The 57,047-nt window shown below is 61.5% G+C and carries 54 protein-coding genes and 1 pseudogene (1 of these 55 running past the window's edge); 23 read left to right on the forward strand and 32 right to left on the reverse strand.

Annotation, left to right across the window (positions count from 1 at the left end):
• Positions 1-73: 73 nt before the first annotated feature.
• Together ACF8EA_RS20865 and ACF8EA_RS20870 are read right to left on the reverse strand one after the other, a co-directional pair.
• The gene (locus ACF8EA_RS20865; protein WP_084850650.1) at positions 74-946 is read right to left on the reverse strand and encodes a carbon-nitrogen hydrolase family protein; all 873 of its coding nucleotides are present in this window, start codon (positions 944-946) and stop codon (positions 74-76) included.
• Positions 943-1,533 (reverse strand): GNAT family N-acetyltransferase, encoded by a 591-nt coding sequence (locus ACF8EA_RS20870; RefSeq protein ID WP_003255235.1) that lies wholly within the window; start codon positions 1,531-1,533, stop codon positions 943-945. The genes ACF8EA_RS20865 and ACF8EA_RS20870 overlap by 4 nt, the downstream gene beginning before the upstream one ends.
• A gap of 115 nt (positions 1,534-1,648) precedes the next feature.
• Between ACF8EA_RS20870 and ACF8EA_RS20875 the strand changes: the two genes are divergently transcribed.
• Positions 1,649-2,047, forward strand: a complete 399-nt coding sequence (locus ACF8EA_RS20875; protein WP_021781812.1) for a nuclear transport factor 2 family protein — start codon at positions 1,649-1,651, stop codon at positions 2,045-2,047.
• Positions 2,048-2,077: 30 nt separating this feature from the next.
• Here the strand turns inward: ACF8EA_RS20875 and ACF8EA_RS20880 are convergent, their stop codons facing one another.
• The 7 genes from ACF8EA_RS20880 to ACF8EA_RS20910 form a co-directional block, all read right to left on the reverse strand.
• On the reverse strand, positions 2,078-2,656 hold the full coding sequence (locus ACF8EA_RS20880) for a DJ-1/PfpI family protein (protein ID WP_252460157.1): 579 nt from the start codon (positions 2,654-2,656) through the stop codon (positions 2,078-2,080).
• Positions 2,657-2,707: 51 nt separating this feature from the next.
• Complete coding sequence (locus tag ACF8EA_RS20885) at positions 2,708-3,865, reverse strand: phosphatidylserine/phosphatidylglycerophosphate/cardiolipin synthase family protein (RefSeq protein ID WP_021781810.1); 1,158 nt, start codon at positions 3,863-3,865, stop codon at positions 2,708-2,710.
• Between the two features lies 1 nt (position 3,866).
• Positions 3,867-4,448, reverse strand: coding sequence for a YceI family protein (locus tag ACF8EA_RS20890; RefSeq protein WP_392523119.1), 582 nt, complete (start codon positions 4,446-4,448; stop codon positions 3,867-3,869).
• A gap of 44 nt (positions 4,449-4,492) precedes the next feature.
• Entirely contained in the window at positions 4,493-4,789 is a 297-nt protein-coding gene (locus tag ACF8EA_RS20895; protein ID WP_021781808.1) for a hypothetical protein, read from the reverse strand.
• Complete coding sequence (locus tag ACF8EA_RS20900) at positions 4,786-5,865, reverse strand: serine hydrolase (protein ID WP_021781807.1); 1,080 nt, start codon at positions 5,863-5,865, stop codon at positions 4,786-4,788. The genes ACF8EA_RS20895 and ACF8EA_RS20900 overlap by 4 nt, the downstream gene beginning before the upstream one ends.
• Positions 5,866-5,973: 108 nt before the next feature.
• Positions 5,974-6,534, reverse strand: a complete 561-nt coding sequence (locus ACF8EA_RS20905) for a response regulator transcription factor (RefSeq protein ID WP_003255244.1) — start codon at positions 6,532-6,534, stop codon at positions 5,974-5,976.
• Positions 6,534-7,790: an ATP-binding protein gene (locus ACF8EA_RS20910; protein WP_021781806.1), complete on the reverse strand. Its 1,257-nt coding sequence runs from the start codon at positions 7,788-7,790 to the stop codon at positions 6,534-6,536. Before ACF8EA_RS20910 ends, ACF8EA_RS20905 begins: the two co-directional genes overlap by 1 nt.
• A gap of 202 nt (positions 7,791-7,992) precedes the next feature.
• On the opposite strand from ACF8EA_RS20910, the gene ACF8EA_RS20915 reads away from it, so the two are divergent.
• The 15 genes and pseudogenes from ACF8EA_RS20915 to ACF8EA_RS20985 all read left to right on the forward strand — a co-directional run bounded on the left by ACF8EA_RS20915 (position 7,993) and on the right by ACF8EA_RS20985 (position 25,218).
• Positions 7,993-8,709 (forward strand): SIMPL domain-containing protein, encoded by a 717-nt coding sequence (locus tag ACF8EA_RS20915; protein ID WP_021781805.1) that lies wholly within the window; start codon positions 7,993-7,995, stop codon positions 8,707-8,709.
• Between the two features lie 388 nt (positions 8,710-9,097).
• Entirely contained in the window at positions 9,098-10,723 is a 1,626-nt protein-coding gene (locus ACF8EA_RS20920; RefSeq protein ID WP_275966927.1) for an ABC transporter substrate-binding protein, read from the forward strand.
• Positions 10,724-10,867: 144 nt separating this feature from the next.
• Positions 10,868-12,460 (forward strand): ABC transporter substrate-binding protein, encoded by a 1,593-nt coding sequence (locus ACF8EA_RS20925; RefSeq protein ID WP_279934870.1) that lies wholly within the window; start codon positions 10,868-10,870, stop codon positions 12,458-12,460.
• Between the two features lie 228 nt (positions 12,461-12,688).
• Positions 12,689-14,068, forward strand: a complete 1,380-nt coding sequence (locus ACF8EA_RS20930) for an OprD family porin (protein ID WP_021781802.1) — start codon at positions 12,689-12,691, stop codon at positions 14,066-14,068.
• Positions 14,069-14,146: 78 nt separating this feature from the next.
• The gene (locus tag ACF8EA_RS20935; RefSeq protein ID WP_392523121.1) at positions 14,147-15,757 is read left to right on the forward strand and encodes an ABC transporter substrate-binding protein; all 1,611 of its coding nucleotides are present in this window, start codon (positions 14,147-14,149) and stop codon (positions 15,755-15,757) included.
• A gap of 91 nt (positions 15,758-15,848) precedes the next feature.
• Positions 15,849-16,859 carry an ABC transporter permease subunit gene (locus tag ACF8EA_RS20940; protein ID WP_021781800.1) on the forward strand — a complete coding sequence of 337 codons (1,011 nt, stop codon included), beginning with the start codon at positions 15,849-15,851 and terminating at the stop codon, positions 16,857-16,859.
• Positions 16,860-16,869: 10 nt separating this feature from the next.
• Positions 16,870-17,796 (forward strand): ABC transporter permease subunit, encoded by a 927-nt coding sequence (locus ACF8EA_RS20945; RefSeq protein WP_009685150.1) that lies wholly within the window; start codon positions 16,870-16,872, stop codon positions 17,794-17,796.
• Positions 17,797-17,806: 10 nt separating this feature from the next.
• Positions 17,807-18,775 (forward strand): ABC transporter ATP-binding protein, encoded by a 969-nt coding sequence (locus ACF8EA_RS20950; protein WP_010952089.1) that lies wholly within the window; start codon positions 17,807-17,809, stop codon positions 18,773-18,775.
• Positions 18,775-19,743: a peptide ABC transporter ATP-binding protein gene (locus ACF8EA_RS20955; RefSeq protein WP_275966925.1), complete on the forward strand. Its 969-nt coding sequence runs from the start codon at positions 18,775-18,777 to the stop codon at positions 19,741-19,743. Before ACF8EA_RS20950 ends, ACF8EA_RS20955 begins: the two co-directional genes overlap by 1 nt.
• Positions 19,744-20,295: 552 nt before the next feature.
• On the forward strand, positions 20,296-20,721 hold the full coding sequence (locus ACF8EA_RS20960; RefSeq protein WP_392523122.1) for an Imm26 family immunity protein: 426 nt from the start codon (positions 20,296-20,298) through the stop codon (positions 20,719-20,721).
• A 71-nt stretch (positions 20,722-20,792) separates the two neighbouring features.
• Positions 20,793-21,002: pseudogene (locus tag ACF8EA_RS20965) on the forward strand (hypothetical protein); the annotation flags it as partial.
• 413 nt (positions 21,003-21,415) lie between these two features.
• A complete protein-coding gene (locus ACF8EA_RS20970) occupies positions 21,416-22,240 on the forward strand; it encodes a nuclear transport factor 2 family protein (RefSeq protein WP_330508952.1) in 825 nt (274 codons plus the stop codon).
• Between the two features lie 64 nt (positions 22,241-22,304).
• Entirely contained in the window at positions 22,305-23,711 is a 1,407-nt protein-coding gene (locus ACF8EA_RS20975; protein WP_103463229.1) for an FAD-binding oxidoreductase, read from the forward strand.
• A 33-nt stretch (positions 23,712-23,744) separates the two neighbouring features.
• Positions 23,745-24,086, forward strand: coding sequence for a cupin domain-containing protein (locus ACF8EA_RS20980; RefSeq protein ID WP_014589771.1), 342 nt, complete (start codon positions 23,745-23,747; stop codon positions 24,084-24,086).
• Between the two features lie 52 nt (positions 24,087-24,138).
• Entirely contained in the window at positions 24,139-25,218 is a 1,080-nt protein-coding gene (locus ACF8EA_RS20985; RefSeq protein WP_103463230.1) for a polyamine ABC transporter substrate-binding protein, read from the forward strand.
• A gap of 117 nt (positions 25,219-25,335) precedes the next feature.
• Here the strand turns inward: ACF8EA_RS20985 and ACF8EA_RS20990 are convergent, their stop codons facing one another.
• Positions 25,336-26,919, reverse strand: a complete 1,584-nt coding sequence (locus ACF8EA_RS20990) for a peptide chain release factor 3 (RefSeq protein ID WP_021781794.1) — start codon at positions 26,917-26,919, stop codon at positions 25,336-25,338.
• A gap of 557 nt (positions 26,920-27,476) precedes the next feature.
• On the opposite strand from ACF8EA_RS20990, the gene ACF8EA_RS20995 reads away from it, so the two are divergent.
• The 5 genes from ACF8EA_RS20995 (at position 27,477) to ACF8EA_RS21015 (ending at position 32,570) form a co-directional block, all read left to right on the forward strand.
• Positions 27,477-28,190 carry an ABC transporter permease gene (locus ACF8EA_RS20995; RefSeq protein ID WP_021781793.1) on the forward strand — a complete coding sequence of 238 codons (714 nt, stop codon included), beginning with the start codon at positions 27,477-27,479 and terminating at the stop codon, positions 28,188-28,190.
• 13 nt (positions 28,191-28,203) lie between these two features.
• Complete coding sequence (locus ACF8EA_RS21000) at positions 28,204-29,118, forward strand: glycine betaine ABC transporter substrate-binding protein (protein ID WP_274148687.1); 915 nt, start codon at positions 28,204-28,206, stop codon at positions 29,116-29,118.
• Positions 29,115-29,768, forward strand: coding sequence for an ABC transporter permease (locus tag ACF8EA_RS21005; protein ID WP_028697400.1), 654 nt, complete (start codon positions 29,115-29,117; stop codon positions 29,766-29,768). The genes ACF8EA_RS21000 and ACF8EA_RS21005 overlap by 4 nt, the downstream gene beginning before the upstream one ends.
• On the forward strand, positions 29,765-30,922 hold the full coding sequence (locus ACF8EA_RS21010) for a betaine/proline/choline family ABC transporter ATP-binding protein (RefSeq protein ID WP_392523123.1): 1,158 nt from the start codon (positions 29,765-29,767) through the stop codon (positions 30,920-30,922). The genes ACF8EA_RS21005 and ACF8EA_RS21010 overlap by 4 nt, the downstream gene beginning before the upstream one ends.
• 484 nt (positions 30,923-31,406) lie before the next feature.
• Positions 31,407-32,570 (forward strand): type III PLP-dependent enzyme, encoded by a 1,164-nt coding sequence (locus ACF8EA_RS21015; protein ID WP_021781787.1) that lies wholly within the window; start codon positions 31,407-31,409, stop codon positions 32,568-32,570.
• A 28-nt stretch (positions 32,571-32,598) separates the two neighbouring features.
• On the opposite strand, the gene ACF8EA_RS21020 is transcribed toward ACF8EA_RS21015, so the two are convergent.
• Both ACF8EA_RS21020 and ACF8EA_RS21025 read right to left on the reverse strand, forming a co-directional pair.
• On the reverse strand, positions 32,599-33,369 hold the full coding sequence (locus ACF8EA_RS21020) for a tetratricopeptide repeat protein (RefSeq protein WP_103443525.1): 771 nt from the start codon (positions 33,367-33,369) through the stop codon (positions 32,599-32,601).
• 3 nt (positions 33,370-33,372) lie between these two features.
• On the reverse strand, positions 33,373-34,053 hold the full coding sequence (locus tag ACF8EA_RS21025; protein ID WP_021781785.1) for a Fe2+-dependent dioxygenase: 681 nt from the start codon (positions 34,051-34,053) through the stop codon (positions 33,373-33,375).
• Between the two features lie 221 nt (positions 34,054-34,274).
• On the opposite strand from ACF8EA_RS21025, the gene ACF8EA_RS21030 reads away from it, so the two are divergent.
• Positions 34,275-36,518 (forward strand): TonB-dependent siderophore receptor, encoded by a 2,244-nt coding sequence (locus tag ACF8EA_RS21030; RefSeq protein WP_103443524.1) that lies wholly within the window; start codon positions 34,275-34,277, stop codon positions 36,516-36,518.
• 102 nt (positions 36,519-36,620) lie between these two features.
• Positions 36,621-39,176 (forward strand): PepSY domain-containing protein, encoded by a 2,556-nt coding sequence (locus ACF8EA_RS21035; protein WP_392523125.1) that lies wholly within the window; start codon positions 36,621-36,623, stop codon positions 39,174-39,176.
• 209 nt (positions 39,177-39,385) lie between these two features.
• On the opposite strand, the gene ACF8EA_RS21040 is transcribed toward ACF8EA_RS21035, so the two are convergent.
• The 20 genes from ACF8EA_RS21040 to cysE all read right to left on the reverse strand — a co-directional run.
• Entirely contained in the window at positions 39,386-40,177 is a 792-nt protein-coding gene (locus ACF8EA_RS21040; RefSeq protein WP_021781782.1) for an amidohydrolase, read from the reverse strand.
• Positions 40,165-41,313: a pyridoxal phosphate-dependent aminotransferase gene (locus tag ACF8EA_RS21045; protein ID WP_084850646.1), complete on the reverse strand. Its 1,149-nt coding sequence runs from the start codon at positions 41,311-41,313 to the stop codon at positions 40,165-40,167. Before ACF8EA_RS21045 ends, ACF8EA_RS21040 begins: the two co-directional genes overlap by 13 nt.
• 151 nt (positions 41,314-41,464) lie before the next feature.
• Positions 41,465-42,928 (reverse strand): ribosome biogenesis GTPase Der, encoded by a 1,464-nt coding sequence (der, locus tag ACF8EA_RS21050; RefSeq protein WP_392523127.1) that lies wholly within the window; start codon positions 42,926-42,928, stop codon positions 41,465-41,467.
• A 116-nt stretch (positions 42,929-43,044) separates the two neighbouring features.
• Entirely contained in the window at positions 43,045-44,187 is a 1,143-nt protein-coding gene (bamB, locus tag ACF8EA_RS21055) for an outer membrane protein assembly factor BamB (protein WP_392523129.1), read from the reverse strand.
• Positions 44,188-44,829, reverse strand: coding sequence for a tetratricopeptide repeat protein (locus tag ACF8EA_RS21060; protein ID WP_021781778.1), 642 nt, complete (start codon positions 44,827-44,829; stop codon positions 44,188-44,190).
• 39 nt (positions 44,830-44,868) lie between these two features.
• Complete coding sequence (hisS, locus tag ACF8EA_RS21065; protein WP_021781777.1) at positions 44,869-46,158, reverse strand: histidine--tRNA ligase; 1,290 nt, start codon at positions 46,156-46,158, stop codon at positions 44,869-44,871.
• Between the two features lie 25 nt (positions 46,159-46,183).
• Positions 46,184-47,293, reverse strand: coding sequence for a flavodoxin-dependent (E)-4-hydroxy-3-methylbut-2-enyl-diphosphate synthase (gene ispG, locus ACF8EA_RS21070; RefSeq protein WP_021781776.1), 1,110 nt, complete (start codon positions 47,291-47,293; stop codon positions 46,184-46,186).
• A gap of 3 nt (positions 47,294-47,296) precedes the next feature.
• Positions 47,297-48,319 carry a RodZ domain-containing protein gene (locus ACF8EA_RS21075; protein ID WP_392523131.1) on the reverse strand — a complete coding sequence of 341 codons (1,023 nt, stop codon included), beginning with the start codon at positions 48,317-48,319 and terminating at the stop codon, positions 47,297-47,299.
• Complete coding sequence (gene pilW, locus ACF8EA_RS21080; protein ID WP_103443521.1) at positions 48,316-49,074, reverse strand: type IV pilus biogenesis/stability protein PilW; 759 nt, start codon at positions 49,072-49,074, stop codon at positions 48,316-48,318. The genes ACF8EA_RS21075 and pilW overlap by 4 nt, the downstream gene beginning before the upstream one ends.
• 14 nt (positions 49,075-49,088) lie before the next feature.
• Positions 49,089-50,234, reverse strand: a complete 1,146-nt coding sequence (rlmN, locus tag ACF8EA_RS21085; RefSeq protein ID WP_021781773.1) for a 23S rRNA (adenine(2503)-C(2))-methyltransferase RlmN — start codon at positions 50,232-50,234, stop codon at positions 49,089-49,091.
• Between the two features lie 28 nt (positions 50,235-50,262).
• The gene (ndk, locus tag ACF8EA_RS21090) at positions 50,263-50,688 is read right to left on the reverse strand and encodes a nucleoside-diphosphate kinase (RefSeq protein WP_003248526.1); all 426 of its coding nucleotides are present in this window, start codon (positions 50,686-50,688) and stop codon (positions 50,263-50,265) included.
• An 88-nt stretch (positions 50,689-50,776) separates the two neighbouring features.
• Entirely contained in the window at positions 50,777-50,977 is a 201-nt protein-coding gene (gene iscX, locus ACF8EA_RS21095) for a Fe-S cluster assembly protein IscX (RefSeq protein ID WP_003248529.1), read from the reverse strand.
• Between the two features lie 10 nt (positions 50,978-50,987).
• The gene (gene fdx / locus ACF8EA_RS21100; protein ID WP_275967166.1) at positions 50,988-51,329 is read right to left on the reverse strand and encodes an ISC system 2Fe-2S type ferredoxin; all 342 of its coding nucleotides are present in this window, start codon (positions 51,327-51,329) and stop codon (positions 50,988-50,990) included.
• A 3-nt stretch (positions 51,330-51,332) separates the two neighbouring features.
• Entirely contained in the window at positions 51,333-53,195 is a 1,863-nt protein-coding gene (gene hscA, locus ACF8EA_RS21105; RefSeq protein ID WP_021781771.1) for a Fe-S protein assembly chaperone HscA, read from the reverse strand.
• A gap of 43 nt (positions 53,196-53,238) precedes the next feature.
• Complete coding sequence (hscB, locus tag ACF8EA_RS21110) at positions 53,239-53,760, reverse strand: co-chaperone HscB (RefSeq protein WP_209967925.1); 522 nt, start codon at positions 53,758-53,760, stop codon at positions 53,239-53,241.
• Between the two features lie 8 nt (positions 53,761-53,768).
• A complete protein-coding gene (gene iscA / locus ACF8EA_RS21115; protein ID WP_003248536.1) occupies positions 53,769-54,092 on the reverse strand; it encodes an iron-sulfur cluster assembly protein IscA in 324 nt (107 codons plus the stop codon).
• Positions 54,093-54,120: 28 nt separating this feature from the next.
• A complete protein-coding gene (gene iscU / locus ACF8EA_RS21120) occupies positions 54,121-54,507 on the reverse strand; it encodes a Fe-S cluster assembly scaffold IscU (protein WP_003248539.1) in 387 nt (128 codons plus the stop codon).
• Positions 54,508-54,553: 46 nt separating this feature from the next.
• Positions 54,554-55,768, reverse strand: a complete 1,215-nt coding sequence (locus tag ACF8EA_RS21125) for an IscS subfamily cysteine desulfurase (protein WP_021781769.1) — start codon at positions 55,766-55,768, stop codon at positions 54,554-54,556.
• 45 nt (positions 55,769-55,813) lie between these two features.
• Positions 55,814-56,305, reverse strand: a complete 492-nt coding sequence (gene iscR, locus ACF8EA_RS21130; RefSeq protein WP_003248542.1) for a Fe-S cluster assembly transcriptional regulator IscR — start codon at positions 56,303-56,305, stop codon at positions 55,814-55,816.
• 179 nt (positions 56,306-56,484) lie between these two features.
• Positions 56,485-57,047, reverse strand: partial view of a serine O-acetyltransferase gene (cysE, locus tag ACF8EA_RS21135; RefSeq protein WP_016501401.1) — the 3' portion only. 223 nt of this gene lie beyond the right edge of the window; the window shows 563 of its 786 coding nt (coding positions 224-786); the start codon falls outside the window, past its right edge; its stop codon occupies positions 56,485-56,487.

Below are 57,047 nucleotides of genomic sequence, written 5' to 3' on the forward strand. Positions count from 1 at the left end.
GTTCAGCGCAAGCCAGAAGGCTACGCGTTTGACTGTGGGAGCGGGCTTGCCCGCGAAGAGACCGCCACAGTCATCACAGGACTCTCTCGAACTGCTCCGGCCAGTCCCGCCAGGTAAACACCTGCCCTTCCTGCCTCACCCGCCGTACTTCCTCCAAATCCACTTCACACACCAGCCACTGGCTGCAGTCCGGGTTCAACTGCTCACTCAACGCCACCACCCCATCCCCTGGCATCCCGTGATCCGGCGGCACGAACAGGCCTGCCCGGCCGATATTCTCGTCCAATGCCGGTGACCACGGCGCCACCCCCACCGTAGGGCTCTGCAACACGGCAATCTGGTTCTCCAGAGCGCGCGCCTGGGCGCCAATACGCACCCGGTGGTAACCGGCCTCGGTATCGGTACAACTCGGCGCCAGAATCAGGTCGGCACCGCACTCGGCCAGGCGGCGGGCCAGCATCGGGAACTCGTTGTCGTAGCAGATCAGGATGCCAAGCCGCCCCAGTTCGGTTTCGAATACCTGCAACCCCTGGCCTGCAGCAATATCCCACTGCTCGCGCTCGAAGCGGGTCATCATCAGTTTGTCCTGATAACCCAGCACACCTTGGGGGCCGAACAGCCAGGCACGGTTGCGGTAGCGGCCATCGTTGTCCAGCACCGGCACACTGCCCGGTTGCAGGTAGATCCCCCAGCGCCGGGCAAGGCTCTCGCACAACGCTTTCCAGGGTTCGATCAGCGGCTGGATGCCGGCAATCGAAGCCTTCAGGTCTTCCCGCTGCCCGGCATTCAGCTGGCCGCTCAGCACCAGCCCGGCGTACTCCGGCAACAGCAGCAAGCGTGCCCCTGCCTCCACCGCTTCGGCGCACAGGCCTTGCAGGTGGTCGGCGTAGGCGTCCCACGTCTCATGCAGCTCGATGGCGTACTGGCAGGCCGCCAGGCGGATCATATCGGCAGTGCCTTGAGCCAGAATGACATCAGCTTGTCAGAGCTTTCCTGCTCGTCCAGGTCGCGCCAGGCGTAGGTGGTGCGCAGCGACGGGTCGTGCAGGAAGCCGCGGTTGCGCCAGAAGCCGTGCAGGGGTTTGTACTCTGCTGGTCGTCGCGGGTGTGCACCAGGCCGTTCGACCGCGCAGAACGCGCAATAATCGAACTCGGCCAGTTTGTGTGCGTAGGACTCGCGCTCGATGAAGAAGCGAACCCCCAGGCCCTGACCGCGGTATGCCGGCAACACCAGCGACTCACCGAAGTAGTACACACTGGCCGGGTCGCGCCCCTGGGCCAGGAATGGCTGCTGGAATTCGGGCGCGACGTCCACCAGCGGCAGGCCGGTAGAAGCGCCGACCACTTTGCCGTCGTCCAGCGCCAGCACAACCAGGCTGCGCCCGGAGCGGGCATAGTTGGCCAGGTAGTCGGCCTCGTACTCCGGGGTGCCGTCGTAAAGGTAGGGGAACTCGCGGAACACAGTAAGGCGCAGGCGAGCGAGGTCATCGATGTAAGGCGCGATAGCGGCACCGTGCAACAGGCGTATTTCCATGTTTGGCGGTCGTTTTGTCGATGTGGATGACGCGCTCGGCTAAGCCGGGCTTGAGGGGAAACCCTATCATCCGAGTTAGCGACCCGCCTTTTCCCTACACGACAGGAATTGTTCCATGACCGCAACCGAACTGGTAAATGCTTACTACGCCGCCTTCAACGCGGGTGACATGCCAGGCTTTCTGGCGCTGCTCAGCGAAGACGTGATCCACGACATCAACCAGGGCGAGCGTCAGATGGGCAAGGCCAGGTTCGCCGCGTTCATGGAAAAGATGAACCGCTGCTACCGCGAGCGCCTGGCCGACATCGTGGTGATGCAGAACGCCGATGGCAGCCGCGCGGCGGCGGAGTTCACCGTACATGGCGAATACCTGGTCGATGACGAAGGGTTGCCGGCGGCAAACGGGCAGACCTATGTGCTGCCGGCGGGGGCGTTCTTCTATATTCACTGTGGCAAGATTGCCCGGGTGACCAACTACTACAACCTCAATGACTGGGTTGAGCAGGTTGCCTGAAGCAACCCGCTCTGAACTCAACCAAGCCTGTCAGACAATACGCGTGCCCAGTACTTGAAGGAACGCCGCCAGCCAAGCCGGGTGCGCTGGCCATGCCGGTGCGGTCACCAGGTTGCCATCCACATGCGCCTGGTCCACCGCGATGTCGATGAACGTGCCACCCGCCAGGCGCACTTCTGGCGCACATGCCGGGTACGCGCTGCATTCACGCCCATCCAGCACCCCAGCCGCCGCCAGCAACTGGGCACCATGGCATACCGCTGCAATCGGCTTGCCGGCCTGGTCGAACGCACGCACCAGTTCCAGCACCTTTTCATTCAGGCGCAGGTACTCTGGTGCACGGCCACCTGGAATCAGCAGCGCGTCATAACTCTCGGGCCGCACCCGCACGAAGTCATAATTCAGGGCAAAATTGTGCCCGGGCTTTTCGCTGTAGGTCTGCTCACCCTCGAAGTCATGAATCGCGGTACGCACGGTCTGCCCCGCCAGCTTCTCCGGGCACACCGCATGCACCGTGTGGCCTACCATGCTCAGGGCCTGGAACGGCACCATCGCTTCGTAATCTTCGACGTAGTCGCCCACCAGCATGAGAATTTTCTTCGCCGTCATCTCGCCCACTCCTTCGGTTAACCGTAAATAGTCACTGCACGATAGCCGTTGTCAGTCACGGCGGTCGAGGAAGTTGACCACCAACCGATCGAGCCAGCCCCAGATCCGTTGCTTGACCCTGCGCCACAAAGGCCGTGCATGCCAGTGAGCGAGATCGACTTCTTCGCTCAGGGCGAAGTCGCGCTCGAAGCTGGCCACCACCGCCGCTGTCAACGGCGGGTCCAGCGCCTCGATGTTGGCTTCAAGGTTGAAGCGCAAGTTCCAGTGGTCGAAGTTGCACGAACCGACGCTGACCCAGTCGTCCACCACAGCCATCTTCAGGTGCAGGAAGCACGGCTGGTACTCGAAAATCCGTACGCCCGCGCGTAACAGCCGCGGGTAGTAACGATGCCCGGCGTAGCGTACCGAGGGGTGATCGGTGCGCGGACCGGTCAACAACAGCCGCACGTCCAGGCCCTTGCTGGCAGCCCGACGCAACGAGCGGCGCACGCTCCAGGTCGGCAAGAAGTACGGCGTGGCCAGCCATACCCGTTTCTTGCCGCTGTTCAGTGCCCGTACCAGCGCGTGCAGGATGTCCTGGTGCTGGCGGGCGTCGGCATAAGCGACCCGGCCCATGCCCTGCCCCTGCGCAGGCACCTTGGGCAGACGCGGCAGGCCAAAGCCTTCAGCAGGGCGCCAGGCGGTGCGGCGAGTGTTGGCGTGCCACTGACGGTCGAACAGCAACTGCCAGTCGCTCACCACCGGCCCCTGCATCTGCACCATCACTTCGTGCCATTCGCTGGTCGCCTCACCCGGCTTCCAGAACTCGTCGGTAACGCCCGTCCCCCCCACCACGGCCCAACGTTCGTCCACCAGTAGCAATTTGCGATGATCACGGTACAGGTTACGCAGGCCACGCTTCCAGCGCAGGCGGTTATACCAGCGCAAGTACACGCCAGCGTCCAGCAGGCGCTGACGCAACGCACTGTTGAAGGCCAATGCACCGTAGTCATCAAACAGGCAGCGCACCCGTACGCCACGTCGGGCAGCCTGCTCCAGCGCGTCCACCACCGCCTCGGCACAGGCGCCGGCCTCGACCAGGTACAGTTCCAGGTCAACCTGGAACTCGGCCCGCATGATCGCCAGGAGCATGCGCGGAAAGAACGCGGGGCCATCGATAAGCAGTTCGAACTGGTTGCCATCCCGCCAGGGGAAGACCGGCCCCGCCATGTCAGCGCGCAGTGAAGATCAGCACCGCGCTAACCGGCACCGACGGGTTGATGGACTTCAACCTGGCAAACTTGCGCAGGCTTTCCAGGCCCGGCATCAAGCCGAAATCTTCGGCGCGCAGCACCAGGGGCTCAAGGGTCACCACCTGGAAACGCCGCGCATCCAGGCGGGTGGCCAGCAACAAAACATTGTAGCGGTGCGACTGGCCATGCAGGGTGACCGTCAGCGGCAGACGCAACTCGATCTGTGCACCATCGGCCAGGTCATTGATCGGCTGCAGGTCGATCTGCGTCTTCACTGTGGCCTCGGCGAAGCGCTCGACCTCGAACAGGTTGTCGCGCATTTGCTCGTCACGCAGCGGGATACCGCTGCTTACCGAGTCCATCTCGATCCTCAACCCGGCCACACCCTTGCGGTCGACCGTGCCGTGCAGCACCAGAAAACGATGCACTTCGGCGGTATTGCCATTCTTGCCGGTAATAAACGACAGCCGTGAAGATTCGCCATCCAGGTGCCAATTGGCATGAGCGGGCAGGCACAAAGGCAGCAACAAGGCAGGCAGCAGGCGGGGCAGCTTGAACATGACAGATCTCGTGAAACCAGGCCGCCAACCTTACCCGCCTGCATTCATGGCAGCAAGCGGCAGCCCTCACGCGCGCCTTGCCAGGCCGCCTGGCTGCGCCGCCCCAGGCCTTCAGCGGTGACTTGCCGCTGCTGGCTGTTTTCCTCCAGCAGGCTCAATGGCAGCCACTGCTTCACATACCCTCGGCAGTACGCCTCGTCAAAGCCCATGACAAAGCGGCAGGAACAGTATTCCTTGGCCGAGTAGGCCGGCAGTATGCCGGGGAAGTCCGCCAGCGCCTGGCGTTCTTGCCAGGCCCAATACAGGAGCCCTGCCAGGACCAGCAGCAATAGCCGCTTCATGCCCCCTCCCCGGCCAGTGCCGCCAGCACCCGCTTGAGCAGTTCGTCGTGTCGGTAGCTGCTGTCGCGGTCATCGGCGTAGCGCACGATCACCAGCTTTTGTTCAGGCAGCACATATAACGCCTGCCCCCAGTGGCCAAGGGCGGCGAAGGTGTCTGCGGGTGCGCTGGGCCAAGGCCGTTCGGCGCCAGCCAGCGGCTGGTTGAGCCACCAGTGGCCACCGGGGGTGGCCTCGCCAGGCAGCGCTTGGGCCTGGGCAAACGGGGTACGGTTGAAGGCTACCCAGGCTTTGGGCAGCAATTGTCGGCCCTGCCAGCGCCCGTCGCGTTGCATCAACAGGCCGATACGGGCCAAATCGCGGGCACTTAGGTACAGATAAGAAGAGCCTACGTAGGTGCCTGCCCGGTCACGCTCCCATACCGCACTGCCGATACCCAACGGGGTGAACAGTGCGTCCCAGGGATAGTCGGGGTACTGCCCGGCATCGAGCATGCCGCGCAGCGCTGCGGCCAGCAGGTTGCTGTCGCCACTGGAGTAGAGGAATCGCTGACCGGGGCTGGCAGCGGCACCCCGCGCTGCCGTATAGGCAGCCATGTCTGCGCGGCCACGGGTATACAGCATGGCCACCACCGAGGATTTCAGCGGTGCATATTCATAGTCTTCCTGCCAGTCGAGGCCACTGGCCCAGTGCAGCAGGTCGGCCATACGCACACCGGGGTGGGCGCGCATGGGTGGATAGAAGCGGCTGACCGGGTCTTGCATCTGGAAGCGGCCTTCGCCCTGGGCCACGCCCATTATCGTGGCCAGTACACTCTTGCTTACCGACCAGGTCAGGTGCGCGGTGTCGGCACGGGTGGGCGCTGTGTAGCGCTCGTGGAGGATACGACCGTCGCGGATGATCAGCAGAGCGTCGGTGCGGATGCCGTTGCGCTCCGAGGGAGAGCGTGCGGGAAAGGCATAAGCGTCGACGGCCTGCCAGTCGAGGGCGGCAGGGTCGCTCTGCCACTGTGGGTCAGGCCAGTCCTCAGCCTTGACGCTACCTGCAACCATCGCAAGGATGACCAACAGTACCTTCATCGTGCTCGCCCTGATTGGGGCTGCCTTGCAGCCCTTCGCGGGCAAGCCCGCTCTCACAGTTGCAGGAGTGGATTTACCCGCGAACAGGCCAACATCATCAATGGAGAATCAGCGCCGAACCGGCCGTTTCTGCAGCTTGCGCTGCAACGTCCGCCGGTGCATGCCCAGCGCCCGCGCAGTGGCCGAGATATTGCCTTCATGCTCGTTCAGCACGCGCTGGATGTGTTCCCACTGCAGGCGATCGACCGACATCGGGTTTTCCGGCACCAGGGTATCCAGGTCGGTGTGCTCCGACAGCAGTGCTGCCAACACGTCATCGGCGTCAGCCGGCTTGCACAGGTAGTTGCAGGCACCGCGCTTGACCGCCTCCACTGCGGTGGCAATGCTCGAGTAACCGGTCAGGATCACCACGCGCATTTCCGGGTCCAGCTCCAGCAGCTTGGGCAGCAGCACCAGGCCGGAGTCGCCATCCATTTTCAGGTCCAGCGTGGCGTAGTCCGGCAGGTCCTGCTGGGCCAGAATCAAGCCCTCTTCGGCAGAGCTGGCAGTGCTCACACGGAAACCGCGACGGCTCATGGCCCTGGCCATGACCCGGGTGAAGGTGGCATCGTCATCCACCAGCAGCAGGTGCGGCAGCTCTTCGCTTTCGACCTGGTTTTCTTCGCTCATCATTCATCTCCTCGCTTGCCATAGGGCAGGCGCAGTTCGGTCAGGGTGCCACCCTGTTCATGACTATAGAGTTTCACCGAGCCGCCCGCACGGGTCACGCTGGCCTTGCTCAAGAACAGGCCAAGGCCAAAGCCTTTGCCCTTGGTGGTAATAAAAGGTTTGCCAATGGCTTCGGCAATGGCCGGCGGTACGCCAGGGCCGTGGTCGTGGATACTGATGACGATGTCCTGGGCGTCCCAGTCCAGGCGAACCTCCAGATCATCAGGGCAGGCATCGGCGGCATTGTTCAACAGGTTCAGTAGCGCCTGGGTCAGGTCTGGCGGCGGAGACAGGCGCGGCACTTTGCCGTCGCGCAGGCGCTGGAAGCGGTAGCTGGCTTCCGGGCGCATCAGGTGCCAGCGGTTGAGCGCCTCGTCCAGCCAGGCAGTCACATCCTGCTCCACGATGGCCAGGCGTCGGTTGGCTTCGGCTGCGCGCACCAACTGTTGCAAGGTCTCTTTGCACAGCTTTACCTGGTCCTGGAGGATCTGCAGGTCCTCCTGCAACAGCGGGTCGGTGTGGTCCTGGCGCATTTCGTTGATCAGCACGCTCATGGTCGCCAGCGGCGTACCCAGCTCATGGGCGGCGCCGGCGGCCTGGGTCGCCACTGCCAGCAGTTGCTCGTCGCGCAGGCTCTCTTCACGCCGCTCTGAACGCAGCTGTTCCTGGCGGCGCAGCTCTTCGGCCATGCGCGCGGCAAAGAAGGTGATCACTGCGGCAGCCAAGGCAATGCTCAGCCACATGCCGTAGACCTGCATCTTGTCCCGCGCCATTGGCAGCCCTTCGAGCGGGTAGAACTGCACCAGCAGCAAACTGTAGGCCGTCAGCGCAATACCCGACAGGATCAGCGAATACAGCCACGGCAAGGTCACCGCAGCGATCGCCAGCGGCACCAGGTAATACGACACGAACGGGTTGGTCGAGCCGCCGGAGTAATACAGCAAGGCGCTATGGATCAGCAGGTCACAGGCCAGCTGCAGGGCGTATTCCATTTCGGTGACGGGCAGCGACAGGCGCAGGCGCAGGGCCGTGAAGGCACACAGCAGCGAAGAAAGGGCCAAGGTGCCGGCCAGCGACAGCCAGGGCAACGGCAGCAGTTCGGTCCAGTAGGCAACGCCCACCGAGCCGGCCTGGGCAGCCAGGACCAGGACCCGAATAAGGGTGAGGCGCCAGAGGTTCTGGCGGGTAGCGGACAACGGTTGTACGGCGGCGAGCATGAGCTCTCCTGATGAGTGCTCCAGAAAAATCGGCTGGAGTATACCGAAGCCGGGCGCCTCGCTGCAGCGATGCGGCAAAGCGCCACACTTTGTCACAGGTTCATGATGGCACTTTTGAACCCACTACACTGTTGCCGGTCCGATGGGCCATGCGTGGAATGGAAGTCCAGCCCCCACGCCTTTCAATGCCAAGGAGTATCACATGCAAATCCCACGTCGCGGCGCCGCCCTGATCATGTCTTGTGGCCTGCTCGCCAGCCTGCCGGCACTGGCCGCCGATGAACCGCGTTTCAACCAGGTATCGCTGCGGGCCGAAGTCAGCAAGGAAGTGGCGCGCGACCTGATGGTCGTGACCCTGTACAGCGAAGCGCAGAACAGCGACCCGGGCAAGCTCGCCAAGCAGATCACCGAAACCATGAACAAGGCCGTGCAGCAGTCGCGCCAGGTCAAGGACGTGAAGATCAGCCAGGGCAGCCGCAACAGCTACCCGGTATACGACAGCAAGGGCCAGAAGATCACCGGCTGGCGCGAACGCGCCGAGCTGCGCCTGGAAAGCGCCAACTTCCCGGCCTTGTCCCAGCTTACCGCCGATCTGTTGCAAGAGCTGAAAATGGGCGGCATGGACTTCTCCATCGCACCCGCCACGCGCAAGGCCAGCGAGGATGCACTGCTCAAGGATGCGGTCGATGCCTTCAAGGCTCGCGCGCAACTGGCGACTGAAGCGCTGGGTGGCAAAGGCTACAAAGTGGTCAGCCTGAACCTCAACAGCAGCGGTTACCCGCGCCCGTACTTGCGTAGCGCGCCGATGGCGATGAAGGCCATGGGGGCTGATGAAGCAGCACCCGCGCCGGATATCGAGGCGGGCACCAGTGAAGTGAGCATGAACGCCGATGGCCTGATCGAAGTGCAGATGCCATAAGGCGCCCACGCATCATCTGTGGGAGCGGGTGGGCTCGCGAACTAGACACTGCGGTGGATGGCACGGGCTTCGCCCGTGTCCGCGGGTAAACCCGCTCCTACAGGTGACCGCATCAATTTCACGATTTTCGGAAGTTTCCTACGCACCACATAGGTGCCTTCCTACATTCTTGCCCATCCGAAATATCGCGCAAAACGCCATCATCGCGCCTACGCAAACGTTTAACTTCGCCAAAAGTTATATCGATGCGACATCCATGTACGGACGTTCCACTTTTCTGGCGCCAACTATCCTCCTACCTGTTGCATTGAGAACAGCCCCTGCATAAGTATCCGCAGGTCGGCTCACGAGGCCACCTCATCCAAAAAATGACAACAATGAGGCCACCATGCTCAAACACGCAGTCATTCCGTTCCTGCTGGGTGCAGGCTTGCTCAGCGGCGCACCGTCGGCCGTTGCCGCATCCAACCTGGTGTTCTGCTCCGAAGGCAGCCCGGCCGGCTTCGATCCGGGGCAGTACACCACCGGGACCGACTTCGACGCCTCGGCAGAGACCGTGTTCAACCGCCTGACCCAGTTCGAGCGCGGCGGCACTGCGGTCATCCCGGGCCTGGCAACCAAATGGGAGGTGTCCGACGACGGCAAGACCTATACCTTCCACCTGCGCGAAGGGGTGAAGTTCCACACCACCGACTACTTCAAGCCCAGCCGCCCGTTCAACGCCGACGACGTGCTGTTCACCTTCAACCGTATGCTCGACAAGGACAACCCGTTCCGCAAGGCGTACCCCACCGAGTTTCCATACTTCACCGACATGGGCATGGACAAGAACATTGCCAAGGTGGAGAAACTTGACGAGCACACGGTGAGGTTCACCCTCAACGAGGTTGACGCCGCGTTCATCCAGAACCTGGCCATGAGCTTTGCCTCGATCCAGTCCGCCGAATACGCTGACCAGCTGCTCAAGAACGGCAAGGCCGCCGACATCAACCAGAAGCCGATCGGCACCGGCCCGTTCGTGTTCAGCAAGTACCAGAAGGACGCGCAGATCCGCTTCAAGGGCAACAAGGACTACTGGAAGCCCGAGGACGTGAAGATCGACAACCTGATCTTTGCCATCACCACCGACGCCTCGGTGCGCATGCAGAAGCTTAAAAAGAACGAGTGCCAGGTCACCCTGTTCCCACGCCCGGCGGACATCGAGCCGCTAAAAGCCGACAAGAACCTGCAAATGCCGCAGCAGGCCGGTTTCAACCTCGGCTACATCGCCTACAACGTGATGGACAAGATCAAGGGCAGCAACGAGGCCAACCCCATGGCCCAGCTGAAAGTCCGACAGGCGCTGGACATGGCCGTGGACAAGAAAAAGATCATCGAGTCGGTGTACCAAGGCGCCGGCCAGTTGGCGGTCAACGCCATGCCGCCCACGCAGTGGTCCTATGACGACAGCATCAAGGACGCCGCCTTCGACCCCGAGAAAGCCAAGCAACTGCTCAAGGAAGCCGGCATCAAGGAAGGCACCGAAATCACCCTGTGGGCCATGCCCGTGCAACGCCCGTACAACCCCAATGCCAAACTGATGGCCGAAATGCTCCAGGCCGACTGGGCCAAGATCGGTATCAAGGCGAAGATCGTCAGTTATGAATGGGGCGAATACATCAAGCGCTCCAAAGGCGGCGAGCAGGGTGCGATGCTGATTGGCTGGAGCGGTGACAATGGTGACCCGGACAACTGGCTGGGTACCCTCTACGGTTGCGATGCCGTCGATGGCAACAACTTCTCCAAGTGGTGCTACAAGCCCTACGACGACCTGATCAAACAGGCCAAGGCCACGTCCGACCAGGCCAAGCGCACCGAGCTGTACCAAAAGGCGCAGCACATCCTCAAGGAGCAGGTACCGATCACCCCGATCGCCCACTCCACTGTCTACCAACCCATGAGCGCCAAGGTGAAGGACTTCAAGATCAGCCCGTTTGCGCTGAATTCCTTCTACGGCGTAAGCGTGGACAAATAGGCTGACCGTGGCACCCGCTGAGCGGCGGGTGCCCCCTCCTTGCCACCCTTTCATGTCGTCCTGCAGCTATCCGCTGCGGGGTCGGCTAACTGTTGCCGCCATTCGCACCCCAAGGCGGCGCAAACAGATGAAAAAGGAACTGCCATGTGCTTCGCCAAACGCCTTTCGACCCTGCTGGCCCTGGGCCTGATCAGCCAATCCCCGGCCGTTTTGGCTAACAATCTGGTGTTCTGCTCCGAGGGCAGCCCAGCTGGCTTCGACACCGCTCAGTACACCAGCGCCACCGACAACGACGCCGCCGAACCCATCTACAACCGCCTGGTCGAGTTTGAACGTGGCGGTACCGCCGTGCACCCGGCCCTGGCGACCCGCTGGGAGGTGTCCGACGACGGCCTGCGCTACACCTTCCACCTGCGTGAAGGGGTCAAGTTCCACAGCAACAAGGCCTTCAGCCCGAGTCGCGCGTTCAACGCCGACGATGTGCTGTTCACCTTCAACCGCATGCTCGACAAGGGTCATCGGTTCCGTCAGGCCTACCCTACCGAATTCCCCTATTTCATCGGCATGGGCCTGGACAAGAACATCGCCCGCGTCGAGAAGATCGACCCGATGACCGTGGTGTTCACCCTGAACACGGTCGATGCCGCGTTCATCCAGAACCTGGCCATGAGCTTCGCCTCCATCCTCTCCGCTGAATACGCCGAGCAGTTACTGGCCAGTGGACGCCCCAGCGACATCAATCAGCAGCCTATCGGTACCGGGCCGTTCGTGTTCCAGCGCTACCAGAAGGATTCGCAGATTCGCTACAAGGGCAACAAGGACTATTGGGCAGCGAACGAAGTGAAGATCGACAACCTGGTGTTTTCGATCAATACCGACCCCTCGGTGCGCATCCAGAAGCTGCGCCGCAACGAATGCCAGGTCACCCTGCACCCGCGCCCGGCCGACCTGCCGGCGCTCAAGGCCGACAGCACGCTGCAGGTGCTTCAGCAACCAGGCTTCAACCTCGGCTACATCGCCTACAACACCCAGCACCCGCCGTTCGACCGCCTGGAAGTGCGCCAGGCAATGGACATGGCGGTTAACAAGAAAGCCATCATCCAGGCGGTGTATCAGGACGCCGGCCAACTGGCGGTCAATGCCATGCCACCGACCCAGTGGTCCTATGACGACAGCATCAAGGACGCCCCGTACGCGCCGGAAAAGGCCAGACAGCTACTCCAGCAGGCGGGTGTCGAACCTGGCACCGAGATCACCCTGTGGGCCATGCCGGTGCAGCGCCCGTACAACCCCAATGCCAAGCTGATGGCCGAAATGCTCCAGGCCGACTGGAGCAAACTCGGGTTCAAGGTGCGCATCGTCAGCTACGAATGGGGCGAATACCTCAAACGCATGAAAAACGGTGAGCACGACGTCGCCCTGATCGGCTGGACCGGAGACAACGGCGACCCGGACAACTGGCTGGGCACCCTATACAGCTGCGATGCCATCGGCAGCAACAACTACTCGCAGTGGTGCGACCCGCAGTACGACAGCCTGGTCAAGCAGGCCAAGCAGGTGACCGACCGTACCCAGCGCACCGCCCTCTACCAGCAGGCCCAGCAGCGGCTCAAGCAGCAGGTACCGATTACCCCGGTGGCGCATTCCACAGTGAACCAGCCGCTTAGCGTCAAGGTTTCCCAGTTCAAGGTCAGCCCGTTTGGGCGCAATGATTTTTCCGGTGTGAGTGTTGATTAAGCGTTAGCCAGTTCCGGCCTCTTCGCGGGCAAGCCCGCTCCCACAGGATCTCGACAGGTTCGGACACTGCGCCCTGCCTGTGGGAGCGGGCTTGCCCGCGAAGAGGCCAGTACGGCCAACACAACACCCCGATTCTGCCCGGTGATCCCGCGGCAACCCTGGCAACACAGCAGCAATCACCCGGCCCACAAGGCCGGCCATAACTAGAAAAGAAAGGGAGCTTTAACCTTGAAAGTATTCACCTTGACCGCACTGGCGTTATCCATCAGTGCCTTTTCCACTGTGGCCCAGGCAGATCCGCAGAGCCAGGACTACCTCCCGCTCACCCTCAAAAGCACCAGCGAGCAAGCGCAAGCCAGCGGCTTCATCGACGGCCAAAGCCTGTCCGGCAGCACCCGCAACTGGTATGCCCGCGAACGCGCCGCACGCGCGCCGCTGTGGAAGTACTACAAGAACGACGGCACCCGCCACGACACCCACAGCCGTGAAAACTGGGTACAGGGCACCATCCTCAACTACAGCTCCGGCTTCACCCAGGGCACCGTGGGCTTCGCCGTCGAGGCCGCCGGCTACAACGCCATCGCCCTGCAGCAGAGCCGCGAAGCCATTGCCGGCCCCAACAACCGCACCCTCACCCACAGCGATGGCGACCCCATCGGCCAGTGGAGCAAACTGGGCCTGGGCAATATCAAGGCGCGTGTGTCCAACACCACCCTTACCCTCGGCCGCCAGTCGGTGGACACGCCGATGATCGCCTACATCGGCAACCGCGCCCTGCCCTCGAGCTTCCAGGGCGCATTCCTGCACAGCGCCGAATTCGACAACCTCAGCATCGACCTGGGTACTTTCGACCGCGTCTCGCCACGTACCGAACAGAGCCTCAGCAAGTTCCGCAGCGAGTACAGTGCCACCGGCGTGGAAACCGACCGTGCCAGCACCGCCGGCATCAACTACCAGCCGTTCAAGAGCCTGAGTACCAGCCTGTACGCCACCAAGGTCGACGACTTCTGGAACCAGTACTACTTCGGCGCCAACCATGTGCTCGGCGACAGCGCAGTGCTCAGCCTGAGCACCGGCCTGAACTACTACAAGACCGTCGACGCCGGCAGCCAGAAAATGGGCAAGATCGACAACGACACCTACAGCCTGTCACTGGGCCTGACCCATCAGGCCCACACCCTCAGCGCCTCCTGGCAGCAGGTCAACGGCAACGAGTACTTTGACTACCTGCACGAAACCAACGGCATCTTCCTGGCCAACTCGCTGCTGTCGGACTTCAACGGCCCCAACGAGAAATCGCTGCAGATTTCCTACGTGCTGAACATGGCGCCCTACGGCGTGCCTGGCCTGAAGTTCAACCTTTACAACGCCCGCGGCTGGGGTATCGACGGCACCCACTACCGTGGCACTGCCTACGACGTGAATGGCCTGGATGGCGAAACCCACTACGAGTGGGGTATCGGCACCAGCTACGCGCTGCAGAGCGGGCCGCTGAAAGACACCAGCATCCGCGCCACCTACACCACCCATCGCGCCAGCAAGGCACAGGGCGATGGCAGCCTGGATGAGTTCCGCGTGGTCACCACCATTCCGTTCAACATTCTCTGACCGTCGGCGCCCTGGCCCGTTTCGCTGCGGGCCGGGGCGGCTACGCTGGAACCAATGCAAGCAGGGAGTTTTCAACACATGCACAGTGCTTTCATGAAATCGCGGCCGTTGCGCCTAGCCCTGGTCGCGCTGCTTCTGGGCGGCGCCACGCAACTGGCGGCCAAACCGCTGGTGGTGTGTACAGAAGCCAGCCCGGAAGGGTTCGACGTTGTTCAGTACACCACTGGGGTCACCTTCGATGCCTCGTCCGAAACCCTGTTCAACCGCCTGGTCGACTTCAAGCCCGGCACCACCGATATCCAGCCGGCCCTGGCCGAGCGCTGGGACATTTCAGCCGACGGCCTGACCTACACGTTTCACCTGCGCCACGGGGTGAAGTTCCACAGCACCGAGTACTTCACCCCTACCCGTGAATTCAACGCCGACGATGTGCTGTGGAGCCTGCGCCGCCAGTTCGACCCCGCCCACCCATGGCACGACAAGACCAGCGTCGGCTACCCGTACTTCGAAAGCATGGCCTTCAGGCAGCTGCTCAAGGCGGTGGACAAAACCGACGACCACACGGTGGTGATCACCCTCACCCGCCCGGAAGCGCCGTTCCTGCGGGACATGGCGATGGGGTTCACCTCGATCTACTCCGCCGAATACGGCGACCAGTTGCTCAAGGCCGGCAAGACCGCAGAGCTGAACAGCAAGCCGATCGGCACCGGCCCGTTCATCTTCCAGCGCTACAACAAGGATGCGCAGGTCCGCTTCAAACCTAACCCGGATTACTTTCGCGGCAAGCCGCCAGCCGACGCCCTGATATTCGCCATCGCTACCGATAGCAACGTGCGCCTGCAGAAACTGCGCGCCAACGAGTGCCAGGTGGCGTTGTACCCCAAACCGGAGGACGTGCCTTCGATAAAAGCCGACGCCAACCTCAAGGTCGCAGAGACCGAAGCGTTGGTCACCGGCTATATCGCCATGAATACCCAGCACAAATACCTCAACGACGTGCGCGTACGTAAAGCCATCAACATGGCCTTCGACCGCCAGACCCATGTTGACCAACTGTTTGGCAAAGGCAACGCGCTGGTGGGGGTAAACCCCTACCCACCCACCATGATCGGCTACAACACCCACAACCAGAACCCATCGCGCGACCTCGACAAAGCCCGCGCCCTGCTCAGGCAGGCCGGTGTACCCGAGGGTACGGTAATCACCCTGTTCACCCGCAACGGCGGCGGCATGACCAACCCCAACCCGCGCCTGTCGGCCGAAATGCTGCAAGCCGACCTCAAGCAGATCGGCCTGAAGCTGGATATCCGCGTAATGGAATGGGCCGAGATGCTACGCCGCGCCAAGCAGGGCGAAGCCGACCTGGTGTCAACCGGCTGGGCAGGCGACAACGGCGACCCGGACAATTTCCTTGGCCCGCTGCTCAGTTGCGAGGCGGCCAAGAACGGTGAGAACTACGCGCGCTGGTGCAACTCGAAATTCCAGGAGCTGATCACCCGTGCCCGCGAGGTGATCGACAACGACGAGCGTGCAAGGCTCTATAACGAGGCATTGAAAGTGTACGATGACGACCAACCCTGGATCAGCATGGCTCATCCAAAGATGTTCACCGCCATGCGTGACAACGTGGAGGGCTACGTGATCAGCCCTCTGACCAACAATAACTTCGCCACGACCAAGGTGAAGTAGAACAACAACGACCGCCGGCACCCCACAGGGGGACCGGCGGCACTGCCGTAGCGGGCTGATCGCCCCACGGCCTGATGAGGTAACCCCGACAATGTTGAGTTTTATTGCCCGGCGCCTTGGCCTGCTGATACCGACCTTTTTCGGCATCACCTTGCTGACCTTCGCGCTCATACGCCTGATCCCCGGCGACCCGGTGGAAGTGATGATGGGCGAGCGCAGGGTCGACCCCGAAATGCATGCCCAGGCCATGGAACGCCTGGGCCTGAACAAGCCACTGCCGGTCCAGTACCTGGACTACGTCGGCAAACTTGCCCAGGGTGACCTTGGCGAATCGCTGCGCACCCGCGAAAGCGTGTGGCGCGAGTTCCTCACCCTGTTCCCGGCCACCCTTGAACTGGCCTTCGCCGCCCTGCTGTTCGCCGGCATCGTCGGCCTGCTGGCCGGGGTAATCGCCGCACTCAAGCGCGGTTCATTGTTCGACCACGGTGTCATGGGCATATCACTGGCCGGCTACTCGATGCCGATTTTCTGGTGGGGCCTGATCCTGATCATGTTCTTCTCGGTAAGCCTGGGCTGGACCCCGGTATCCGGGCGCATCAACCTGCTCTACGACATCGAGCCGAAAACCGGCTTCATGCTCATCGATACCCTGCTCAGCGATGAAGAGGGCGCGTTCAAGGACGCAGTGATGCACCTGATCCTGCCGGCCATCGTGCTCGGTACCATCCCGCTGGCAGTGATCGCCCGCATGACCCGCTCGTCGATGCTCGAAGTGCTGCGTGAGGACTACATCCGCACCGCCCGCGCCAAAGGCCTGTCGCCGGCCCGCGTGGTGTTCGTGCACGGCCTGCGCAATGCGCTGATCCCGGTGCTGACCGTGTTCGGCCTGCAGGTCGGCACGCTGCTGGCCGGTGCAGTGCTGACCGAAACCATCTTTTCCTGGCCGGGCATCGGCAAATGGCTGATCGAAGCCATCGGTGCCCGTGACTACCCCGTGGTCCAGAACGGCATCCTGTTGATCGCCTGCCTGGTGATTCTGGTCAACTTCGTCGTGGACATCCTCTACGGCCTGGCCAACCCACGCATCCGTCATCAGCGCTGAGGCCTTTGCCATGACTAGCCCAATTCCAAAATCCGTGTCGCCGGCCAGCCCGGTGGACCAGAGCCTGCTTTACCCCTCCCCGTACAAAGAATTCTGGCAAGCCTTCGCGCGCAACAAGGGCGCGGTAATGGGCCTGGCCTTCATGTGCCTGGTTGTGTTCTGCGCGCTGTTCGCGCCTTGGGTCGCCCCGCATGACCCGAGCGAGCAGTACCGCGACTTCCTGCTGACCCCGCCGGTGTGGCTGGAAGGCGGCACCTGGCAGTTCATCCTGGGCACCGACGAACTGGGCCGTGATCTGCTTTCGCGGCTGATTCAGGGCGCACGGCTGTCGCTGCTGATCGGCCTGTCCTCAGTCGTGATGTCACTGATTCCGGGCATTCTCCTTGGGCTGCTGGCCGGCTTTTTCCCGCAGTTGCTCGGCCCGTCGATCATGCGCCTGATGGACGTGATGCTGGCCTTGCCGTCGCTGTTGCTGGCCGTGGCCATCGTCGCCATCCTCGGCCCTGGCCTGATCAACACCGTGATCGCCATCGCCATCGTCTCGCTGCCCTCTTATGTGCGCCTGACCCGCGCCGCGGTGATGGGTGAACTCAACCGCGACTACGTCACCGCCGCACGCCTGGCCGGTGCCGGCCTGCCACGGCTGATGTTCGTCACCGTGCTGCCCAACTGCATGGCCCCGCTGATCGTGCAGGCCACCCTCAGCTTCTCCTCAGCCATCCTCGACGCCGCCGCACTGGGTTTCCTTGGTCTCGGCGTACAGCCGCCAACCCCCGAGTGGGGCACTATGCTGGCTTCGGCCCGAGACTACATCGAGCGCGCCTGGTGGGTAGTGAGCCTGCCTGGCCTGACCATTCTGCTCAGTGTGCTGGCAATCAACCTGATGGGCGACGGCCTGCGCGACGCGCTGGACCCGAAACTCAAGAACGCCGCCTGAGGAGAACGCCATGTCACTGTTGCAGATCAACAACCTGAACGTGCGCTTCGGCGACGCCAATGCAGTACCGGTGGTGGACGGCCTGGACCTGAAAGTCGACGCTGGCGAGATCCTGGCCATCGTCGGCGAGTCCGGCTCGGGCAAGTCGGTCACCATGATGGCCCTGATGGGCCTGATCGACGCTCCCGGGCGCATCACCGCCGACTCACTGACCTTCGACGGCACCGATATGCTCAAGCTCAGCGGCCGTCAGCGGCGCAAGGTGGTGGGCAAGGACATCGCCATGGTCTTCCAGGACCCGATGACCGCGCTCAACCCCAGCTACACCGTGGGCTTCCAGATCGAGGAAGTGCTGCGCCAGCACTTGGGCCTAAAGGGCAAGGCTGCCCGCCAGCGTGCTCTGGAGCTCTTGAAGAAGGTCGAGATTCCGGCCGCCGAAAGCCGCCTGGACGCTTACCCGCACCAGCTGTCAGGCGGCATGAGCCAACGTGTGGCGATTGCCATGGCCATTGCCGGCGAGCCCAAGCTGCTGATCGCCGACGAACCGACCACGGCCCTCGACGTGACCATCCAGGCTCAGATCATGGAACTGCTGGTCAACCTGCAGAAGGAGCGCAACATGGCGCTCATCCTGATCACGCACGACCTCGCCGTGGTCGCCGAAACCGCCAGGCGGGTGTGCGTGATGTACGCCGGCCAAGCCGTGGAAGTCGGCCAGGTGCCAGAACTGTTCGATGTGCCCGCCCACCCTTACAGCGAAGCCCTGCTCGCCGCGATCCCCGAGCACAGCATTGGCGCCGAACGCCTGGCCACACTGCCTGGCATCGTCCCCGGCCGCTACGACCGCCCGGTCGGCTGCCTGCTGTCACCACGCTGCCCCTATGTACAGGACAATTGCCGGCGCCAGCGCCCGCCCCTCGACCCACAGGCCCACAGCCTGGTGCGTTGCTTCTACCCGCTGAATCAGGAGGTGGCGTGATGGCCGTCGTACTTACCGCACGGGAGCTGACCCGGCATTACGAAGTGTCCCGCGGGCTGTTCAAGGGCCACGCGCTGGTACGCGCGCTCAATGGCGTGTCGTTCGAACTGGAGGCCGGCAAGACCCTGGCCGTGGTCGGCGAGTCCGGCTGTGGCAAGTCGACCCTGGCCCGCGCCCTGACCCTGATCGAAGAGCCTTCGTCCGGCTCGCTGCAAATTGCCGGCACCGAGGTGAAGGGCGCCAGCAAGGCAGAGCGCAAACAACTGCGCCGCGATGTGCAGATGGTGTTCCAGAGCCCCTACGCCTCGCTCAACCCACGGCAGAAGATCGGCGACCAACTGGCCGAACCGCTGTTGATCAACACTTCTCTGAGCAAGGCCGAGCGCCGCGACAAGGTGCAGAAGATGATGGAGCAGGTCGGCCTGCGCCCCGAGCACTATCAGCGCTACCCGCACATGTTTTCAGGCGGCCAGCGCCAGCGCATTGCCCTGGCACGGGCGATGATGCTGCAACCCAAGGTGCTGGTGGCGGACGAGCCAACCTCGGCGCTGGACGTGTCGATTCAGGCGCAGGTGCTGAACCTGTTCATGGATCTGCAGAAGGAGTTCAACACCGCCTACGTGTTCATCTCGCACAACCTGGCGGTGGTACGGCATGTGGCGGATCAGGTACTGGTGATGTACCTGGGGCGGCCGGCGGAGATGGGGCCGAAGGAGGACATCTACGCGAAGCCGCTGCACCCGTATACCCAGGCGTTGCTGTCGGCGACACCGGCGATTCATCCAGACCCGTTGAAGCCGAAGATTCGCATCGCCGGGGAGCTGCCCAACCCGCTGAGCCCGCCGGATGGGTGCGCGTTTCACAAACGCTGCCCGTATGCGACCGAGCGGTGTGCCAAGGAGGTGCCGGCGCTGAGGCAGGTGAGTACGCGGCAGGTGGCTTGTCACTATGCCGAGCAGTTTCTCTAATCTTGTGAGGTGATTCGCGAAGGGGACGAGAAAGCCGATGAGGCTGCCGGGGTAGTGTGAACTGCTCCAGGCTTCGGTCCCCTTCATCGAAACGTAGATAAGGAATGATGCGTTACTTAGCTGAGTGCAATGAGTCCAACAACTACGACTTTTCTGACAGGCGCCTCTGAAACTCAAAAAATACAGACTTCGTGCGCAAAGCCCCTCCCCTCCCTGCAACCCAGAACACTCCTGGGACAGGATGCCACGGCCCGCTTAGGTGTGTATGCTGCGACTCCAGGGAAGTCTAACTTGCAGCAGCACGTGATTTTTGACAACAATCTGACCAAAGCTGAGGCCGAATTCTTAGAGCAAAAAATCATGTATCTTAATGGAGGTGCGCTGTCGACCAATGAGGTTACAAATTTATTGAATAGCATCAGGTCGTATAGCTCCTCCAATCCTAATGCTTCAATTTATGACGTGGCCGGACATAACCCTAGTTGGGGACGTTGTACTATCTGACGCTTTGACCAAGATGAAGGCGCTAGGCTTATGACAAGAGTAAAACGTATGCAAGCGGGTGACTATTTTTCTATTCCGATGGAAGACGGTAGATTTGCAATCAGCCAAATAATTTGGCTTGGCGCAGAAAGCAAGGAACAAAAATTTAAGAAGGTATTTGCTTTCGCTGTGGTGTCTATCAGCAGTAGCGAGGAGGTGCCTGAGGATGCTAGATATTTAGTATTCAAAGATCACAGAGGAAGCTTTACGGTAATGTTTACGGCTGTAGATAAACTGAAGGCGGGTGAGTGGCCTATTTTACAGCACAGTGTGGTTTCTGATTCCGCGTTGAAAGATTTTGAATTTAATATGGCGGGCACTCTTTATCGGCGCGGAAGCCCAGTTAGGAATCTAGCAATTGAAGAGTACCAAAATCATATATTGATGAGTGTTTCTGGTTTTGCTTTGGTCGAAAAATTTTTGCAGCAGCACTGAGCAATTACGCAGCTTGCCAATTACTTTTGTTTTTAATAAAACATTATAAAAATAGCGAGCTTTTCACGTACACCGAGGGCGGCCACTACATCCTGCAGACCCTCGACAATCTGTTGTTCTACTTCGGCGAAGTGCCAGACACCAACACCGAAGTGCCGCTGCAACGCATCGAGAACGTCCTCGGCCACTTCCTTCACTTCACTCGCCCCCCCAACGGCACACTGACCGACATCAAGCGGGTGGTGAACAACAAAGTGGTGGAAACCCTCACCCAGTACCAGTTGCTGGCCAGATAACTGAGGGCTTTGCTCAGGGCATTCCGCGACGTTACCTGCGGGTGCGGTTTTCTCCAAGCCTACAAAATATGGGGATTCGACTATGTTCGCGCTTGCCTGCCTTGAACATGCCTTTTGTAGCGAAGAGTTGTAGCAAAAGGGCCGCAAAGCGCGGCCCCCAAAATCTCAATGCATAAAGAACCAGATCAGAATGATCACCGGAATCGGCACCCCAATCATCCAAAGCAGTATCGAGCGCATGGCCTTTCTCCTTGTTCGATGGTGACAAGAAAGGTGCAGCCGCCATGCCACTTGTATCAAAAAACTACATTCATAAAAATCAAAGGCTTACCCTTCACGCCGCCTGAGCAAACCGTGCAATATGCAGGATCCACGCCCTTGCACCTGGGTGTTCTGCAATGCACTATCCAACCATGATCGCCACCACCCTCCCCGACGGCCCCGAGCAAACGCCGCTTACCGCCGAAATCGTGCTGCGCTACCACCTCTGCTGGAAGCACCGCGACCTCGACGGTGTCATGGCGCTCTACCACCCCGATATCCAGTACCACGACTTCTTTCAGAACCGCGTGCTCGGCCACCAGGAACTGCGCGACTACGTACGCGCCTGCCTGCCCCATGAAGCCGGCGAGGACATCGTCCACAGCGACCGCATCCGCGTCGATGGCTGCACCGCATTCATCCAGTATCAGGTCACGGTCCAGGGCGGTGACGGCCTGGTTGCGTTCCAGTCCAGCGAGGCGATCACCGTCAGGGACGGGCTGATCTGGCGGGTCAACGAATACGCCACGCTGGTCCGCCAGAACGGCACAGGCCACGCCAACAGCGGCCCGCGCCCCGCCACCAGCCGCCTGGGCCTGTCGCCCCGGCAGTTGTCGACCATGGCCCAGGACCTGGAGCACTACTTCCAGCGTCAACGCCCCTACCTCGACCCGGAGCTCGACCTGCAACAGGTCGCCGACGCCAGCGGCTACAGCCGCAACCAGATTTCCTACCTGCTCAACCAGGTGCTGGGGCAAAGCTTCTACCGCTACGTCAACCAGGCACGCCTGCAGCACCTGATGGCCAGCCTCGGCGATGATAGCGTCGAGGCGACGATCGACGAGCTGGCCTTCAGTGCCGGCTTCAACTCGCTGTCGGCGTTCTACAAGTGCTTCCGTGAGCACACCGGGCTCACGCCCAAGGCCTACCTGAAGCAAATTTCCCTGCGTGCACGCACGTAAGACAGCTGCCCGCTGACACCACTACGATCGCCCACAGACCTTGACGGATGTGGAGCCGAACCCGATGCAACCCCTGCGCACGCTCAGCCTGTGGATGGACCAGCTCGACGAGCCGCTGTGCGCGCGCCCGGCACTGCGCAATGACCTCGACGTTGACGTGTGCATCATCGGTGCCGGCTATACCGGCCTTTGGACCGCGTACTACCTCAAGCGCCAGGCACCCCAGCTGAACATTGCGGTGATCGAAGCCCAAATCGCCGGCTTCGGCGCCTCCGGCCGAAATGGGGGCTGGCTGATGGGCAACCTGCTAGGCGAAGACCGCCTGCTCGGCACCCTCTCGCCGCAACAGCGCCGCGCCAGCATCGACCTGCTGCACGGCATCCCTGATGAAGTGCATCGCGTGTTGCAAAGCGAAGGCATCGACTGTGACTACCGCAAAGGCGGCGTGCTGTATTGCGCGGCGCGCTACCCGGAGCAGGAACGCAGCCTGCGCGCCTACCTCGACGACTTGTATCGCCAAGGCATGACCGAGGACGACTACCGCTGGCTGAGCCCCGAGCAGTTGGGGAGCCAACTGCGGGTCAGCAATGCGTTTGGAGCCATTTACAGCCCGCACACGGCGACCATCCAGCCAGCCAAGCTGGTGCGCGGCCTTGCCCGGGCAGTGGAGGCGCTGGGCGTACCGATCTACGAAAACACCCCGGCCATCGACTGGCAGCCGAGCGAGGTGCGTACCCCGCTGGCACAGATTCGCTGCCAGTGGATGGTGCCTGCCGTGGAGGGTTACGCCGCCAGCCTGCCGCCACTGGGCAAACACCAATTGCCGGTACAGAGCCTGCTGGTGGCCACCGAGCCGCTGCCGGAGGCTACCTGGGAGCAGATTGGCCTGAGCCAGGGCCAAGCCTTCAGTGAAAGCAGCCGCCAGGTCACCTATGGCCAGCGTACCGCCGACAATCGCCTGGTCTTCGGTGCCCGCGGTGGCTACCGCTTCGGTGGGCGCCTGCGCGAAAACTTCAACCTCGACGAACATGAAATCGAACTGCGCCGCTACCTGTTCAGCGAACTGTTCCCGCAGCTCAAACAGGTACGCATCACTCATACTTGGGGCGGCAACCTGGGCATGGCGCGACGCTTCCGCCCACACATGCTCTGCGACCGCCAGCGCGGCATCGCCCTTGCCGGCGGCTACGGCGGCGAAGGCGTGGGGGCTACCAACCTGGGTGGGCGCACCCTGGCGGCGCTGATCCTCAACCAGCACAACGAACTGACAGCACAACCCTGGGTGCTCGACAACCGCCCGCTATCGAGCCTGGCCAGCTGGCCCCCCGAGCCCTGCCGCTGGCTGGGCTACAACGCGATCATCCAGAGCTTCGTCCACGAGGACCGGACCCTCGCCAACCCCGCCAGCGCGCCGTGGAGGCGGCGCCTGGCCATATCGCTTGCGGACTTCATGGAAGGCTTCATGCACTGACTTCCCTTATCACTCGTACAGGATCCACCGGTCATGAGCATCACCCAGTTCAAGAACACCGAATTTGCCGTGCTCGACAGCTCCAACCCGGTCGCGGTACCGCTCGGCGAACCCGTGGCAGTCACGTCAGTCACCTGCGTGGAGCGCAGCGATGGCGTCGAAACCGGCATCTGGGAATGCACCCCAGGGCGCTGGCGGCGGCAGATCGTGCAACAGGAGTTCTGCCATTTCATCAAGGGCCGCTGCACGTTCACCCCCGACGGTGGCGAGCCCCTGGTCATAGAAGCCGGAGACGCATTGATGCTACCGGCCAACAGCACCGGCACCTGGGACATCCAGGAGACCGTGCGCAAGACCTACGTGCTTGTTTTCTGATCCGCTGATCGCCTGCCTTCGATAACAACAGACAAAGCAAGGTAAACCCGACATGCGCACCTTCCTCCTCGCCCCTCTGATGCTGGCCGCCAGCGTGGCCAGCGCCGCTGAAACGGTGAAGATCTACAACTGGTCCAGCTACGTGGCCCCCGATACGTTGAAGAACTTCCAGCAAGCCAGCGGCATCGTGCCCACCTACGACGTGTACGACAGCAATGAAACCCTCGATGGCAAGCTGATGACCGGCAATTCCGGCTACGACGTGGTGTTTCCCTCCAACCATTTCATGGCCCGGCAGATTCAAGGCAAGGCCTTGAAGCGCCTGGACAAGTCGCAGCTGCCTAACTGGCACAACCTCAACCCGGTGCTGCTAAAGGCGCTGGAGGTGAACGACCCGGGCAACCAGTACGGTTTCCCGTACCTGTGGGGCAGTACCGGCATTGGCTACAACATCGACAAGGTCAAGGCAGTGCTCGGCGGCAACGCGCCCGTGGATTCCTGGGACCTGATCTTCAAGCCCGAGTACATGAGCAAGCTGAAAAGCTGTGGGGTCGCGGTGCTGGACAATGGCCCCGAACTGCTGCCGATCGCCCTGCACTACCTGGGCTTGCCCCATCACAGCCAAGACCCCAAGGACTACGAGAAGGCCAAGGACCTGCTGATGAAGGTGCGGCCGTACATCAGCTATTTCCACTCGTCCAAGTACACGGGCGACCTGGCCAACGGCGATATCTGCGTAGTGGTGGGGTTCTCAGGGGATGTGCTGCAGGCGAAGAACCGCGCCGACGAGGCGAACAATGGCGTGAAGGTGGGCTATTCGATACCCAAGGAGGGCGCGCCGATGTGGTTCGACATGGTCGCCATGCCCGTCGATGCGCCGGATGAAAAGGCCGGATATGCCTACATGAACTACCTGCTGCAGCCGGAAGTGATGGCCAACATCAGCAACCATGTGCAATACGCAAACGGCAACCTCAAGGCAGACGGGCTGGTGGACCCGGCGATGAAGGGTAATACGATGATTTACCCGAGCGACGAGGTGATGGGCAAGCTGTATGCGCTGGAGGCGATGCCGGCGAAGATCGACCGTATTCGTACGCGAATCTGGACCAGTATCAAAGCAGGGAACTGATTTCAGTCGTTACGACGTCCTTGTGGGAGCGGGTTTACCCGCGAATGCGGTGTTGACTCTACCGACGCATTCGCGGGTAAACCCGCTCCCACAGGGGTCAAGAGCAAGCTCTCGCGATCAGTGGTGCTCGCGGGTAGCGCGGAACTTGATGTCCGGCCAGCGCTCTTCCATCAGCGCCAGGTTGACCCGGGTCGGCGCCAGGTAGGTCAGGTGACCGCCGCCGTCGATGGCCAGGTTTTCCATGGCCTTGGTCTGGAATTCCTCGAGCTTCTTCTTGTCATCGCAGCTGATCCAGCGCGCGGACCAGACGGTGATAGGCTCGTAGGCGCACTCGACCTTGTACTCTTCCTTCAGGCGGCTGGCGACCACGTCGAACTGCAGCACGCCGACCGCACCCAGGATGATGTCGTTGCTGCGCTCAGGGAAGAACACCTGAGTAGCACCTTCTTCGGCCAGCTGCTGCAGGCCTTGACGCAGTTGCTTGGATTTCAGCGGGTCTTTCAGGCGTACGCGGCGGAACAGCTCCGGCGCGAAGTGCGGAATACCGGTGAAGCCCAGCGCCTCGCCTTCGGTGAAGGTGTCGCCGATCTGGATGGTGCCGTGGTTGTGCAGGCCGATGATGTCACCGGCAAAGGCTTCTTCCAGCTGCTCACGCTCGGAGGAGAAGAACGTCAGCGCATCGCCGATACGCAGGTCTTTGTTAAGGCGCACGTGGCGCATTTTCATGCCCTTCTCGTACTTGCCCGAGCAGATGCGCATGAAGGCGATACGGTCGCGGTGTTTCGGGTCCATGTTCGCCTGGATCTTGAACACGAAACCGGTGAACTTCTCTTCCACAGGCTCCACGGTACGCTCGTTGGCCACCCGACCAAGCGGACGCGGCGCCCAGTCGACCACGGCGTCGAGCACATGGTCGACACCGAAGTTGCCCAGCGCAGTACCGAAGAACACCGGGGTCAACTGACCATTGATGAACTCTTCCTGGTTGAACTCGTGGCAGGCGCCCTGCACCAGTTCCAGTTGCTCGACGAACGCGTCGTACTGGTCGCCCAGGTGTGCGCGGGCTTCGTCCGAGTCCAGTTTCTGGATGATCTTGGCTTCGGTGCGCTCGTGGCCGTGGCCCGGGGTGTAGACGATGATGTAGTCGCCAGTGAGGTGGTACACACCCTTGAAGTCACGGTAGCAACCGATTGGCCAGGTGATTGGCGCGGCCTTGATCTTCAGAACGGCTTCGATCTCGTCGAGCAGTTCGATCGGGTCGCGGATGTCACGGTCGAGTTTGTTGATGAAGCTGACGATTGGCGTGTCGCGCAGCCGGCACACGTCCATCAGGGCGATGGTACGCGGCTCTACACCTTTACCGCCATCGAGCACCATCAGCGCCGAGTCCACCGCGGTCAGGGTGCGGTAGGTGTCTTCGGAGAAGTCTTCGTGGCCGGGGGTGTCGAGCAGGTTGATCATGTGCTCGCGATACGGGAACTGCATCACCGAGGTGGTGATGGAGATGCCGCGCTGCTTCTCCATTTCCATCCAGTCGGAGGTGGCGTGGCGGTCGGACTTGCGCGACTTCACGGTACCGGCGACGGCAATGGCCTTGCCCATCAGCAGCAGCTTCTCGGTGATGGTGGTCTTACCGGCGTCGGGGTGGGAAATGATTGCGAAAGTGCGGCGCTTCGCGACTTCGGCGGCCTGGTTGGTCATGGGAAATCGCCTGACTGGGGGATTTGAAAGGGGCAGTATCATACCTGAAGTTGGGCCTGGACCAAAATCTGCCGAATGAATGGCGCCCGTGCCGGCCTCTTCGCGGGTAAACCCGCTCCCACAGGTACGACACAGGATTCGAATGCGGTGCAGTCTGTGTAGGAGCGGGTTTACCCGCGAAGAGGCCGGCATAGACAAAAGAAATCCAACAGGCAATCGCTTTATCACGACAAATGACCAAAGCGCAGTTATTTCAACGCCTGCAGCACATTAAGTCGCTGTTTTTTCTCGCCAAAAATCCTGCCACCCAGTGATTAACGCTGGCCAAATGCTGCCTCAGATGGGAACCTTGACACCCATGGAGACGTCCACTCCCCTGCAAACCGCTTCGGTTGGGGACTGGTTTCATCAGCATTTTCGGGCCCGACGGGGTTCGGCTCATGGCCTGATCGCAGCCCTCGGCTTGCCTCACGCTGCTACTCGCGAACACACCACCCGCCGCCAGGACTGGCCGGCAACCAAGAAGTGTGCTCGCCGACTACACAAGGAGTCCACCTGTGGCAAAACGCTACGGTTCGGGGCTGTTGGGATGGGCCGCCGTGCTCGTCATCCTGGCCCTGCTGGTCCACTGGATCGGCATCGACACGATCGCGCGTTATCGCGACGATCTTGGGTTCTACCTGCAAGCGCACCTGGTATTGGTGCTGGCTTCGATGGCGGCGGCGCTGGCCGTGGGCATCCCCGCCGGCATTGCGTTAAGTCGACCGCACCGGGTCGACAAAGCCGAGCGCTTCATGCAGTTCTTCAACGTTGGCAACACCATTCCCCCCCTGGCCGTTCTGGCCATCGCCCTGAGTATCCTGGGCATCGGAGCCGGGCCTGCGATCTTCGCGCTATTCCTCGCCTCCCTCCTGCCCATTGTGCGCAACACCTACGAAGGCCTGAAAAACGTCCCTGCCTCGCTCAAGGAAGCCGCCACCGGCATTGGCATGACCCCGCGCCAGCAACTCTGGCAGGTGGAACTGCCCAACGCCGTGCCGATCATCGTCGGCGGCGTACGCGTGGCCCTGGCACTGAATGTGGGTACCGCACCGCTGGCGTTCCTGATCGGCGCCAACAGCCTGGGCAGCCTGATCTTCCCCGGCATCGCCCTGAACAACCAGCCACAACTGCTGCTGGGTGCCGCCTGCACCGCACTGCTGGCACTGGTGCTGGATGCGGCGGTGAGTTTCTCCAGCAAGCGCTGGCTGGAACGCGGCCTGGTCGAATAAGGATAGGAAACGTATGAAGAAGAGAATCGCCTTGCTACTGGGCGCGGCCTTGCTGTACGCAGGATTTGCCCAGGCAGCGGAAAAACCGCTGATCCGCATCGGCGCGCGGGTGTTCACCGAACAGACCGTGCTCGCCGAAATCACCGCGCAATACCTGCGCGCCAACGGCTTCGATGTGCGTGTCATCGGCGGGCTTGGCAGCAGCCTCGCACGCCAGGCTCAGGAAACCGGCCAGCTCGACCTGATGTGGGAATACACCGGTGTGTCGCTGGTGTCGTACAACCACATCGAAGAGCGCATGCCCAGCGCCGAGGCCACCTACGCCAAGGTCAAGGAGCTGGATGCCAAAAAAGACCTGACCTGGCTGACCCCGTCGAAATTCAGCAACACTTATGCCCTCGGCTTGCCGAAGCAGGTCGCCGAGGCCTACCCGCAGATCAACTCGATCAGCGACCTCAACCAGGTGCTGCGCGACGAGAGCAAGCGTAATCACCTGGTGGCCCTGGACACCGAATTCGCCAACCGCCCCGACGGCCTGGTAGGCCTGCGCGAAATGTATGACCTGCCGCTGGGCCGGCGCAACATCCGCCAGATGGACGCCGGGCTGGTGTACACCGCCATGCGCAACAATCAGGTGTTCGCCGGCCTGGTGTATACCACCGACGGCCGCCTGGACGCTTTCGACCTCAAGCTGCTGGAAGACGACAAACACTACTTCCCCGACTACACCGCCGCGCCGGTGGTGCGCAAAGCCACGCTCGACGCCAACCCGCAGCTGGCTGGCCTGCTCAAGCCGCTGGCCGAGCAACTGGATGACCAAACCATGCGCCAGCTCAACGCCAAGGTCGATGTCGAGCACCAGAACCCCACTGCCGTGGCCGCAGACTTCCTGCGCAAGCACCCACTGAACAGCGAGGGCCAGCCATGAACCTGATCGATACCTTCAGCCACCTGGACTGGGCCCAGGTGCTGCACCTGACCTGGCAGCACATCATGCTGGTAGGCGTTGCCGTGGGCCTGGCGATTCTGGTCGGGGTGCCGCTGGGCATCCTGATGACTCGTTTTCCGGCCCTCGCAGGCCCGCTGCAGGCCAGCGCCACAGTGCTGCTGACCATCCCCTCGATTGCCCTGTTCGGCCTGCTGTTGCCGTTCTACTCCAAGTTCGGCCAGGGCCTGGGGCCGTTGCCAGCGATCACTGCGGTGTTCCTGTACTCGCTGCTGCCGATCCTGCGCAACACCTACCTGGCCCTGACCAATGTCGAGCCCGGCATCCGTGAAGCCGCACGCGGAATAGGCATGACCTTCGGTCAGCGCCTGCGCATGGTCGAACTGCCCATCGCCGTACCGGTCATCCTCGCCGGTGTACGCACCGCCGTGGTCATGAACATCGGTGTCATGACCATTGCTGCCACCATCGGCGCCGGCGGCCTGGGTGTGCTCATCCTCACCTCCATCAGCCGCAGCGACATGTCGATGCTGCTGATCGGCGCCTTGCTGGTGAGCCTGTTGGCAATCATCGCCGACCTGCTGCTGCAAACCCTGCAACGTGCCCTGACTCCAGAAGGACTGCGCTCATGATCGAACTGAAGAACCTCAGCAAAACCTTCAACGTCAACGGCAAGGACGTCAAAGCCGTCGACTCGGTAAGCCTCACCGTCAACGAAGGGGAAATCTGCGTGTTCCTCGGCCCCTCGGGCTGTGGCAAGAGCACCACGCTGAAAATGATCAACCGCCTGATCACGCCCACCTCGGGCCAGGTGTTCATCAATGGCGAAGACACCACCGGGTTGGACGAAGTCACCCTGCGCCGGCACATCGGCTATGTGATCCAGCAAATCGGTTTGTTCCCCAACATGACCATCGAGGAGAACATTACCGTGGTCCCGCGCCTGCTCGGCTGGGACAAGCAGAAATGCCACGAACGCGCCCGCGAGCTGATGCACATGATCAAGCTCGAACCCAAGCAGTACCTGCAACGCTACCCGCGCGAGCTGTCCGGCGGCCAGCAACAACGTATCGGCGTGATTCGTGCCCTGGCAGCAGATGCACCCGTGCTGTTGATGGACGAACCGTTCGGCGCGGTCGACCCGATCAACCGCGAGATGATCCAGAACGAGTTCTTCGAAATGCAGCGGGCGCTGAACAAGACGGTGATCATGGTCAGCCACGACATCGACGAAGCGATCAAACTGGGCGACAAGATTGCCATCTTCCGTGCCGGCAAGCTGTTGCAACTGGACCATCCGGACACCTTGCTGGCCCACCCGGCGGATGATTTCGTCAGCAACTTCGTAGGCCAGGACAGCACGCTCAAGCGCCTGTTGCTGGTGCGTGCCGAGGATGCCGCAGACAACGCGCCATCGGTGAGCCCGCAAACGCCTGTGAGCGATGCGCTGGAGCTGCTTGATGAACACGACCGCCGCTACGTGGTGGTGACCGATGCGCAAAACAAGGCGCTGGGCTATGTACGCCGACGCGACATGCACCGCCAGCAAGGGACGTGTGGCGATTTCCTGCGGCCGTTCAATGCCACGGCGTCGCACGATGAGCATTTGCGCATCCTGTTGTCGCGCATGTACGAGTTCAACCGGGCATGGTTGCCGGTGCTGGATGCCGAGCAGGTGTTCTTGGGCGAGGTGACGCAGGAGTCGATTGCCGCGTACCTGAGTTCGGGGAGATCGCGGGGGGCGAAGACCTGTATTGTTTCGCCGGCTGAGGCGGTGGTTTCGTAGAAAGCTGGCGGCAAATAGCAACTCTTCTCATCAAGGCAGCAAATCCGCCAGTCGGTAACAAAAAATTTATGGGCGATTTCCTGTACGGGGGTACCAGGAAAATGTGGCCATAAATATGAACACCTCCGGCCCTTTCGCGGGCAAGCCCACTCCCACATTGAACGCGTATCCCCTGTGGGAGCGGGCTTGCCCGCGAAGGGCCCAACACGCTCCATTCCACAATTTTTTACGCTTGAAACATCGCAGGGAACATCAGCCGGTCACACGAGTCGGTTATTCAAATGGCTGGTCGTCGATCCACGTCGATCACGCCCGGATTGCCTGTTGATTCTGCATTCTTCACGCCCTAAAGTGCGCGCCGAACGTCCATGCTGGAAACGATCCATCCGGCTCAAGTACTGAGTAGGCGAACCAAAGTGGGGATACGGAGGACGTTCAGTTTGCAGCCACTTAATCTTTCAGTTTGCCCATGGAGTCCCTGAGCATGTCGATCCAGGTCGAAGACTATTTCGCGCGTGAAACCTTCCAGAAAATGAAGGCGTTCGCTGACAAGCAGGAAACCCCGTTCGTACTCATCGACACCCAGATGATCAGCCAGGCGTATGACGACCTGCGCGCCGGTTTCGAATTTGCCAAGGTCTACTACGCGGTCAAGGCCAACCCGGCCGTGGAAATCATCGACCTGCTCAAAGAGAAAGGTTCGAGCTTCGACATCGCCTCGATCTACGAACTGGACAAAGTACTGGGCCGCGGTGTCAGCGCTGACCGTATCAGCTACGGCAACACCATCAAGAAGTCCAAGGACATCCGCTACTTCTACGAGAAGGGCGTGCGCCTGTACGCCACCGACTCGGAAGCCGACCTGCGCAACATCGCCAAGGCCGCACCGGGCTCGAAAGTGTATGTGCGCATTCTGACTGAAGGCTCCACCACTGCCGACTGGCCACTGTCCCGCAAGTTCGGCTGCCAGACCGACATGGCCATGGACCTGCTGATCCTCGCCCGCGACCTGGGCCTGGTGCCTTACGGCATCTCCTTCCACGTGGGTTCGCAGCAACGCGACATCAGCGTGTGGGACGCCGCCATCGCCAAGGTCAAGGTGATCTTCGAGCGCCTGAAAGAAGAAGACGGCATCGAACTGAAGCTGATCAACATGGGTGGTGGCTTCCCGGCCAACTACATCACCCGTACCAACAGCCTGGAAACCTACGCCGAAGAAATCATCCGCTTCCTCAAGGAAGACTTCGGTGACGAACTGCCGGAAATCATCCTCGAGCCTGGCCGTTCGCTGATCGCCAACGCCGGTATCCTGGTCAGCGAAGTGGTGCTGGTCGCACGCAAGTCGCGTACCGCCGTCGAGCGCTGGATCTACACCGACGTAGGCAAGTTCTCCGGCCTGATCGAAACCATGGACGAAGCCATCAAGTTCCCGATCTGGACCGAGAAAAAAGGCGAAGCCGAAGAAGTGGTCATCGCCGGCCCGACCTGCGACAGTGCCGACATCATGTACGAGAACTACAAGTACGGGCTGCCGCTGAACCTGGCCATCGGTGACCGCCTGTACTGGCTGTCGACCGGCGCCTACACCACCAGCTACAGCGCAGTGGAATTCAACGGCTTCCCGCCGCTGAAGGCTTACTACCTGTAATGCACAACGGGGCCGAAAGGCCCCGTTTTCATGTGTGCTCTCCTGTACCGGCCTCTTCGCGCCGATCGATTTCCTCGGCATACCGCGCCGCAAAGGCCATCAACACCGGCCCTGCGCCCTGCAGGGTTACCAACGCAGCACGCAGGAAATTCATGTTCCCCGCAACCCGGGCCTGCTCCAGCCACTGCCCTGCCTCGGCCAACTGCCCACGCTCGACCAGCACCAGCGCCAGGCTGAACATCCCGCGAAAATCCCCCGCCTCGGCCGAACGCCGATACCAGCGCACCGCCCGCGCCGGGCTGGGCGCCGTGGCAATGCCCTGCTCCAGGTAACGCCCATAGAGATTCATCGATTTGGCATGCCCCAGCTGCGCAGCCTTCTCGTAGCACATCAGCGCCTGCACCTGATTGACCGGCACCCCGCGCCCGGTCGCCAGAAGGTTGCCCAGGTTATACAGGCCCCAGTCCAAACCGGAATCGGCCGCACGGGCGTAGTGAACGGCAGCCTGCGCCAAACTCACCTCACCGCCCCAACCATGCTCCAGGCAACGCCCGAGCATGTTGTGCGCCATGGCATTCCCCCCCTGTGCAGCGATACCGAACCAACGCCGGGCGACGGTGGCATCCTGCTGGATGCCAAGCCCATCCAGCAGGATCTGCCCCAGCAGCAACTGCGCCTCGACCGCACCCTGCCCCGCTGCCGCCAGAATTGCCTGGGCGGCCTTGCCGGGGGATTCCTCGAGCATGGCCTGCAAGCCGGCCACATCCACCACTTCCTCACGCCGCAGCAGGTAGGACACGGCTCAGACCTCAGCCCAGCGGCGCAGCAAGTTATGGTAGGTGCCCGTCAGCTGCAACAACGAAGGATGGTCCGGCACATCGGCAGTCAGTTGCTGGATTGCGTTGTCCATCTCGAACAGCAGCGTCCGCTGGCTGTCATCGCGCACCAGGCTCTGGGTCCAGAAGAATGCGGCATAACGTTGGCCACGGGTCACCGGGTTGACCTTGTGCAGGCTAGTGCCGGGGTACAGCACCATGTCACCGGCGGCCAGCTTGACCTGCTGCACGCCATAGGTGTCCTGGATCACCAGCTCACCGCCGTCGTAGCTTTCCGGGTCGCTGAGGAACAACGTGGAAGACAGGTCGGTACGCACCCGCTCCGGGCTGCCCTTGGGCTGGCGCAGGGCGTTGTCGATGTGGAAGCCGAAGTTGCCACCTTCGCGATAGCAATTGATCAGCGGCGGGAACACTTTGTGCGGCAACGCTGCCGACATGAAGCGCGGGGTTTTCCACAGGCGGTCGATCAACGCAGTGCCAATTTCCTTGGCCAGCGCATGGCCTTCCGGCAACTGCAGGTTGTGCTTGGCCTTGGCCGACTGATAACCCGCCGTAAGCTTGCCATCGGCCCAGTCGGCCTGCTCCAGCGCCTCGCGAATACGGGCCAGTTCATCAGCGTCGAACAGACCTGGGATGTGAAGCAGCATGGCAACAGCACCGTTGGGAAATGTAAAGGCTCAATGATATTGATTCCCTTTTGCGCTACACAAGCCCCATTCGCCAGTTAAGACGTTTCAGCTGCATGAAACCGTAAAGACAAATTGTAAAGATTGTAAATTCTTCACGAATGGTAACGAATCTCAATTGTTAGTCAAAATTGCTTACATTAAGATCCACCGCCTCGAAACCTTGGGGAAGGTCCTTACCAATGCGTCATTACGTGCCATCTGCTGTGAGCTCACAACGCCTGCTTGCGTCCGCCATTGGCGTTGCCATCTCTGCTGCATCGACTGCTCAGCTTGCATATGCAGATGATCAGGCTGCTGATTCTGTCATTTCACTCGACGCAACCAGCGTCAACGCGGCACAGGATGTCACCAGCTACAAGACGGACACCGCCAGCTCGAAGAAGTACACCGCCCCGCTGCGTGAAACACCGAAGAGTGTCACGGTGATCCCTCAGCAAGTCATTCGTGACACGGGGGCGACGTCCTTGGTAGACGCCTTGCGTACAACCCCAGGCATCACTTTTGGCGCAGGCGAAGGCGGCAACCCAGCGGGTGACCGCCCTATCATCCGCGGCTTCAACGCCGAAAGTGACGTATTTGTCGATGGCATGCGCGATGTCGCATCCCAAAGCCGGGAGATCTTCAACGTCGAGTCCATTGAGGTCGCAAAAGGCCCTGGCTCCGCTTTTACCGGTGCTGGCTCGACGGGCGGGAGCCTCAATCTGGTCACCAAGAGCGCAAAACTTGGCGATAGCTACAACGGTGGGTTCACTTGGGGTTCAGACCAGACCAAACGCACCACCCTGGATTTGAACAAACAGCTGACCGACACCTCTGCCTTTCGCTTGAACCTGATGAAGCACGAAGCCAACGTCGCCGGTCGTGACGATGTGGATGTGAGCCGTTGGGGGGTGGCACCGTCGTTCGCTTTTGGCTTGGGCACCGATACACGGGTCACAGTGGGTTACTACCACCTGAAAACCGACGATATGCCTGACTACGGCATCCCGCTGAATCGCAGCGCCACGCGCAGCAAATACAATGTAGATGGCCCGGCTCATGTAGACCGCGACAACTTCTACGGTTTGAACGGACGCGACTACCGCAAGACCAGCAACGACAGCGGCACGATCCGTATCGAACATGACCTGAACGAAAACCTGACACTGTCCAACAGCTTCCGCATGTCGCGCTCGACCCTCGACTACATCGTGACCAACCCGGATGACAGTAAAGGTAACGTCGCCAACGGTACGGTCTATCGCGCCACCAAGAACCGCAATTCGACGTCCAAAGGTTGGGTGAACCAGACCGACCTGAGTGCCAAGTTCAATACCGGCTTCATCGAGCATAGCCTGGTGACAGGCCTGGAGTTCACCTACAGCGACACGCATAACCGCGGGTATGTCGTCACCTCGGCCGCTGGCACAGGCACTGTTTGCACCCCCGCCTTGCTGGCTTCGGGCGACTGCACCAGCCTCTATGACCCATCCCCGGATGACGGCTGGTCTGGCACGATTACCGACAGCCAAGCGTTCACCGATACGGATACGAAGACCAGCGCTGCCTACGTATTTGACACACTGACTTTCAACGAACAGTGGTCGCTGAACCTTGGCCTGCGTTACGACGATTACCAGACCAAATCAAGCGGATACAGCACAGGTGGGCGTGGCTCGGTTGCGGGGGACTTCTCTCGCGAAAACAACGCGCATCTGTGGAACTACCAAGTTGGCGTAGTCTACAAGCCGTTGCCCAACGGCAGTATTTACGCTGCATGGTCGACCTCCAGTAACCCGTCGGGCGAAACCAGCGGTAATGGAGGCCTGGAGCTGGCGGCCAACAACAGCAACCTCGATCCAGAACGTAACCGCAACTACGAAATCGGCACGAAGTGGGACTTCTTCGACGATAACCTATCGTTGACCGCAGCCTTGTTCCGTACCGACAAAACCAACGCACGCGTCACCGATCCAGACAATGCCACTTATCAGGTGCTCGATGGCGAGCAACGGGTCCAGGGTGTGGAGCTGACCTACTCGGGTAACCTGACCAGCAAGTGGAAGGTCTATGGCGGCTACACCTATATGGAAAGCGAGATCGTGAAAACCTCTACTGCAGCGAACGAAGGCAACCACATGCCTAGCACGCCGCGTAACAACTTCACGTTCTGGTCGACCTACGACATCATTCCGCAACTGACCGTTGGTGCTGGAGCGACTTTTGTCGATTCGCGCTTCGGTGACGAAGCCAACTCGGTCGAGGTACCTTCCTACTGGCGCTATGACGCCATGGCTACCTATCGCCTGACGAAGAATGTCGACTTGCAGCTGAATGTGCAGAACCTGACCGACAAGCGTTACTTCGATCAAGTATTCGCTACGCATTACGCTCACGTAGCGCCTGGCCGTACTGCACTCATGAGTGCCAACTTCCACTTCTAATCAAGTCACCCCGAGCCCCGTTCATTCCCGTGAGCGGGGCTTTTGCGTATCAAGGCATAATGCACGCCGCGCAGGTCGCGGCAGCAACTCAAGGTGAGTAACGTGGTGAAGAAGACGCTGTTCCAATTGCACTGGTTCTTTGGCATCACCGCTGGCCTGGTGCTGGCCTTGATGGGCATTACCGGGGCACTGTACTCGTTCCAGGAAGAACTGCTGCGCGCATTCAATGCCGATGTACTCAAGGTAGAAGTACGCGCCGAAGGCGTGCTGCCGCCGGCCGAGCTGGTTAAACGGGTCGAAGCCCAGCAGCACGACAAGGTGTCGATGCTGTGGGTCGACGTGCGTGAAGGCAACGCTGCACGTATCTTCTTCATGCCGGCACCGGGCGAACGCCGTGGCGAACTGCGCTATGCCGACCCGTACACCGGCGAGCTCAAGGGTGAAGTGGCCGGGCAAGGCTTCTTCAACCTCATGCTCAAGCTGCACCGCTTCCTCGCCATGGGCGACACTGGCCGGCAAATCACCGGGGCCTGCACCTTGATGCTGGTGTTCTTCTGCCTGTCCGGCCTGTACCTGCGCTGGCCGCGCAAAGCGCTGGACTGGCGCACCTGGCTGACCTTCGACTGGGCCAAGAAAGGCCGCGCCTTCAACTGGGACCTGCACGCCGTGGCAGGTACCTGGTGCCTGCTGTTCTACCTTCTGTTCGCCCTGACCGGCCTGTTCTGGTCCTATGAGTGGTACCGCGAAGGCCTGAACAAGCTGCTGGCTGACGCGCCGGCTGCGGGCCAGCAGCAAAAACGTGGTGAAGGCCGTGGCCGGCACGGGCCGCAGAAAGTCGACAGGAATGCGCCACCGCTGGTGGTGGACTACGACGCCATCTGGGCCAACCTCAAGGACGCCGCGGGCCCAGGCCTTTCCACCTACAACCTGCGCCTGCCGCCCGCTGGCGGTCAGCCGGCCAACCTGTTCTACCTGCTCGACAACGCTGCCCACCCACGTGCCTTCAATACCCTGGTCCTGGATCCGGCCACCGGCCAGGTTAAAAAGCACGACCGCTACACCGACAAATCCTTCAAGGCGCAACTGCTGCAGAGTGTTTACGCCTTGCACGTGGGCGAGTACTTCGGCTTGCCGGGGCGCATCATCGTCACCATCGCCAGCCTGACCATGCCGTTGTTCTTCGTCACTGGCTGGCTGCTGTACCTCGACCGTCGCCGCAAGAAACGTCAGGTGCGCGCAGCCCGTGGCAACGTCGCCAACAGCAACGGCAATGGCGACGGTTGGCTGATCGGTTTTGCCAGCCAGAGTGGCTTTGCCGAGCAGTTGGCCTGGCAGAGTGCGAAGCAGCTGCAGGCAGCTGGCCAGACAGTTAAGGTGCGCGCCCTTGCTGAGCTGGGTGAAAACGACCTGCGCCAGGCCCATCGCGCGCTCTTCGTGGTGAGTACCTTCGGCGACGGTGAAGCGCCCGACAGCGCCCGCGCCTTCGAGCGCAAGGTGCTCGGCCAGCCTTGGGCACTGAACAACCTCAACTATGCCCTGCTCGCCCTCGGTGATCGTCAGTACCCGCACTTCTGCGGCTTCGCTCGTCGCCTCCAGGCGTGGCTGGGGGAGCGCGGCGCCAGCAGTGCATTCAGCCCGGTGGAAGTGGACAACGCCGACCAGGCCGCCCTGCAGCAATGGCAGCAGGAACTGGCGCAACTGACCGGCGCCCAGCCGGTCGCCGCCTGGCAGCCGCCAACCTTTGCCAACTGGTCGCTGGTGCGCCGCAAACTGCTCAACCCCGGCAGCCAAGGCCAACCGGTGTACCTGCTTGGCCTGCAGGCTGCAGAACCTGCGAGCTGGGAAGCCGGCGACCTGGTAGAAATACTGCCGCTAAATGGGCAGCCACGTATCGACGCGTTCCTCAAGGGCATGGCATTGGACGCCAGCAGCCAGGTGCAGGTGAATGGCCTGAGCGAAACCCTTGCCCAGGCACTCGCTGGTCGCCAGTTGCCGACGCGCCGCGACCACCTGATCGGCTTGCAGCCGCAGGCACTGGTGGATGCACTGGTACCGATCGGCAGCCGCGAATACTCCATCGCCTCGATCGCTAGCGATGGTGTGCTGGAGCTGATCGTGCGCCAGGAACGCCACCCCGACGGCAACCTTGGCTTGGGCTCTGGCTGGCTGACCGAATACCTGCCAATGAATGGCACCCTGAGCCTGCGCCTGCGGCGTAACAGTGGTTTCCATCTGCCTGAGGCCGCTGCGCCGATGATCCTGATCGGTAACGGCACTGGCCTGGCAGGCCTTCGCAGCCTGTTGCGCGCGCGGGTCAATGCCGGTGAGCAGCGCAACTGGCTGTTGTTCGGCGAGCGTAATCGGGCGCATGACTTGCTGTGCGGCGATGAGCTGCAAGCTTGGCTGGACAACGGCGACCTGGCACGGCTGGATCTGGCGTTCTCGCGCGATCAGGCCGAAAAGGTGTATGTGCAGGACGTGATGCTGCAGCAGGCCGAGGACTTCAAGCGCTGGGTAGCCGATGGGGCTTGCGTGTATGTCTGCGGCAGCCTGAAAGGCATGGCGGCGGGGGTGGATGCTGCGCTCAATCGCATGCTGGGTGAAGAAGCTGTACAGCAGTTGATCGAGGATGGGCGGTATCGGCGGGATGTGTATTGACCGGAAATCGATTCAACCAGCGCCGGCCTCTTCGCGGGTAAACCCGCTCCTACAGCGGGCTGTGTCCAACCCCAGATGTGTGTCCACCACCGATCTGTGTAGGAGCGGGTTTACCCGCGAATACGGTGGCGGCGGTAACGCTGAAGGGCCAGGGAGATTGGCCACCAGGCCCTTTCGCGGGCAAGCCCGCGAAGAAGCCGGCGCTGCTGTCAGTGCAACTCGAAGGTATCGGCATCCAGGTTGGCCGGGAACTTGGCCCGGTACGCCGCCAGTTCCGACGCGCTCAGTACGGCAGTGAACACCCCGTCCGCCTCGCCGGCACTGAGCAGGCTCTCACCCTGGAAATCCAGCACCTGGCTGTCACCAGAATAAGCAAAGCCTTTACCGTCCGTGCCCACCCGGTTCACCGCCGCCACATAGCACAGGTTCTCGATGCCCCGCGCCGGTAGCAGGCGGTTCCAGTGCTGGCGACGCGCGGCCGGCCAGTTGGCCGTATAAAGCAGCAGGTCGGTGTCCTGGGCGTCGCGGCTCCACACCGGGAAGCGCAGGTCGTAACAGATCAGCGGGCGAATCCGCCAGCCCTTGACCTCGAACTGCACCTGCCGCTCGCCTGGGGTGTAATGTTTGTGCTCACCGGCCATGCGGAACAGGTGGCGCTTGTCGTAGTGCAGAATCTCGCCGTCCGGCCGCGCCCACAACAGGCGGTTGCGGTGGCTGCCATCGGCCGCCTGGATGATCACACTGCCGGTAATCACCGCATTGTGCTTCTTCGCCTGGGCTTTCAACCATTTGTAGGTCGGACCGTTCTCCTGCTCGCACAGGCTTTCCGACTGCATCGAAAAACCGGTGGTGAACATTTCCGGCAGGATCACCAGGTCCACCTCGCCCACCTGCTCCAGCAGCACCTCGAAGTGCGCGTAGTTGGCCTCGCGGTCGTGCCAGGCCAGGGTGGTTTGCACCAGGGCGACTTTCAGGTTCGGCAGTGTACTCAGATCGCGCATAGTCTTTCCGCTGCCTGACGCAGCGTCTCCTCTCGTTTGGCAAAGCACAGGCGCACCAGGCGTTGCTCGGGGATGGGTTGCTGGTAGAACACCGATACCGGGATGGTCGCCACGCCGTGCTCACGCGTCAGCCACAGCGACATGTCGACATCGTTCAGGTCCGGGCGGATTTGCGAATAGTCCACCAGCTGGAAATAAGTGCCCGTCGTGCGGGTAAAGTTGAAACGCGAGCCTTCCAGCAAGCCGCAGAACACGTCGCGCTTGGCCTGGTAAAAGGCTGGCAATTCATCAATATGCTCGGGGTGCTCGGCCATGAAATCGGCCAAGGCCCACTGCAGCGGCGTCACCCCACAGAAGTTGACGTACTGGTGCACTTTGCGCAGCTCGGCGCTCAGGGCAGGCGGTGCGATCACGTACCCGGTCTTCCAGCCGGTAACGTGGTACGTCTTGCCGAAAGAACTGACCACGAAGGCACGCGAGTACAACTGCTCATGGGCCAGCACGCTGGCGTGGCGTACACCGTCGTAGACCAGGTGCTCGTACACTTCATCGCTGACCAGGTAGATATCGCGGTCGGCAATTAGTGCGGCCAACTGGTCGAGGTCTTCGCGAGTGATCAGCGCGCCGCTGGGGTTGTGTGGCGAGTTGAGGATGACCATGCGCGTGCGCGGGGTCAAGGCATCGCTGAATTTCTGCCAGTCGATACGGAAGGTGCCGTCGCTCAACTGCACATGAACACAGCGGCCACCGGCCAGCTCCACTGACGGCTCGTAACTGTCGTAGCAGGGATCGAAGACGATCACTTCGTCACCGGCATGTACCACCGCCTGGATGGCACAGAAAATAGCCTCGGTGGCGCCGGGGGTGATAGTCACTTCCTGATCGGCATCCACCCTGGCCCCATACAGCCGCTCGACCTTGGCCGCTACCTGCTGGCGCAAGGCCGGCAGGCCGGTCATCGGCGAATACTGGTTATGCCCGGCAGCCACGTGCCGGCCCACGGCATCAAGCAGGGCCTGCGGGCCATTGAAGTCAGGAAAGCCCTGGGACAGGTTGAGCGCGCCAGTCTGCACGGCGAGCTGGGACATGGTGGTGAAGATGGTCGTGCCGACATTCGGCAGTTTGCTGCGGATCATGGAGCCCTCTTTCCTGGGGTATATCCGGCACGGGGTGGAGTCCGAGCATAGCGGATCGAGCGGTCAGGAAAAAGGTTGAAACAATAGGGGGATTGCTCTGGATCAAGGGGCGTCTGTGGGGGCGGCTGTGCCTGCCCCCACATGGGGCGACTTAGCGCTTGTCGCGACGCTTCTTCTCGGCCTTCTTGTGGTGCGACATCAGGCGGCGTTTCTTGTTGACCTGGCGATCGGTAAGGGTGTTCTTCTTGCCCTCGTACGGGTTCTCACCGCCCTTGTACTCGATACGGATCGGCGTACCGACCAGCTTGAGCACCCGGCGATAGGTGTTTTCCAGGTAACGCGAGTACGACTTGGGAATGCTGTCGGTCTGGTTGCCGTGGATCACGATTAGCGGCGGGTTGGCACCGCCGAGGTGGGCATAGCGCAGCTTGATGCGGCGACCATTGACCATCGGCGGCTGGTGCTCGCTCACGGCATCTTCGAGGATCTGCGTCAGGCGGCTGGTCGGCCAGCGGGTGACCGCGGACTGGAACGCAGCCTGTACCGACTTGTACAAGTTGCCCACGCCCGTGCCATGCAGCGCGGAAATGAAGTGGATGTCGGCAAAGTCGACGAAGAACAGCCGGCGCTCCAGCTCGGTCTTCACGTAGGCGCGCTCACCCGGCTCCATGCCATCCCACTTGTTCAGGGCAATGACGATGGCGCGACCGGCCTCAAGGGCGAAGCCCAGCAGGTTCAGGTCATGGTCGACCACACCCTCGCGGGCATCCATGACAAAGATGACGACGTTGGCGTCCTTGATCGCCTGCAGCGTCTTCACCACCGAGAACTTCTCGACTTCCTCGTGGATCTTGCCACGCTTGCGCACCCCGGCGGTGTCGATGAAGGTGTACTTCTCGCCATCGCGCTCGAACGGGATGTAGATACTGTCACGGGTGGTGCCCGGCTCGTCGTAGACCACCACACGCTCTTCGCCGAGCATGCGGTTGACCAGCGTCGACTTGCCAACGTTCGGGCGGCCGATGATGGCGATCTTGATGCCATCCTTCTCGCTTGGGCCAGGAATGCGCACGGCTTCCTCACCTTCAGCGACCTCCTGGTCGAGGGCTTCCTCTTCGGCATCGCGCGGCAAGTGGCCGAGCACGGCTTCCATCAGGGCACTGATACCACGGCCCTGGGAGCCCGCCACCGGAATGGCGTTACCCATGCCCATTGGCGAAAATTCGGCGCGGGCAACGTCGGGGTCGATGTTGTCGATCTTGTTGGCAACCAAGATCGCGGCCTTGTTCCGCTTGCGCAGGTGCTCGGCGATCATCTGGTCTGCGGCGGTCATGCCCGCACGGGCATCAACCAGGAACAGCACATAGTCGGCTTCTTCGATGGCCATGAGCGACTGCTCGGCCATTTTCTCGTCCATGCCCACTTCGTCACCGGTGATACCACCAGTGTCGATCAGGATGAAGGAGCGACCCTGCCAGCTGGCATCACCATACTGGCGATCACGGGTCAGGCCCGAGAGGTCACCGACGATGGCATCGCGGGTCTTGGTCAGGCGGTTGAACATGGTGGATTTGCCGACGTTCGGGCGGCCCACCAGGGCAATTACGGGAACCATCGGCTCTCCACTCTAGAATTCTTGAAAATGCAAAGGCCGCTGCAAGGCAGCGGCCGGGGTACGGGCGGCGTGTCCTACGCCGCGACTTGAAGCCGGTCAAGGCTTCAAGCATAGCTTCAGCGGATGGTCAGTGCCTCGAGCTTGCCGCTGTTGCCGAAGACATAGATGGTGTCGCCGACCACAAGCGGGCGGGCGCGCAGGCCATCGCTGTCAATGCGCTCACGGCCAACGAAACGGCCATCGACCTGGCTGAGCAAGTGCAGATAGCCTTCGAAGTCCCCTACCGCTACGTAGCTGGAGAACACTTCAGGCGCCGTCAGTTGGCGACGCGCCATCGAGTCGTTGGTCCACAGGGCACTGGAAGACCGCTCATCGATACCCTCGACCGAGCCGGAAGCCTCGCTCACATAGACGTTACCGAAGCCCTGGGCGACACCCACGTAGCTGGAGGCATCGCGCTGCCACAGCTCGCGGCCGCTTTCCAGGTCCAGGCCAGCAACGCGCCCCTGGTAGGTGCTGACGTACAAGATACCACCGGACAGCAGCAGGCCGCCGTCAATGTCGACCACACGGTCCAGCTCGGAACGGCCCTGCGGGATGGCCACACGGCTTTCCCACACCGGCACACCGTTGTTGATGTCCACAGCCACAACCTTGCCGGTAGACAGGCCGGCAACAGCCAGGCGGTTGGTGGCGATCGGTGCACCGGTGCCACGCAGCGTCAGCACGGCCGGGGAGCTCTCGTAGATCCAACGGCGGTCGCCAGTGGCGGCATCCAGGCCAATCAGGCGGTCGTCCTGGGTCTGCACCACTACCACGTCACCGTTGTTGGCAGGCGGGGCCAGCACTTCGCTGGTTACGCGCGAGCGCCAACGCTCTTCACCGGTGCTGGAGTCCAGGGCAATGACTTCACCCTTGAGGGTACCGAGCATGACCAGGCCGTAGCCCACGCCAACTGCGCCGGAAACCTTTAGCTCCAGGTCCTTCTTCCACACTACGTCACCGGTGATGCGATCAAGGGCATAGACTTCGCCGTTGACGTCGGAAGCGTAGATGCGGTCGTTCTCGATGGCCGGTACCAGGGTGTTGTAGGTTTCACCCTGGCCGTCACCGATCGAACGGCTCCACTGCTTCTTCAGCACCACTTCCTCGGTGAACTTGGTCAGCTCGGCCGGGGGCAGTTCCTTCTTGCTGTTGCTGCTGCAACCTGCGGCCAGCACGGCCAGGGTCAGCACTGCTGCATGTTTCCAACCGATCACTTACGCGTCCCCTTTAGCCAGGTCATCCAGCTTCAATTGCAAGCCACCGACCGCCGCATCATCGGACAGCGCGGCCTTGGCTTTTTCGTAAGCGCTGTGTGCGTCGTCGGGGCGACCCAGCTGAACCAGCAGGTCCCCTTTCAACTCTTCACGGCTGGCCAGAAAGGCTTTATCGGCGTCGCCGTCGAGCAGCTTCAGGGCATCTTCGGCCTTGTTCTGGGCTGCCAGTACACGCGCCAGACGCTGACGCGAAATCTCGCCCAGCGTGACGTCGGCCGGATTGTCCAGCACGCTTTTCAGCTCGGCTGCGGCGTCATCGAGCTTGCCGCTGTCGACCGCGACCTTGGCCACGAAAAGGCTGCCGTACTGGGCGTAAGCGGTACCGCCAAACTCGCTCTTGAGCTTGCCGGCCAGCTCCGCGACCTTGGTGGTGTCCGGCTGGCCGGTCGGTGTCAGGCTGGTTTCAATCAACGCCTGATACAACTGCGAGGCACCTTGCGACTGGTTGTTCTGGTACTTGTGCCAGGTATTCCAGCCCAACACCACCACGCCAGCCAGCAAAGCGCCGGTCAGCAGCGGCTTACCGTTGCGGCTCCACCAGTCCTTGATCCCTGCCAGGTCATCATCATCGGTACTCGACACCCCAATACTCCTTTTCGCCTATTCGCTTGTTGAACCGCGTTACGCCTGCGCGATCGCGGTTTCCAGGTGCTCTGCAAGAGCATCCCAGGCAATGTTCTGTTGTTCGCCCTGGCCACGCAGGGGCTTCAAGCCGATTTCTTGCTTGGCCAGCTCGTCGTCGCCGAGGATCAGGGCGAACAGTGCACCGCTCTTGTCGGCTTTCTTGAACTGGCTCTTGAAGCTGCCACCACCGGCGTTGACGGCCAGGCGCAGGCCCGGCAAGCGGTCGCGCAGGCCTTCGGACAGGCGCAGGCCGGCCAGCTCCGCCTGCTCGCCAAAGGCGCACAGGTACACGTCGATCTGGCGGCTGATGGAGTCCGGCACCTTGCCCAGGGTTTCCAACAGCAGGATCAGGCGCTCGATGCCCATGGCGAAACCAACGCCAGTGGTCGGCTTGCCACCCATCTGTTCGACCAGGCCGTCGTAACGGCCACCCGCGCACACGGTGCCCTGGGCGCCAAGCTTGTCGGTTACCCACTCGAACACGGTCTTGCTGTAATAGTCCAGGCCACGTACCAGCTTGGTGTTGATCACGAACGGAATACCGGCGGCGTCCAGGCGGGCCTTGAGGCCCTCGAAGTGCACGCGCGATTCTTCGTCCAGGTACTCTTCCAGCTTCGGCGCGCCGACCAGCACCGCCTGGGTGTTCGGGTCCTTGCTGTCGAGGATGCGCAGCGGGTTGCTCTTCAGGCGACGCTGGCTGTCTTCGTCCAACTGCTCCAGACGCGCCGAAAGGAATTCGACCAGCGCGTCACGGTAGCGTGCGCGGGCTTCACTGGTGCCCAGGCTGTTGAGCTCGAGCTTGACCGCGTCCTGGATGCCCAACTGGCCCCACAGGCGCCAGGTCAACATGATCAGCTCGGCATCGATGTCCGGGCCGTCCAGGTTGAACACTTCCACGCCAATCTGGTGGAACTGACGGTAACGCCCCTTCTGCGGGCGCTCGTGGCGGAACATCTGGCCGATGTACCACAGCTTCTGCACCTGACCGTTGCCGGTGATGCCGTGCTCGAGCACCGCTCGCACGCAGGCAGCGGTGCCTTCAGGGCGCAGGGTCAGCGAATCGCCGTTGCGGTCCTCGAAGGTGTACATCTCTTTTTCGACGATGTCGGTCACTTCACCGATCGAGCGTTTGAACAGCTCGGTGAACTCGACGATCGGCGTGCGGATCTGGCTGTACCCGTAGGTGTCCAGCAGGCCGGCCACGGTGCCTTCAAAGTAGCGCCACAGCGGCGACTGTTCTGGCAGGATGTCGTTCATGCCACGGATGGCTTGCAGCGATTTGCTCACGAAAAGTCCTTACGAATTCGGTGTGTCAGCCACGGACGATCAGCGCCGCGTCGGCTTCGGCCTTTTCGGCCGCTTTCTGGCGGATGAGCTTTTCCAGCTCATCGACCAGGTTGTCATTGGTCAGTTTCTGCGCAGGCTTGCCGTCGATGTAGATCAGGTTCGGCGTGCCGCCGGTCAACCCTACATGGGCTTCCTTGGCTTCACCCGGGCCGTTGACCACGCAACCGATCACCGCCACATCCAGCGGTACCAGCAGGTCTTCCAGACGCCCTTCCAGCTCGTTCATGGTCTTGACCACATCGAAGTTCTGCCGCGAGCAGCTCGGGCAGGCAATGAAGTTGATGCCACGCGAACGCAGATGCAGCGACTTGAGGATGTCGTAGCCGACTTTCACTTCTTCGACCGGGTCGGCCGCCAGCGAGATACGGATGGTATCGCCAATACCCTCGGCCAGCAGCATACCGAGGCCGACGGCGGACTTCACCGTCCCCGAACGCAGGCCGCCGGCTTCAGTGATGCCCAGATGCAGCGGTTGTACGATCTGCTTGGCCAGCAGACGGTAGGCTTCGACAGCCATGAATACGTCCGAGGCCTTGACGCTGACCTTGAAGTCCTGAAAATCCAGGCGGTCGAGATGCTCGACGTGGCGCAGGGCCGACTCGACCAGCGCAGCCGGGGTCGGTTCGCCATACTTCTTCTGCAGGTCTTTTTCCAGCGAACCGGCGTTGACCCCGATACGAATCGGAATGCCGCGGTCGCGGGCGGCATCGACCACGGCGCGTACACGGTCTTCACGACCGATGTTGCCCGGGTTGATACGCAGGCAATCAACGCCCAGCTCGGCAACGCGCAATGCGATCTTGTAGTCGAAATGGATGTCGGCGACCAGCGGCACGCTGACCAGTTGCTTGATCTTGCCAAAAGCTTCGGCGGCGTCCATGTCCGGTACCGAGACCCGCACGATATCCACGCCAGCATCGACCAGACGCTGGATTTGCGCCACGGTAGCAGCGACATCGTTGGTGTCGGTGTTGGTCATGCTCTGCACCGCGATGGGCGCATCACCGCCCACCGGCACATTGCCAACCCAGATTTTGCGGGATTCGCGACGTTTGATCGGAGATTCGCCGTGCATGACTTACTGTCCCAACTTCAGGCGAGCAGTCTCGCCACTGGTGAACGGAGCAACATCAACGGGCTGGCCGTTGTAGCTGACCTGGGCGCCCCGGGCAAAGCCCAGGCGTACCGCGAATGGCGGCTTGCCGGTCAGCTCGAGGTTGTCCCCCTTGCGCTTGATGGCGCTGAACAGCACCTTGCCATTGCCGTCGCTGACCTGGGTCCAGCAATCGGCGGTGAACTGGATGGCGACCTTGGCACTGCCAGCCGGCACCGCGGCAGGCTCAGCGGCGGCCACTGCCGGTGCAGGTGCAGGTGCAGGTGCAGCAGTGGCCTGTACCGGAGGAGTAACCGGTGTAGGCGAAGCAGCAGGTGCGGGTTGCACAGGCGCTTGCTGTGCTGGCGCAGGCGCTGTGGCAATGACTGCCTCAGAGTTTACCGGCGCCTGTTCAGCGGCAGCAGGCTGCTCGGCAGCGCCCTGCTCCAGCGCCAGCGGCGCGCTTTCAGGTTGCTGTCCAGCGGAAACGGCCTGGTCTTCAGGCTCATCGAGCGGGTGAATCTGTGTGGTGCCGTCGGCGCTTTCGACTTCGACGTGCTCCAGGGCAATCTTGGCCAGTTCCTTGCCCCGCAGGCTGCCCTGGTCCTGCCACCAGAAAAAGCCACCACCGACAACAGCCACCAGCAACAGCAGGCTGACGCCGCGCAGGATGTTGTGCGACAGCCGCACAGGCTCTTCGATACGGCCCAGCGAATGCACGTCGCTGCCTTTGGCGTGGGTACCGGTGTAGCGGTCGAAGGCATCTACCAGGGCGGCCTGGTCAAGGTCCATCAGCTTGGCGTAGGCGCGAATGTAGCCACGAGCGAAAGTATGCCCGGGCAGCTTGTCGAAGGCGCCGGTTTCCACGTGGTTCAACGAACTGACAGTGAGGTTGAGCTTGCGGGCCACCTCGGCTTGAGACCAGTCCCGTTTCTCACGGGCCAGGCGCAAAAGCTCACCGGGGTTCTGGCCAGGCGCTACAGCTACTTCGGGATGCGCGGCGTTCATCGTTGCTCCGACAGGTATTGCTGGTATTCCGGCGTACCGGGATAAAGTCGTTGTAATTGCTGGCCCAACTCGGCCAGTGCGCCCTGCTCGTCGAACACCCTGGCAAGGCGGCTGCCCAGCAGCAGGCTACGGGCGTCGTGGTCGCTCAACTGGCTGAAACGATCGTAGTAGTCCCGGGCCGGCACATAATGCCTGTTTTCGTAGGACAACTCAGCCATTTCCAGCAACGCTTTTGGTTGGTGCTGGTTGAGTTGTAACGCTTTCAACAGATACGCGTGCGCCTGATCGCGGCGTTCGAGCTTCAGGGCGGTCAGGCCCAGATTTTCATACACGCGTGAACGCTCAGGATACAGGGTATCGGCACTGGCCAGGCGAAACATCTGCTTGGCCTCGGCAAATCGTCCCTGAGCATAAAGGAAACTGCCGTAATTGTTGCGAATTCGCGTGTCACCGCGACTTATCAGCAAGGCCTTGCGAAAGTGTGCTTCGGCCAGCGCCGGCTCACCTTCGGCTTGAAACACTACCGCCAGTGCCGCGTGCGCGTCGGCATCCTGATCATCCAGTGCCAGGGCCTTGCCCAGCGGCGCCTTGGCCTGCTCGGTCAATCCTTGTTGCAAATAACCCAAGCCAAGCTGCACATAAGCCCGCCCTGCCTCCGCCCTGCCCTGGCGGCTGGCCAAAGGGTCGCTCGCGCCGCCTGACACGCAGCCGGCCAGCAGCGAAAGCGCAAGGATCGACGCGGCGCGCAGGCTCATGGGCAAGGTCCCTGTCAGTGGCTGGCGGCGCTGTCTGGCAGCTCGACGTCCGCAGAAAGCTGGCGAACAGCGATGTAGCGCTCACTACGGCGGGTACGGTCATTGACCTGACCGACCAGCTGGCCACAGGCAGCGTCGATATCGTCGCCGCGCGTGGTACGGGTGGTGACGTTGAAGCCACCGTGGTGCAGCAGATCCTGGAAACGACGAATGGCGTTGTTGCTCGGTCGCTCGTAACCCGAATGCGGGAACGGGTTGAACGGGATCAGGTTGATCTTGCAGGGTACATCGCGCAACAGTTCGATCATCTGCGCGGCATGCTCGGGCTGGTCGTTGACGTCCTTGAGCAGGGTGTACTCGATGGTGAGCACGCGCTTGCCGCCCAAGGTGGACATGTAGCCCATGCACGATTCCAGCAGCATCTTCAGCGGGTACTTCTTGTTGATCGGCACCAGCTTGTTGCGCAGTTCGTCGTTCGGCGCGTGCAGCGAAAGGGCCAGCGACACGTCGATGTGCTTGGCCAGTTCGTCGATCATCGGCACCACGCCCGAGGTGGACAAGGTGACACGACGTTTGGAAATGCCATAGCCAAGGTCATCCATCATGATTTTCATGGCGGCAATGACGTTGTCGAAATTCAGCAAAGGCTCGCCCATGCCCATCATGACCACGTTGGTAATCGCGCGGTCGACTTTGGCAGGAACGGTCCCGAAGGATTTGTTGGCAAGCCACACCTGGCCGATCACTTCGGCGGCAGTGAGGTTGCTGTTGAAGCCTTGCTTGCCGGTGGAGCAGAAGCTGCAGTCCAGGGCACAGCCGGCTTGCGACGATACGCACAGGGTGCCGCGGTCGTCGGTTGGAATATAGACGGTCTCGACGCAGCTGCCGGAGGCAACGCGGATCACCCATTTGCGGGTGCCGTCAGCGGAAATGTCTTCACTGACCACTTCCGGTGGGCGAATCTCGGCAACGGCCTCGAGCTTTTCGCGCAAGACCTTGCCTACGTTGGTCATGGCCGCAAAGTCGGACACGCCAAAATGGTGAATCCATTTCATCACCTGGCCGGCACGGAAGCGCTTCTCCCCGATAGAGTCGAAGAATTGTTCCATTTCCGGCTGGGTCAGACCCAACAGGTTGATTTTGCCAGTAGATGTCGTCATGGATTCACCCTCACCCGTAAGCTTTCGCTTAGCGAGTGGTTACCTCGGTAGCAGCGAAGAAGTAAGCGATTTCGCGAGCAGCAGCAGCTTCGGAGTCCGAACCGTGAACGGCGTTGGCGTCGATCGACTCGGCGAAGTCAGCACGGATGGTGCCGGCAGCAGCTTCTTTAGGGTTGGTAGCGCCCATCAGCTCACGGTTCTTGGCGATGGCGTTCTCGCCTTCCAGAACCTGGACAACGACCGGACCGGAAGTCATGAAGGCAACCAGGTCACCGAAGAAGCCGCGCTCGCTGTGCTCAGCGTAGAAGCCTTCGGCTTCGGCTTTGGACAGTTGCTTCATTTTCGAGGCAACGATTTTCAGGCCGGCTTCTTCGAAGCGAGTGGTGATCTTGCCGATGACGTTTTTGGCAACAGCGTCAGGCTTGATGATGGAGAAAGTACGTTGAACAGCCATGGAAAACTCCAGAATATGAGTGTTACGAAAAATTAAACCCGCGAATTATACGCGGGTTCCAGGGGATTGCCTAACCTGCAAGTGACGCTTAGTCGGCTTCGTCGATCCAGGCGGCCTGGATTGCCTCGAGCACTTTCTCACCGCCGCGTGACGGATCGTCGCTGAACTCGGGCAATGCCAGCACCCAGCGGTGCAGGTCCACGAAATTCACATAACGAGGATCGACCTCAGGCTTGCTTTCTGCAAGCTGGATTGCGATCTCAAGTACATCAACCCATTTCAGACTCATGTACAGGCCCTCAGTGCGGTGCTTCGGCAGCGTGGTTGAGCGAATACTTGGGGATCTCGATGATCAGGTCTTCGTCAGCGACGACCACCTGACAGCCAAGGCGCGACTGCGCCTCCAGGCCCCAGGCTTTGTCCAGCATGTCCTCTTCCAGTTCGTCAGCCTCTTCGAGCGAATCGAAGCCCTTGCGCACGATGCAGTGGCAAGTGGTGCAGGCCTTGACGCCGCCGCAGGCACTTTCCATCTCGATGTGATGGTCGTGGGCCAGCTCCAGGATGTTGGTCCCGGGCTCGACCTCCACGGTCAACCCCTCGGGGCAGAACTTCTCATGCGGCAGGAATGTCACCAGCGGCATCGATTACTCCTCGATCTCATTCAGGTTGCGCCCGGCCAGTGCGGCTTTGACCGTCGAATCAAGGCGACGGGCGGCAAATGCATCGGTCACCTGCGACAGACGCTTGGTCTGTTGCTCGATGGCTGCGCCATCGGTGCCGGCCAGCAAATCACGTAGTTCTTGCATCTGGAATTCGATGGCGTCGCGCTCGTCACTGCTGAGCAGGCGCTCGCCGTCGGCGTCCAGGGCGCCCTGTACCGCTTCGAGCAGCCGCTCGCCATCTACCTGATGCTCTCGCAGCTGGCGGGCGTGCTTGTCGGAACCGGCGTGTTCGAAGGAGTCCTTGAGCATGCGGGCGATTTCGCCGTCGGTCAGGCCGTAGGACGGCTTGACCTGAATGCTGGCTTCCACGCCCGAACCCAGCTCGCGGGCAGCGACGCTAAGCAGGCCATCGGCATCCACCTGGAAGGTGACGCGGATTTTTGCAGCACCGGCAACCATGGCAGGAATGCCGCGCAGCTCGAAGCGGGCCAGCGAACGGCAGTCGCTGATCAGCTCGCGCTCGCCCTGCAGCACGTGGATCATCATGGCCGACTGGCCATCTTTGTATGTGGTGAACTCCTGAGCGCGGGCCACCGGAATGGTGGTATTACGCGGGATCACCTTCTCCATCAGCCCGCCCATGGTCTCAAGACCAAGCGACAGCGGGATGACATCGAGCAGCAGCAGCTCGCCACCTTCACGGCGGTTGCCGGCCAGGGTGTCGGCCTGGATGGCGGCACCGATGGCCACCACCTGGTCTGGGTCGATCGAGGTCAGCGGGGTACGCCCGAACAGCGCGCCCACGGCCTCACGCACACGCGGCACGCGGGTCGAACCACCGACCATGACCACGGCGCTGACTTCTTCCAGCTCAACACCACTGTCGCGCACGGCGCGGCGGCAAGCCTTCAGGCTGCGGGCAACCAGTGGTTCGATCATGGCTTCGAAGGCGCTACGGGTCAGCTCACCGTGCCAGGCACCGTGGCTGACGTTGACCACGTCAGCATCGGTCAGGGCTTCTTTGGCGGCGCAGGCGGTTTGCAGCAGCGCGCGCTGGGTAGCCGGGTCCAGATCGGACGAGAGGCCAGCCTGCTCGATGATCCAGCCGGCAATAGCATGGTCGAAGTCGTCACCACCCAGAGCGGTATCACCGCCGGTGGCCAGTACTTCGAATACACCAGCGGTCAGCCGCAGGATGGAAATATCAAAAGTGCCGCCACCCAGATCATAGATGGCCACCACGCCTTCGGCGTTCTGGTCCAGGCCGTAGGCTACGGCGGCCGCGGTCGGCTCGTTGAGCAGGCGCAGCACGTTCAGGCCGGCCAGACGCGCAGCGTCTTTGGTAGCCTGACGCTGGGCGTCATCGAAATAGGCCGGCACGGTAATCACCGCACCCACCAGTTCGCCACCCAAGGTGGCTTCGGCACGCTCGCGCAACACCTTCAGGATGTCGGCAGACACTTCCACGGGGCTTTTCGGCCCCTGCACGGTGTCGATGAACGGCATGTGCGACTCACCACCCACAAAGCGGTATGGCAGTTGCTCGCCCAGTTGCTTGACGTCGGCCAGGCCGCGCCCCATCAGGCGCTTGACCGACAGCACGGTGTTAAACGGGTCGCTGGAGGCAGCATCACGCGCGGCCTGCCCCACTTCGATGCGCCCTTCGAGGTAGCGCACCGCGGACGGCAGAATGACGTTACCCTGCGCATCGGGCAGGGGCTCACTACGGCCGCTGCGCAGTGCAGCGACCATTGAGTTGGTGGTGCCCAGGTCGATCCCAACCGCCAGGCGGCGCTGGTGCGGCTGAGGGCTTTGACCGGGTTCGGCAATCTGCAGTAGGGCCATGCTTATCTGAATACCTTAGGTGCCATCACGGGCAGCACCGGGGTTAATCGTCGAGGCGCTCTTCCAGTTGGCGCACTTCTTGGGCGAGCTTGTCGAGGAACTGCATGCGGCGCATCAGGCGTTCAGCCTTGTCGCGCTCGCCAGGGGCATCCCAGCAGCCGGCAAAGTCCTCATTCAGCGTGTCCTGGGCAACCTTCAGGCGCTTCTTGAACACGCCTACACCATCAAGGTCGGCTTCATCCTGCAGTTCTTCGAGCTCTTCACGCCACTGCATCTGCTGCAGCAGGAAGTCAGGGTCGTGGACCGTGACTTCTTGAGGCACTTCGTGGCCGCTGATGGCCAGCAGGTAGCGCGCACGACGCGGCGCACTGCGCAGCGTCTGGTAAGCGTCGTTGAGGGCAGCGGATTTTTCCAGCGCTATACGCTGCTCACGCTCAGAGGCGTCGGCAAAGCGATCAGGATGGACTTCGCGGGCCAACTCGCGATAGCGAGTGGCCAGCTTGTCGAGATCCAGACGGAAGCTTGGCTGGAGGTCAAACAATGCGTAATGACAAGGAGTACCCACAGCCAGCCTCAAACGTTGAAGCTTTCGCCGCAGCCACACTCACCGCGCACGTTGGGGTTGTTGAACTTGAAGCCTTCGTTCAACCCTTCCTTGACGAAATCCAGCTCGGTGCCATCGAGGTATACCAGGCTCTTGGGATCGATGATCACCTTGACGCCATGGTTCTCGAACACCTGGTCTTCGTCCGCCAGTTCGTCGACGAATTCCAGCACGTAGGCCAGACCCGAGCAACCGGTGGTGCGCACGCCCAGGCGAATGCCCTCACCCTTGCCGCGCCCGTCGAGGGAGCGGCGAATGTGGTTGGCGGCGGCTTCTGTCATGCTGATAGCCATCAGAACTCCTTACCTTGCAACAGGCGACTTAGATCAAGCCTTTCTTCTGCTTGTAGTCGCGTACGGCTGCCTTGATGGCATCCTCGGCGAGTACCGAGCAGTGGATCTTGACCGGCGGCAACGCCAGCTCTTCGGCCAGTTGGGTGTTCTTGATGGTTTCGGCCTCGTCCAGGGTCTTGCCCTTCATCCACTCGGTGGCGAGGGAGCTGGAAGCGATGGCCGAGCCGCAGCCATAGGTCTTGAACTTGGCGTCTTCGATAACGCCCTGCTCGTTGACCTTGATCTGCAGGCGCATCACGTCACCGCAGGCCGGGGCGCCGACCATGCCGGTGCCGACATCCGGGTCTTCGGCATTCATCTTGCCGACGTTGCGCGGGTTTTCGTAGTGGTCGATGACCTTTTCACTGTATGCCATGGTGCAATTCCTTCCTCATCAGGGAGCCGCTCTTGCCGGCGACTGCTTAGTGGGCGGCCCACTCGATCTTGGAGATGTCAACGCCGTCTTTGTACATATCCCACAGCGGCGACAGTTCACGCAGTTTGTTGACAGCCTCGCAGACTTTCTGCGCGGCGTAGTCGACTTCTTCTTCGGTGGTGAATCGGCCAAAGGAGAAGCGGATCGAGCTGTGCGCCAGCTCGTCGTTACGGCCCAGAGCACGCAGTACGTAAGACGGCTCAAGCGACGCGGAGGTACAGGCCGAACCGGACGATACGGCGATGTCTTTCAGCGACATCAGCAGCGATTCGCCTTCGACGTAGTTGAAGCTCAGGTTCAGGTTGTGCGGTACACGTGCAGTCTGGCTGCCATTGACGTACAGCTCTTCAAGGTTTGAGACCTGCTTGAAGAAGCGGTCGCTCAGGGCCTTGATGCGTGCGTTTTCTGCAACCATTTCCTGCTTGGCAATGGCGAAGGCTTCGCCCATGCCGACGATCTGGTGGGTCGGCAAGGTGCCCGAACGCATGCCGCGCTCATGACCGCCGCCGTGAATGATGGCTTCCAGGCGTACACGCGGCTTGCGGCTGACGTACAGTGCGCCGATGCCTTTCGGGCCATAGACCTTGTGCGCCGAGAACGACATCAGGTCGACCTTCAGCTTTTGCAGGTCGATTTCGACCTTGCCGGCCGACTGGGCGGCATCGACATGGAACAGCACGCCGCGCGAACGGGTCAGTTCACCGATGGCGGCAATGTCGTTGATCGAGCCAACTTCGTTGTTCACGTGCATCAGCGAGACCAGGATGGTGTCGTCGCGCAGCGCCGCCTCTACCATGGCCGGGGTGACGATGCCGTCTTCGCCTGGTTCCAAGTAGGTGACTTCAAAACCTTCGCGCTCCAGCTGGCGAGCGGTATCCAGGACCGCCTTGTGCTCGATCTTGGAGGTAATGATGTGCTTGCCCTTGGTCTGATAGAAGTGCGCGACACCTTTGAGTGCGAGGTTGTCGGACTCGGTGGCACCGCTGGTCCAGACGATTTCGCGCGGATCGGCATTGATCAGCTCGGCAACCTGGCGGCGACCGTTTTCCACCGCCTCCTCGGCTTTCCAGCCAAAGACGTGGGAGCGCGAGGCCGGGTTACCGAAGTTCCCGTCGACCAGCAAGCAGTCGGCCATCTTCTGGGCCACGCGTGGGTCGACCGGCGTGGTCGCGGAGTAATCGAGGTAGATCGGCAACTTCATTTGTCTCTCCTATCAGGCGGTGGCGTCGCTCGTCGTCCCAGGGGGTCAATCGACGGCAGACGTCTCAATCTTGTCCAGCTGGGCGGTTCGTCCTGCGACACGCCGCAGGTCCTGGCGCTGGGCGACTTCCTGCACATCACGGCGCTTGACGAGGTCGGCCAGGCTTATGCCGCTGAGGAATTCATGGATCTGCTGGCTGAGGTCGCACCACAGGTGGTGGGTCAGGCAGGTATCACCGGCATGGCAGTCCCCGAGCCCCTGGCAACGGGTGGCATCAACCGATTCGTTGACCGCGTCGATGACCTGGGCCACCTGGATGGTTTCCATGCCCCGCGACAGCTGGTAGCCACCGCCTGGGCCGCGCACGCTGGAAACCAGGCTGCTACGGCGCAGCTTGGCGAAAAGCTGCTCCAGATAAGAGAGGGAAATGCCCTGGCGCTCGGAAATATCGGCCAAAGACACCGGCCCATGCTTCGCGTGCAACGCCAGGTCGAGCATGGCGGTCACAGCGTATCGGCCTTTGGTAGTCAGTCGCATGGCTATTGGGTACCACGGGAGTTTCGGGATGTGTGCGAGTATGCGATTCCCGAGCATTTAAGTCAACTATTAGACCTACTGCTTTAGTCGGGTTTGCATCAGGGAGGCGGGCGCGATTGTAGCAGACGAGGGGCGTGAGCACACGCCCCGCATGTCAACATGATTTCAGTACGGCGCGATCAATGCGACTGAGTGTCGCGCTGGGCCACTTGGGCAACCTCGGTGAAGTCGTCTTCCGGCAAGGCCGGCAGTTCCTTGGCACAATAGTCACTGCCCATCTTGGTCAGCGCGCCACACATACCCTCCAACCGTTCGTCGACGGCCTGCAGATGATCGAGCATCTGGCCGATGGCCCGCGCGACCGGGTCGGGCATGTCGCCACTGACACCGTAGGCATCAAAGCCGATCTTCTCAGCCATTGCCTTACGCTTGGCTTCGACTTCGGTGTCCTCGCTCTTGACGATGATCCGCCCTGGAATGCCTACCGCCGTAGCCCCGGCCGGCACTGCTTTGGTGACCACCGCATTGGAACCGATCTTGGCCCCGGCGCCGACGGTGAAAGGCCCCAGGACCTTGGCACCCGCCCCTACCACCACGCCGTTCTCCAAGGTGGGGTGGCGTTTGCCTTTGTTCCAGCTGGTGCCGCCGAGCGTCACGCCCTGATACAGGGTGACGTCATCGCCGATCTCGGCGGTTTCACCAATGACGATGCCCATACCGTGATCGATGAAAAAGCGCCGGC

This window comes from Pseudomonas sp. YQ_5 (assembly GCF_043103305.1).
GTDB classification, from domain to species: domain Bacteria; phylum Pseudomonadota; class Gammaproteobacteria; order Pseudomonadales; family Pseudomonadaceae; genus Aquipseudomonas; species Aquipseudomonas putida_Y.

Bases quoted from the DNA above. Each gene is read 5' to 3' on its own strand.
- iscX (WP_003248529.1), bottom strand. From the start codon at position 50,977: ATGAGTCTGAAATGGGTTGATGTACTTGAGATCGCAATCCAGCTTGCA.
- ACF8EA_RS21025 (WP_021781785.1), bottom strand. From the start codon at position 34,053: ATGCTGCTTCACATCCCAGGTCTGTTCGACGCTGATGAACTGGCCCGT.
- iscU (WP_003248539.1), bottom strand. From the start codon at position 54,507: ATGGCATACAGTGAAAAGGTCATCGACCACTACGAAAACCCGCGCAAC.
- ACF8EA_RS20895 (WP_021781808.1), bottom strand. From the start codon at position 4,789: ATGAAGCGGCTATTGCTGCTGGTCCTGGCAGGGCTCCTGTATTGGGCC.
- ACF8EA_RS20990 (WP_021781794.1), bottom strand. From the start codon at position 26,919: ATGACCAACCAGGCCGCCGAAGTCGCGAAGCGCCGCACTTTCGCAATC.
- ACF8EA_RS20970 (WP_330508952.1), top strand. From the start codon at position 21,416: ATGCACTATCCAACCATGATCGCCACCACCCTCCCCGACGGCCCCGAG.
- ACF8EA_RS20875 (WP_021781812.1), top strand. From the start codon at position 1,649: ATGACCGCAACCGAACTGGTAAATGCTTACTACGCCGCCTTCAACGCG.
- ACF8EA_RS21005 (WP_028697400.1), top strand. From the start codon at position 29,115: ATGAACCTGATCGATACCTTCAGCCACCTGGACTGGGCCCAGGTGCTG.
- ACF8EA_RS21045 (WP_084850646.1), bottom strand. From the start codon at position 41,313: ATGATCCGCAGCAAACTGCCGAATGTCGGCACGACCATCTTCACCACC.
- ACF8EA_RS20955 (WP_275966925.1), top strand. From the start codon at position 18,775: ATGGCCGTCGTACTTACCGCACGGGAGCTGACCCGGCATTACGAAGTG.
- ACF8EA_RS20920 (WP_275966927.1), top strand. From the start codon at position 9,098: ATGCTCAAACACGCAGTCATTCCGTTCCTGCTGGGTGCAGGCTTGCTC.
- ACF8EA_RS20925 (WP_279934870.1), top strand. From the start codon at position 10,868: ATGTGCTTCGCCAAACGCCTTTCGACCCTGCTGGCCCTGGGCCTGATC.
- ACF8EA_RS20890 (WP_392523119.1), bottom strand. From the start codon at position 4,448: ATGTTCAAGCTGCCCCGCCTGCTGCCTGCCTTGTTGCTGCCTTTGTGC.
- ACF8EA_RS20980 (WP_014589771.1), top strand. From the start codon at position 23,745: ATGAGCATCACCCAGTTCAAGAACACCGAATTTGCCGTGCTCGACAGC.
- iscA (WP_003248536.1), bottom strand. From the start codon at position 54,092: ATGGCTATCAGCATGACAGAAGCCGCCGCCAACCACATTCGCCGCTCC.
- ACF8EA_RS21000 (WP_274148687.1), top strand. From the start codon at position 28,204: ATGAAGAAGAGAATCGCCTTGCTACTGGGCGCGGCCTTGCTGTACGCA.
- hscA (WP_021781771.1), bottom strand. From the start codon at position 53,195: ATGGCCCTACTGCAGATTGCCGAACCCGGTCAAAGCCCTCAGCCGCAC.
- pilW (WP_103443521.1), bottom strand. From the start codon at position 49,074: ATGAGCCTGCGCGCCGCGTCGATCCTTGCGCTTTCGCTGCTGGCCGGC.
- ACF8EA_RS20910 (WP_021781806.1), bottom strand. From the start codon at position 7,790: ATGCTCGCCGCCGTACAACCGTTGTCCGCTACCCGCCAGAACCTCTGG.
- ndk (WP_003248526.1), bottom strand. From the start codon at position 50,688: ATGGCTGTTCAACGTACTTTCTCCATCATCAAGCCTGACGCTGTTGCC.
- ACF8EA_RS20975 (WP_103463229.1), top strand. From the start codon at position 22,305: ATGCAACCCCTGCGCACGCTCAGCCTGTGGATGGACCAGCTCGACGAG.
- ACF8EA_RS20945 (WP_009685150.1), top strand. From the start codon at position 16,870: ATGACTAGCCCAATTCCAAAATCCGTGTCGCCGGCCAGCCCGGTGGAC.
- ACF8EA_RS20905 (WP_003255244.1), bottom strand. From the start codon at position 6,534: ATGAGCGAAGAAAACCAGGTCGAAAGCGAAGAGCTGCCGCACCTGCTG.
- ACF8EA_RS20985 (WP_103463230.1), top strand. From the start codon at position 24,139: ATGCGCACCTTCCTCCTCGCCCCTCTGATGCTGGCCGCCAGCGTGGCC.
- ACF8EA_RS20950 (WP_010952089.1), top strand. From the start codon at position 17,807: ATGTCACTGTTGCAGATCAACAACCTGAACGTGCGCTTCGGCGACGCC.
- rlmN (WP_021781773.1), bottom strand. From the start codon at position 50,234: ATGACGACATCTACTGGCAAAATCAACCTGTTGGGTCTGACCCAGCCG.
- ACF8EA_RS20935 (WP_392523121.1), top strand. From the start codon at position 14,147: ATGCACAGTGCTTTCATGAAATCGCGGCCGTTGCGCCTAGCCCTGGTC.
- ACF8EA_RS21075 (WP_392523131.1), bottom strand. From the start codon at position 48,319: ATGAACGCCGCGCATCCCGAAGTAGCTGTAGCGCCTGGCCAGAACCCC.
- ACF8EA_RS20865 (WP_084850650.1), bottom strand. From the start codon at position 946: ATGATCCGCCTGGCGGCCTGCCAGTACGCCATCGAGCTGCATGAGACG.
- ACF8EA_RS20870 (WP_003255235.1), bottom strand. From the start codon at position 1,533: ATGGAAATACGCCTGTTGCACGGTGCCGCTATCGCGCCTTACATCGAT.
- ACF8EA_RS21015 (WP_021781787.1), top strand. From the start codon at position 31,407: ATGTCGATCCAGGTCGAAGACTATTTCGCGCGTGAAACCTTCCAGAAA.
- ACF8EA_RS20940 (WP_021781800.1), top strand. From the start codon at position 15,849: ATGTTGAGTTTTATTGCCCGGCGCCTTGGCCTGCTGATACCGACCTTT.
- ACF8EA_RS21030 (WP_103443524.1), top strand. From the start codon at position 34,275: ATGCGTCATTACGTGCCATCTGCTGTGAGCTCACAACGCCTGCTTGCG.
- ACF8EA_RS20915 (WP_021781805.1), top strand. From the start codon at position 7,993: ATGCAAATCCCACGTCGCGGCGCCGCCCTGATCATGTCTTGTGGCCTG.
- ACF8EA_RS20880 (WP_252460157.1), bottom strand. From the start codon at position 2,656: ATGACGGCGAAGAAAATTCTCATGCTGGTGGGCGACTACGTCGAAGAT.
- ACF8EA_RS21125 (WP_021781769.1), bottom strand. From the start codon at position 55,768: ATGAAGTTGCCGATCTACCTCGATTACTCCGCGACCACGCCGGTCGAC.
- ACF8EA_RS21010 (WP_392523123.1), top strand. From the start codon at position 29,765: ATGATCGAACTGAAGAACCTCAGCAAAACCTTCAACGTCAACGGCAAG.
- iscR (WP_003248542.1), bottom strand. From the start codon at position 56,305: ATGCGACTGACTACCAAAGGCCGATACGCTGTGACCGCCATGCTCGAC.
- ispG (WP_021781776.1), bottom strand. From the start codon at position 47,293: ATGCACGGCGAATCTCCGATCAAACGTCGCGAATCCCGCAAAATCTGG.
- der (WP_392523127.1), bottom strand. From the start codon at position 42,928: ATGGTTCCCGTAATTGCCCTGGTGGGCCGCCCGAACGTCGGCAAATCC.
- ACF8EA_RS20885 (WP_021781810.1), bottom strand. From the start codon at position 3,865: ATGGCGGGGCCGGTCTTCCCCTGGCGGGATGGCAACCAGTTCGAACTG.
- fdx (WP_275967166.1), bottom strand. From the start codon at position 51,329: ATGCCGCTGGTGACATTCCTGCCGCATGAGAAGTTCTGCCCCGAGGGG.
- ACF8EA_RS20960 (WP_392523122.1), top strand. From the start codon at position 20,296: ATGCAAGCGGGTGACTATTTTTCTATTCCGATGGAAGACGGTAGATTT.
- ACF8EA_RS20900 (WP_021781807.1), bottom strand. From the start codon at position 5,865: ATGAAGGTACTGTTGGTCATCCTTGCGATGGTTGCAGGTAGCGTCAAG.
- ACF8EA_RS21040 (WP_021781782.1), bottom strand. From the start codon at position 40,177: ATGCGCGATCTGAGTACACTGCCGAACCTGAAAGTCGCCCTGGTGCAA.